This is a genomic window from Mesorhizobium sp. WSM4836, assembly GCF_055811815.1.
Genome location: NZ_JBVVQF010000003.1, coordinates 233,344 through 291,014 on the forward strand (window position 1 = coordinate 233,344; position 57,671 = coordinate 291,014).

Sequence of the window (57,671 nt, forward strand, 5' to 3'; positions counted from 1 at the left end):
TTTTGCGGCGCGTTTGTGTTTTGGTCTGTTGTTTGCTCTCTTGCCGCGCCGGGTTGTTTTTTTTCACAATCCCACAGTCTGGTGGGGGGGGGGGGGGGGGGCCCCCCCCCCCCACGACCAGGCAACCTCGCCGCAGCTTCCGCGTTGAACCATCGGAGGGATGACATCAGCCTCGGAGAACCCCCATGAAAACACTTCTATCCATCACTGCGGCAGCGATGATGGCCGGCGCGCCTTTGGCTGCTTTTGCCCAATCGGCGACGGTGACGCCTTTGACGACCGACACCATGAGCAAGGTTGACACCGCGACGTTCGTCAAGACCGTGCCCGTTGCCAATACATTTGAAATCGAGTCGAGCCGACTTGCGCGGACGCAGGCGACGGCCGACGATGTGAAGGCCTTCGCAACGCGAATGGTCACGGACCATACCAAGGCCGCAGAGGACTTCAAGGTGGCGCTCAGCAAGGGTCAGACGACTTCTGCCACCGCGCCGGCGGGCTCGCCGCTGGACACCAAGCACCAGGCGCTGCTCGACCAACTCAAGGAGGCCAGCGGGGACAGCTTCCAATCGAAATATATCGACATGCAGACCCAGGCGCATAAGGAAGCGGTGGCGCTGTTTTCCGCTTACGCAAATTCCGGCGACGATCCGGCAATGAAGGAGTTTGCCAAAAAGACGCTGCCGGTGCTGCAAATGCACGAACGTCACGTGAAGGATCTCGCTGCCGCGCATCAATGAGAGCGAAGACCGCCTGCAGTTTTTCGCCGACGGAAACACCTCGGCATGAATGAAGCGGCTGTCGTCGCGGGCCGGGAACAAAGGACCGAGAGTGCCGCTATTGCTCATTCCGGGGGTACCCAATGGAACGCGGCATTCGCGAGACGCCAAGCGCAGCAGCGCTTGGTTTCGGCACCGTCCCGATTGCCGCTGTGACAGGCTGAATCCGCCTTCCGGCCAGGACAGGTTACCTCAATGCGCTACGGCGAGATATTTGCAAACGCAACGGCACTCTTGTTGCTGGCGCTAATGGTTGGCGGCATCTTCATCTTGTTTGGAGAACCGCTGTGGCCGGGGCACTACGCGCGAATGGTGCTCGTCACGGATATCGATGCTACGACCACCGCGTCAGTCCGGACAAGCTGCGTGCCAGCTCCGTGCCTGCCCGACACCGTCGATCGGACCATGCTCACTCCCCGCGCCGGGGACGGACCTTGATTTGCGATTTGCAGACGCTGGAGCCGGGTATGAAAAAGCCCGCCGCCCGAGTTGCGCGGCGGACTTTTGGTGTAATCAACCCACTGTAGACCGTCTAGTCACAACTAGCTCAGGATAACCACGATCTTATAGGTATTGGGATCGACGATGACGATCCGTCCGTCGGCCAGCACGAAATACTCGTAATTTTCGTAAGCCGGAACGATCTTGACGATGCGCGCCGGCAGACGATGCAGCCGAACCTTCTTCCGCGGCACCTCGACACCGACGGAGATGTCGAAATCGACGCTGGAAACGGGTTGGACGTTCGTTTCCTTGATGACCTGAGTGATCTGGGTTTTCTGTTCAACGGTCACATTGCTGATGGAAGCGGTCGAACTCTGGTCCTGCTGGGTAGACGTATTAGCCTGGGCCTGATTTGTAGTCGTGGTCCCAGTCTTACCCTGAGCCTGCTGGTCGGTTTGCATCTTGGTTCCGCCCTGGGCCTGCTCGGTGGTGGTAGTTCCAGCCTTGCCTTGGACTTGCTCGTCCGTCTTCATCTTGGTGTTGCCTGTGGCCTGCTGTTCAGTCGTGGCGCCGGCCTTGCCTTGAGCCTGCGTCTTGGCGCCGCTTGGGCAATTGGCAGTGCCGGCTGCGCAATTGGCGCCGGACTGGTCGTCGGTCGACTGCTGCGTCTGGGCAAGTGCAGCTCCGCAGCTGACGCTGATTGCTAGCATGCTGGTGATCAGAACGCCTTTCATGAGAAATCTCCTTGGAAAATGCGTCCCTTCACCGCCTAAAACTGCGGCTAAAAAACTTTGTTCCAAACCAATGGAGCGAAGCGGCAAACGATCCGATTGGCGGAACAAGCTCCACCCGATGACGTTACCGGCATAGCGACCCCGCTGCGAACAGCATGACGCGGCGCAGCGCAGAGGTGGCTCACGAGGAAAGGAGACAATCATGAGAATGCATCTTTCCGCGGCCGCGGCCGGGTTCTTGCTGCTTGCGGGTGTCGGCGCCGCCGCCGCCCAGGATGTGGTCATCGAACCGCAGCAGGAGACGGTCGTACGGGAGTATGTGAAAAAGCAGCCTCTGGCGTCCGTCCAACTCCCCGGCGTGGAGCTCAATGTCGGCTCGACCCTGCCCGACACCGTCGAACTTCATGAAGTTCCCAACGTCAAATACCGCTACGTCGTCGTCGACAACCAGACCGTCCTGGTCGATCCGGGCACACGCAGGATCGTGAAGGTCATCCAGTGAGCAATGCGCGTCGTTCTTTGAAGGGACATGCGGCGCGCCGTCCATTGTCGACATCCCAAACTGCTGCCCGTGCCGGGCATTCGCACGCAGAAGGCCCGCCGTTCCGATAGACGGCGGGCTTCATAGTCCAAGTCAGCAGCCACACGGCAGCGTCCTGTGCTCGCCAAAGGCCAGAAACTTTGAGAGAATATTTCCGGGCATCTTATTTGAGGGGAAATCCGGCGCTTTCATCTGGCGATCAGCATTTCCGATGATGCTCGCAACGCTTCCGCGCCGGCGGTCTCGGCGACCTCGCCATCCGCTACGGCTATCAGCGCTTCGAGACCTCAGTCATGGTTGCCGTTGTCATCGTGCGTATCATTCCGACGACCGGCTGGTCGCTAGGCTGGATCACTGCAACTGATCGTTGACCGCAATGACGGAATCCGGGGCCGGCGTCGTCAGCCGGCGCGCCTCTTTTCCGTGGCGGCCCGGTCGATCCCCAATCCATCCGCCGAGAGAGCGACGCCGAACTTTTCGCCGGCTTCTGCGGGCGTGTAATAGCCCAGTTTCACATCGCGAGCGACCAGTTCCGGATCACGCTGCAATGGATCGCCGTAGCCGCCGCCGCCCGGCGTGCCGACGCGCACGCGGTCGCCTGCCTTCAGCGCGATGTCCTGCTCCTTGGAGAGGTGCGGCGGCACATGGGCTTCGCCGTCGCGGAACACGGTCACCGTGTTGACCGCGCCGTCCTTGCCGCCGAGCGCGCCCTGCGGGCCGAAGCGGCCATGGTCCATGACGAAGGAGGCGCGGGCGTCGCCGCGCAGGATCTCGACTTCATAGGCGAGCCCAAACCCGCCGCGATGCCTGCCGGCGCCGCCCGAGCCTTCGCGCAGAGCATAATGGCGGTAGAGCACCGGAAAAGCCTGCTCCATGATTTCGACCGGCGGCGACTTGGAGATGCCGATGGTCGAGCAGCCATTGGTCAGGCCGTCGTGACCGGCATTGCCGCCATAGCCGCCGCCGGAGATCTGGTACATGACATAATCGCGGTCGCGGGCCGGATCGTTGCCGCCGAGCGCGAAATTGCCGCTGGAGCCGGCCGGCGCCGCCGTCACTTTGTCCGGCAGCGCCTGCACCATCGCCGCGAACACCGCCTCGGCAATGCGCTGCGAAACCTCGGCCGCGCAGCCCGACACCGGGCGCGGATATTTGGCGTCGAGGAAGGTGCCTTCCGGCCGCTTGACGATCAGCGGTTCGAAGGCACCGGCGCTGATCGGCACGTCCGGGAAAACGTGGCGCATGGCGAGATAGACCGAAGACAAGGTCGTCGCCAGAACGCTGTTCATCGGCCCGGCGCAGGGCTTTGACGAACCGGAGAAGTCGAAGGTCAGCGTATCGCCCTGTTTCTCCACCGCAAGCGCGATGGTCAGCGGCTCGTTGACCACGCCGTCGGAATCGACGAAGGCCTGCGAGCGGTAGATGCCATCGGGAATGGCTGATATGTTGACGCGCATCTGTTCAGCGGCGCGGCGCCGCAATTCGGCGATCGCATCGACAACCGTTTCATCTCCGTAACGATCCAGAATTCCGTTGAGCCGGTCTTGGCCGATCAGCAGTGCCGCTGCCTGCGCCCGGACGTCGCCGATGCGCTGGTCGGCAACCCTGATGTTCGAGCAGATAATGGCGTAGATTTCGCGATCGAGCACGCCCTTCTTGAACAGCTTCACCGGCGGCAGCCGCAAGCCTTCCTGCTCGACCGCCGTTGCCGATGCGGAGAAGCCGCCCGGCACCGAACCGCCGATGTCGGGCCAGTGGCCGGTGTTCGATAGCCAGCAGAAAATCTTTCCGTCGCGATAGACCGGCATGGCGAAGCGCACATCCATCAGATGGGTGCCGCCGAGATAGGGATCGTTGACGATGTAGATATCGCCCGGCTCGGGCGGCAGGCAGCGGCCCTCGGCGATCATCTCGATCACCGTTTTGGTAGAATATTGCATGACGCCGACGAACACCGGCAGGCCCTGGCTGCCTTGCGCAATCAGCGAACCGTCGAGCGCCGAATAGATACCGTCGGAGCGGTCATTGGCCTCGGCGATAACAGGCGAGAAAGCGGCGCGCGAAAACGTCAGGTCCATTTCGTCGCAGACCTGCTGCAGTGCCGCCTGGAGGACCGAAAGCGTAATAGTATCGAGGTCTGCCATCTCAGGCCTCACCGATATCGATGATGATGTTGCCATCGGCGTCCGAGCGCGCCCGGTCGCCAGGCTCGAGCACCGTGGTGGCGTCCATCTGTTCGAGGATCGCCGGACCCTCGATTGTTGCGTCGAGCGGCAGTTTCTCCCTGGTGTAGACCGGCGTGTCATGCCAGCGCCCGCCATACCAGACCGGCCGGATTTCGCGCCGCGCCTCGTCGACCGTTTTGGCGCGACCAGCCGGGTCGATCAGCCGGGACAGATCGATAGCCGGCCGCACGCCGGTCACCGAGGTGTTGAGATTGACCAGATTGGCGCGGATCTCGGGTAACTCGACCTTGAAGCGGGCGAAATAGGCCCTCTCGAACAGTTGCTGCAGTACCTCGCGCGTCACCGCAGACGACGGCAGCGGCACATTGATGATGTGGGTCTGGCCGACGAACTGCATGTCGGCGGAATGGGTGACGCGGATCATCTCCGGCTTCACCGCTTCCTTGCCGATCAGCTCCTCGCCTTCGTTTCGGTGCCGTTCCAATATCTCGCGGAGTTGAGGTTCATCGAGACTGGCCACCGGCTGGTTGACCGTGTTGACGAAATCGTGCCTGAGATCGGCGACGACGCAGCCGAGCGCATTGGTGATGCCCGGCCGCGCCGGTACCAGCACTTTCGGCAAGCCCAGTTCGCGCGCCAATGCCGTCGCATGCAGCGGCCCGGCGCCACCAAAGGCGAACAGCGCGAAATCGCGCGGATCATGGCCGCGCGACACCGACACCATGCGGATGGCGCCGGCCATCTTGACGTTGCCCAGCCGCAGCACCGCACCCGCCGCCTCGACGCCGGACAGGCCGGTGGCGCGGCCGATCCTGTCCTCGAATATGCCAGTGACATGTTCGGCGGTGACCGGGTTTTGTACCGCAAGCAGCTTTTTCGGCGCCAGGCGGCCGAGCACCAGATTGGCGTCGGTGATGGTCGGCTCCAAGCCGCCGCGGCCGTAGCAGATCGGCCCGGGATCGGCGCCGGCGCTTTCCGGGCCGATCTGGATCAGGCCGGCTGCATCGACGCGGGCGATCGAGCCGCCGCCGGCGCCGACCGTATGCACCGCCACCATCGGCACATGGATCGGCATCGCATATTCGATCTCGATCTCGTTCGACACCGCAGGCTCGGCGTTGCGGATCAGCGCCACGTCGGTCGAGGTGCCGCCCATGTCGTAGGTGACCAGGTTTTCGAACCCGGCGCGTTTGCCGGTGTAGGCGGCGGCAATGACGCCGGAGGCGGGGCCGGACATGACGGTCTTGGCCGACTCACGTGTGACAAAGCGGGCCGAGATCATGCCGCCATTGCCGTTCATGATCAGGAAGTCGCGGGCGTAGCCTTTTGACGCCAGTTCCTTGCGCAGCCGCTCGACATAGCGTTCGAGGATCGGCTGCACCGAGGCGTTGACCGAAGCGGTCACGCCGCGCTCGAATTCGCGCGCTTCCGAAAGCAGCGCATGGCCTGTCGTGATGTAGCCGTTCGGCCAAAGCTCGGCGGCGATCTCGGCGGCGCGCCGCTCATGCGCCGGATTGGCGTAGGAATGCAGGAAATGGATGACCAGTGATTCGCAGCCGGCCACGATCAGTTGTGAAATCGCTGCCCGCATCTCGGCCTCGTCGAGCGGGATGCGCGCCGCGCCCGAGGCTTCGACGCGCTCCGACACTTCGAGCCGCAGATTGCGCGGGATGATCGGCACGAAGGTGCCTGTCATGCCATAGGGTTGCGGCCTTGTCCGCCGGCCAAGCTCGATCACGTCGCGAAAACCGCGCGTGGTGATCATGCCAGTCTTTGCCAGCCGGCGCTCCAGCACCGCATTGGTCGTGGTCGTCGTGCCGTGCACGATGAGGTCGATGCCGTCGACGGGAAAGCCGGTGGCACCAAGTGCTGCAACGACGCCGAAGGCCTGGTTGTCGGCCGTGGTTGGCGTCTTGCCGATATGCACCCGGCCACCGTCATGGCCGTCGATCAGAAGCAGGTCGGTAAAGGTTCCGCCGACATCGATGCCGGCAACGACGCTGCCCGTCGAATCCAGAGCTTGCGCCGAAAAATTCTGTTCCATTGTCGAAACCCGAAATGCCCGAACTGCTTACATGCCTCAGTTTGGAAAGCTGTTTTACGGCGGCGTCTTGACGCAATATCGTTTGTATACTAATAAATTCCGGACACAAGAGCTTACCGCTTCGGAGTGTGCAAACGGTACGCCGGAACCTGACAGGTTCGGGCGCGCAGGTGAAGGTTTGGCGCCGGCGCTGAGCTGGTCCAGAAGGTTAGGTTTGATGAACACCACATCCGCGTTCAACACCGCCGGCGCCCGGCCGTTGCAGTTCCCGATACCGGCCAATGTCTATGCCGAAACCGTGGTCTCGGTGAAGCACTATACCGACCGGCTGTTTTCGTTCCGCATCACCCGGCCGCAGTCGCTGCGCTTCCGCTCCGGCGAGTTCGTCATGATCGGCCTTCCCAATGCCGAGAAGCCGGTGTTCCGTGCCTATTCGATTGCCAGCCCGTCCTGGGACGACGAGCTGGAATTCTTCTCGATCAAGGTGCCGGATGGCCCGTTGACCTCGGAGCTGCAGCAGATTGAGGTCGGCGACACGGTCATCATGCGGCAGAAGTCGACCGGCACGCTGGTGGTCGACGCGCTGACGCCGGCCAAGCGCCTGTTCATGATTTCGACCGGCACCGGCATTGCACCCTTCGCCAGCCTGCTGCGCGACCCCGACACCTATGAGAAGTTCGAGCAGGTAATCCTGACCCACACCTGCCGCGACAAGGCCGAACTCACCTACGGCCAGAAATTGGTGGCCGCACTTGAGAACGATCCGCTGATTGGCGAACTGACCGGCGGCCGCGTCACGCTCTACAATTCGACGACGCGTGAGACCTCCGAATGCATGGGCCGCATCACCGCGCTGATCGGCTCGGGCAAATTCTACACCGATCTCGGCATCGACAAGCTCAATCCAGAGAGCGACCGCATCATGATCTGCGGCTCGATGCATATGCTCAAGGACGTCAAGGAACTGGCCGAAAGCCTCGGCTTCCAGGAAGGCTCGCTGCATCATCCGGCAAGCTTCGTCGTCGAGCGCGCCTTCGTCGGCTGAGACGCGGCAGTTCAGGGTCCATTCGTTTGCGACCCTGATTTTGACCATACGGGTCAAAGATCGGCTGCCTTGACTGCCTTTTTCCGCTATGACCGCTTGAGGGACTCGTGAAGCGCCGCTTCACGGTCTATCTTCGGCATAAGTCGCTGAACAAGGGGCAGGAGATGAGCAGCACAATCCGCGAAGCCGATCTCGGCACGTCCAAGATCACGCCGCTGCCGGCGCGCGCCGCCGCCAATGCGCCGGTGCCGCAAGCCCATGGCATTGCTCGCAATCCCGGCATGAGGCTCGATCTCGGCTTCATGGAATCGATGCGCGGCGTCAACCGCTCGGCGCTGGAACGCCGCGTCGCCAGCTTGGCCAAAAGACGCTCGATCAAGGCCGATAACCAGGCCGCCTGGCTGCTGCGCGCCGTCGCCTGCATGGACCTGACGACGCTGAACTCGAATGACACGGAAGAGCGCGTGCGCCGGCTCTGTGCCAAGGCGGTCAACCCGTTCCGCCGCGACATTGCCGAGGGGCTCGGCATATCAGGTGAAAATATCCGCCCGGCGGCGGTCTGCGTCTATCATCCCTTCGTCGCCACTGCCGTCGAGGCGCTGCGCGGCAGCGGCGTCCATGTCGCCGCCGTTTCCACGGCTTTCCCGCATGGCCTTGCACCGCTTTCGACACGTCTGCAGGAGATCGAAGCATCGATCCGGGACGGCGCCGACGAGATCGACGTCGTCATCCCGCGCGGCCTGGTATTCGGGGCGAAATGGCAGGAGCTCTATAACGAGATTGTCTCGATGCGCGCCGCTTGCGGCGAGGCGCATCTGAAGGTGATCCTCGGCACCGGCGACCTCGCGACGCTGCGCAACGTCATGCTCGCCTCGATGGTGGCTATGATGGCGGGGGCGGATTTCATCAAGACCTCGACCGGCAAGGAAAGCGTCAACGCGACGCTGCCGGTTGGCCTTGCCATGGTGCGCGCCATCCGCGCCTATTTCGAGGAAACCGGCTATCTCATCGGCTTCAAGCCGGCCGGTGGCATTTCCACGGCAAAAGCCTCGCTCGATTGGCTGGTGCTGATGAAGGAAGAGCTTGGCCGGCCGTGGCTGGAGCCGGAGTTGTTCCGCTTCGGAGCATCGAGCCTTTTGACCGACATCGAGCGCCAGCTCGAGCATCATCTGACAGGCCACTACTCGGCCAATCATCGCCACGCGATGGCGTGATTCGGAGCGCGCCATGAACATTCTCGAACGCTATCACGCAATGGATTACGGCCCGGCGCCGGAGGCCCGCAACGAGGCCGATGCGTGGCTTGCCGCGCGGGACTTCGGCAAAGCCCTGTTCATCGGCGGCGACTGGAAGGCAGCCAGCGGAGGCAAGACCTTCGACACCAGCGATCCCGCCTCCGGCAAATTGCTGGCCAAAGTGTCGGATGCCGGTGCCACCGATATCGAGGCGGCCGTTTCGGCCGCCACAAAAGCGCTGCCTAAATGGAGCGCCAGCAGCGGTTATCAACGCGCCAAAGTGCTCTATGCCATCGGCCGCGCCATGCAGCGCCACCAGCGGCTGTTCGCTGTGCTTGAGACAATCGACAACGGCAAGCCGATCCGCGAAAGCCGCGACATCGACGTGCCGCTGGCGATCCGTCATTTCATCCATCATGCAGGCTGGGCGCAGGCGCTGGACAGGGATTTTCCCGGCCATAAGGGCGTCGGCGTCGTCGGCCAGATTATCCCCTGGAATTTCCCGCTCTTGATGCTGGCCTGGAAGATCGCGCCGGCGCTCGCCGCAGGCTGCACCGTGGTGCTTAAACCAGCGGAATTCACGCCGCTCACCGCGATCCTCTTCGCCGAAATCTGCGAGCGCGCCGGCGTGCCGAAGGGCGTCGTCAACATCGTCCAGGGCGGCCCGGAGGCAGGCGCGGCCATCGTCAACCATCCCGGCATCCAGAAGATCGCCTTCACCGGTTCGTCCGAGGTCGGCAAGATCATCCGCAAGGCCACGGCCGGGTCGGGCAAGAAACTGTCGCTGGAGCTTGGCGGCAAGTCGGCCTTCGTCGTGTTCGAGGATGCCGACCTCGACAGCGCCGTCGAGGGTCTGGTCGACGGCATCTGGTTCAACCAGGGCCAGGTGTGCTGTGCCGGCTCGCGCCTTCTGGTGCAGGAAGGCATCGCCGACGCCTTCATCGCCAAGGTCAAGACGCGGATGAGCCGGCTGCGCGTCGGCAGCCCGCTCGACAAGAACACCGATATCGGCCCGCTGGTCGACTTGACCCAGCTCGATCGCGTCAAGGGCCTAATCGCCGAAGGCGCCAATCAGGGCGCGATCTGCTGGCAGCCGGACTCGGCACTGCCCGCCTCGGGCTATTACCATCTGCCGACGCTGGCGACAGGTGTTTCGCCGGCTAACATCCTGGCACAGGAAGAGGTGTTCGGGCCGGTGCTTGCCACCATGACCTTCCGCAACACCGAGGAAGCGGTCGAGCTCGCCAACAACACACGCTACGGCCTGGCCGCTTCGGTGTGGAGCGAGAACATCAACCTTGCCCTGCACGTCGCACCGCAACTGAAGGCCGGCGTCGTCTGGGTCAACGGCACCAATATGTTCGATGCCGCCTGCGGCTTCGGCGGTTACCGCGAGAGCGGCTTTGGCCGCGAAGGCGGGCGCGAGGGCATGTTCGAATATCTCTCGGCAAAACTGCCGCTCGGCCCGGTCATCAAACCGGCTGTGGCCACCGCCCAGCCCGTCGAGCGATCGGAAAGCAGCGCCATCGACCGCACGGCGAAGCTGTTCATCGGCGGCAAGCAGGTCCGGCCGGACGGCAATTATTCCTTCGCCGTCGCCACTGCCAAGGGCAAGCTTGCCGGCGAGGTCGGCCTCGGCAACCGCAAGGATATCCGTGACGCCGTCGCGGCCGCGCGCGCCTGCAAAGGCTGGCCGGAGGCGACCGCCTACAACCGCAGCCAGGTGCTCTACTACCTGGCCGAAAACCTTTCCGGCCGCGCCGACGAGTTTGCCGCCCGTTTGACCCAGCTCCGGGGCGCGACCGCCAAGGCCGCGCGTGAAGAGGTCGAGCTGTCGATCGAGCGCCTGTTCCTCTATGCCGGCCTGGCTGACAAATTCGAGGGCCGCGTCCACCAGCCGCCGGCACGCACCGTCACGCTGGCGCTACACGAACCGGTCGGGGTCGTCGGTATCGTCGCGCCGGACAACGCACCTTTGCTTGGCCTGATCTCGCTGGTTGCGCCGGCGCTCGCCATGGGCAACACCGTGGTCGCGGTACCATCCGAAAGATATCCGCTGCTTGCCACCGACCTCTATCAGGTTATCGAATATTCCGACGTTCCGGCGGGCGCCATCAATATTGTCACAGGCCGGTGCGCCGAACTCGCCGGCGTGCTGGCCAAGCATGACGATGTCGACGGGCTTTGGGTATTCGCCGATGCCGAGACTTGCGCCAAGGCGGAAGCCGAGTCCATCGGCAATCTCAAGCGCGTCTGGACCGGCAACGGCCACAGCCTCGACTGGGCATCGAGCGAAGCAGCCGGCGATGCCCTGCTGCGCCGTGCGATCGAGGTCAAGAACGTCTGGGTGCCCTACGGCGACTGAGTGTCCCGGAAGGGCGTCCGGGCTTGACGGGCCAAAAGATGTTCTTTACCGAGAAAAAACATTTGGCCGACAGGGGGATATCGAAACAGGCGGGATGCTAGTGCCCGTCTGGCACATTGCGCCCCCGCCTTGTGCCGGTAAGAAGCCGAACGATCACGGACGGGCGAGGAGAAAAGCATGGCGGATCTGACAGGCAAAATCGTTGTCGTCACGGCGGCGGCGCAAGGTATCGGCCGGGCGAGCGCGCTGGCTTTCGCCAAGGCAGGCGCCGTCGTCCACGCCACCGACATCAACGAGGTGGCGCTCGCCGACCTCGGCAAGACGCCCGGTATCAAGACCCGCAAGCTGGATGTGCTGAACGACGAGGCGGTGAACGCCGCTTTTGCCGAGATCGGCGCCGTCGACGTGCTGTTCAACTGCGCCGGCTTCGTCCATTCCGGCTCGATCCTCGAGATGAAGGACGGCGATCTCGACTTTGCCTATGATCTCAATGTCCGCTCGATGATCCGCACCATCCGCGCCGTGCTGCCCGGCATGCTGGAGCGCGGCGACGGCTCGATCATCAACATGGCGTCGCTGGCCAGTTCGACCAAGGGCGTACCGAACCGTTTCGTTTACGGACTGACCAAGGCGGCCGTCATCGGCCTGACCAAATCGGTCGCCGCCGACTATGTCGGCAAGGGCATACGCTGCAACGCGATCTGCCCGGGTACAGTCGAAAGCCCGTCGCTGCAGGACCGCATGCATGCGCAGGGCGACTACGAGGCAGCCCGCGCCGCCTTCATCGCCCGCCAGCCGATGGGCCGGCTCGGCACACCCGAGGAAATCGCCGATCTCGCCGTCTATCTGGCCGGCGCCACCTATACGTCGGGGCAGGCTTATAATATCGACGGTGGCTGGTCGATCTAAGCTCATCTCAAATCAAGGAGAATGCTATGAAACTGCTGCGCTATGGCGAAGCGGGGAGCGAACGCCCCGGCCTGCTCGATGCCGATGGAACGATCCGCAACCTCTCCGCCCATATCACCGACATTGCCGGCAAGGCGCTTGACCCGGCATCGCTCGAGACATTGTCGAAGCTCGATGTGAAATCGCTGCCGGCGGTTTCCGGCAAGCCGCGGATCGGCGCCTGCGTCGCCGGCACCGGCAAATTCATCTGCATCGGCCTCAACTATTCCGACCACGCCGCCGAAACCGGCGCCACCGTGCCGCCGGAGCCGATCATCTTCATGAAGGCAAGCTCGGCTATTGTCGGGCCGAACGACGACGTGCTGATCCCGCGCGGCTCGGTCAAGACCGACTGGGAAGTCGAGCTCGGCGTGGTCATCGGCAAGACCGCTAAATATGTCACCGAGGCCGAGGCGCTGGACTATGTCGCCGGCTACTGCGTCGCGCATGACGTCTCCGAGCGCGCCTTCCAGGCCGAGCGCCAGGGCCAGTGGACCAAGGGCAAGAGCTGCGACACGTTCGGGCCGATCGGCCCGTGGTTGGTGACCAAGGACGAGGTCAAGGACCCGCAGAACATCCCGATGTGGCTGACGGTCAACGGCAAGACCATGCAGAACGGCTCGACCAAGACCATGGTCTTCGGCGTCGCTTATCTCGTCTCCTATCTCAGCCAGTTCATGTCGCTGCGCCCCGGCGACATCATCTCGACCGGCACGCCGCCCGGTGTCGGCCTCGGCATGAAGCCGCCGATGTTCCTGAAGCCCGGCGACGTCGTCGAGCTCGGCATCGAGGGACTCGGTCAGCAGAAGCAGACTTTCAAGGCTGACGCGTAGCAGCGTTCCCTTCTCCCCTTGTGGGAGAAGGTGTCGCCGAAGGCGACGGATGAGGGGTGTTCCAGGGAACGCCAACGTCTCACTCCGCTGGAACACCCCTCATCCGTCTCGGCGCTGCGCGCCGATCCACCTTCTCCCACAAGGGGAGAAGGCAAGACCGCGCCTCGCTAATCCTACTTCAACACCTTGCCATCGGCTCCAAACCGGTATGTCTTCGCCGGATCCGGCGTCGCGTAGAGCGTGGCTCCCGGTTCGGCGTTGTAGACGCCGAAGATACGCACGGTGATCAGGCCGGCTTTCTCGCAGTCGAGATAGAGATTAGTGTCGGCGCCGAGATGCTCGGCATGCACGACCGTACCTTTCCAGGCGCCGGATTTGGCATCGACCGTCAAATGTTCGGGCCGGACTCCGATGGTCTTTGCCGTTTCGCCGAGCCTGGCGCCGTCGACGAAATTCATCTTCGGTGAGCCGATGAAACCGGCGACGAACTCATTTGCCGGCGAATTGTAAAGCTCCATCGGGCCGCCGATCTGCTCGATCCTGCCCGCATTGAGGACCACGATCTTGTCGGCCAGCGTCATCGCCTCGACCTGGTCGTGGGTGACATAGATCATCGTCGCCTTCAGCCGGCGGTGCAATTGCGCGATTTCCAGCCTGGTGTTGACGCGCAGCGCGGCATCGAGGTTCGATAATGGCTCGTCGAAAAGAAAAAGCTTGGGCTCACGCACCACGGCGCGGCCGATGGCGACGCGCTGGCGCTGGCCGCCGGAGAGCTCGGCCGGGCGCCTGGCGAGATAGGGCTCCAGCGACAGCATCGAGGAGGCGATGCCGATGCGGCGGTCGATCTCGGCCGCCGGCGTGCCCGCCTGCTTGAGGCCGAGGCCCATATTGTTCTTCACCGTCAGATGCGGATACAGCGCATAGGTCTGGAATACCATGGCGATGCCGCGCTTGGCCGGCGGCGTTGCGGAGACGTCCGCGCCGTCGATCACCACGCGGCCCGAGGTCGAGTCCTCCAGCCCGGCGATGACCCTGAGCAGCGTCGACTTGCCGCAGCCGGATGGACCGACGAAGACGACGAACTCGCCATCCGTCACCTCGAGGTTGATGCCCTTCAGCACCTCGACCGGCCCGAAGGCCTTTTTCACGTTCTCGATGTTCAGCGAGCCCACGGCGTCGTCCCTGTTCTAGAGTTTCACGGCGAGGCCGCTGCGCACGCTCTCGTCGGCGGCAAGGCAGACGGCGAGCGATTTCACCGCGTCGTCCATGTGACGGGTCAGGTCCAGATCCTCGCGGATCGCCTTCAGCACAAACGCCTGTTCCAGGTCGCAGAGGTCCTGATGGCCGGGCTCGCCTTGCATCGACAGCATCTCGTCCGGTTTGGCGAACTTGCCGTCCGCGCCGGTCGCGGCACTGTGCAGACGGATGGTCGAGGTCTTGGTGTGGGTGTCGATGTCGTCGGACCTGACGCCCTCCTTCATGACGATCGAGACGCAGCCATTGGGCGAGATCACGTCTTTCACGAAGAAAGCCGTCTCCGAAATCATCGGCCCCCAGCCGGCCTCGTACCAGCCGACCGAGCCGTCGTCGAACAGCACCTGCAGGTGCCCGTAATTGTACATCGACGGCGCGATCTCTTCGCTCAGCCGCAGCCCCATGCCGCGCACCTCGACCGGCCTGGCGTCGGTGATCTGCAGCATCACGTCGAGATAATGCACTCCGCAATCGACGATCGGCGACGTCGTCTGCATCAGCTGCTTGTGCGTCTCCCAGGTGTGGCCTGAGGATTGCTGGTTGAGGTTCATGCGGAACACGTAAGGGCCGCCGAGCTTCCGCGCCTCGGCGATCAGCCTGATCCAGGACGGGTGATGGCGCAGGATATAGCCGATCACCAGTTTTCTGCCGTTGGCCTTGGCGGCGGCGACGACGCGTTCTGCGTCGGCGACCGTCGTTGCCAGCGGCTTTTCGACGAAGACGTGGCAGCCGGCCTCGAATGCCCTGACCGCGTAATCGGAATGGCTGTCGGAATAGGTGGCTATACAAGCGATATCAGGCTTTTCATCGCGCATCGCCTCGTCGAAGGAACGCCGGATGGCGTAGGTCGAAAGCCCTTCCGGCAGCGGCACATCGGAGCGGTTGACCAGCGCGGCGATCTGGAATCCCGGATTGGTGTGATAGGCCAGCGCATGGCTGCGCCCCATATTGCCGAGGCCGGCGACGACAACGCGAAGAGGTTGTTGCGAACTCACTTGACCGCTCCCGAGGTGATGCCGCGGATCAGCTGCCGCGAGAAGATGACGTAGAGGATCAGCACCGGCATGATCGCCAGCGACAGGGCGGCCAGAATGGCGTTCCAGTTGGTGACGAACTGGCCGAGGAACAGCTGCGCGCCGAGCGTCACTGTCTTGGTCTCCTCAGACGGCGCCAGGATCAGCGGGAACCACAGATCGTTCCAGATCGGGATCATGGTGAAGACCGCGACCGTCGCCATCGATGGCCGCACCAGCGGCAGCACCAGCCGGAAAAAGATCGTGTATTCGGACAGGCCGTCGATACGGCCCGCGTTCTTCAGATCGTCGGAGACCTGCTTCATGAATTCCGACAGGATGAAGACGGCAAGCGGCAGGCCCTGCGCCGTGTAGACCAGGATCAGCGCCGTCAGCGTGTTGACCAGCCCGCTTGCCACCATCAACTGCAGGATGGCGACGGTGCCGAGGCGGATCGGGATCATGATGCCGAGCGCCAGGTAAAGCCCCATCAGCGAATTGCCGCGGAAGCGGTATTCCGACAGCGCGAACGCAGCCATGGCGCCGAACAAAAGCACGAAGAACAGCGAGGCGACGGTGACGACAAGGCTGTTCTGGAAATAATGGATGAAGTCGCCCTGGCCAATTACCGTGGTGTAGCCGATCAGGTCGAAGGTCCCTGGCGTCGGCGGCGTCAGCGGCGCGCCGAAGATCCCGGCACGCGATTTGAACGAATTCATGATCACGAGGATCACCGGAAACAGCGCGATTGCGGTGTAGGTCAGAAGGATCGCGTGGGCGCCGATGGTGCGGGGCAGCGACCGGGTTGCGGTGCTCATGGTCGCCCCCTAAAACTGATAGCGACGCAAGCGCGTCTGCACGAGGAACAGATAAACGCAGACGCCGCCGAGGATGATCAGGAACATCATCGTGGCGATCGCCGCGCCCATGTTGGGGTCGCCGACCTGCAGCTGGAAACCGAAGAAGGCGCGGTAGAGGAAGGTGCCGAGAATATCCGTTGAATAGTTCGGCCCGGCCAGCGCGCCTTGCGCGGTGTAGATCAGGTCGAAAGCGTTGAAATTGCCGACGAAGGTCAGGATCGAGATGATGCCGATCGACGGCAGGATCAGCGGCAGCTTGATCTTCCAGAATTGCGCCATGCCGGTGATGCCGTCGCATTCGGCGGCCTCGATCACCTCTTCGGGAATGGACAGCAATGCCGCGTAGATCAGCATCATCGGGATGCCGACGAACTGCCAGACCGAGATCAGGCTGAGCGCGGTCAGCGCATATTGCGCCTTGCCGAGCCAGGGCGTGAACAGGCTTTTCAGGCCGACAAGGTCCATCATGTGCGGCGCCACGCCCCATAGCGGCGACAGGATCAGCTTCCAGGCGAAGCCGACGATGACGAAGGACAGGATCGTCGGCACGAAGATCGCCGTGCGGTAGAAGGCGGAAAACCGCAGCCTGGGGCTCGACAGAAGTGCTGCCAAAAGGACGCCGATCGGGTTCTGCACCAGCATGTGGATGATGAAGAACCAAACATTGTTCCTGAGCGCGTTCCAGAAATTGACCGACCAGTTGGGATCACCGAACAGCATGCGGAAATTTTCCAGTCCGACGAACACCTGCGACTGGTTGATGTTGTGGAACAGCGACAGCTGCAGCGTGCCGGCCAACGGCAGGATCATGATCGCCGTATAGACCAGCAACGCCGGCGCCAGGAAAACGCCGATATGCCAGCGGAACGGTCTTTTCGGTGCTGCGGCCATGCGCTCGGTCCCCGCCGATCAGGTCTTGCAATTGCCGTCAAAGGAACGGCGCCGCCCTCCCCCTCGAGGGGAGGGAGCCTCGCGAAGCGAGGCGGGTGGGGTCGGCCGAGGCAGCGCGCCATCGTCGTTCGACCGTGCCTTCAGCAACGATCAAGCCGTGGCCTGCCTCAACCTACCCCCTCTGTCGCCTTCGGCGACATTTCCCCTCAAGGGGGGAGACAATGCTTCGCCGCGCCTTTACTTCGCCGGCTTGTACCAGCTGTCGAGGCCGTCCTGCAGCTTCTTGGCGGCAGCTTCCGGCGTGTCGGTGCCGTTGATGACGTTGGCGGATTCAACCCACGTCTCGTTTTCAAGGTTCGGCGTGCCGCGCGACAGTATCTGGTAGGTCGAGCGGATCGTCGACTTGCACTTGCCGCGCCAGGAGACGAATTCCTGGGCCAGCGGGTCTTCCATCTTCACCGGAGTGTTGTTCAGGCTGAAGAAGCCCGGCAGCGCGTTGGCGTAGATGGTGGCGAAATCCGGCGAGGCCACCCAGGACAGGAAGGTCTTGGCTGCATCGGCGTTCTTCGAAGCCGCATTGAGGCCCATGCCGATGTCGGTGTGGTCGGAGATGTAGCAGGTATCGCCGGCCTTCTGCACCGGCGGCGGGAAGGCGCCCATCTTGAACTGCGCCTGCGTGTTGAACAGGCCGATTTCCCACGAGCCGGCCGGGTAGATGGCGGCGCGGCCGAGCGTGAACAGGTTCTGGCTGTCCGGATAAGTCTGCGCCTCGAAGCCGTCGCCGAGATAGTCCTTCCACTTGGCCAGCTCCTTGAAGGGCTCGACCCACTGCGGATCGGTGAGCTTCTGCTCGCCCTTGATCAGCGCCAGGCGGCCTTCCTCGCCCTTCCAGTAATTCGGTCCGATGTTCTGATAGCCCATGGTCGCGGCTTCCCAGAGGTCCTTGGTGCCCATCGCCATCGGGATGTAGGTGCCGTCGGCCTTAATCTTGTCGAGCGCGGCGTAGAACTCCTCATTGGTCGTTGGCACCTTGATGCCGAGCTTGTCGAAGGCGTCCTTGTTGTAGATGAAGCCGTGGATGACCGAAGCCATCGGCACGCAGAAGCTCACCTTGCCGTCGTCGGTCTGCCAGGCCGCCTTGGCCACTGGCGAGAAGTTCTCCATGCCGGGCAGCGTCGAGATATCGGCAAGGTTGCCCTTCTTGAACAGTTCCAGCGACTTGTCGAACGGGCGGCAGGTGATCAGGTCGCCGGCCGAGCCGGCGGCGAGCTTGGCGCCCAGCGCCGCGTCATATTCGGTTGGCGCCGACGGCGCGAACACCACCTTGATGCCCGGGTTCTTGGCTTCGAAGGCCGGGATCAGCTTGTCCTTCCAGATGGCGAGGTCGTCGCCGCGCCAGCTTTCGATATTGAGCGTTACGTCATCGGCGTAAGCCACCCCGGCGGAGCCGAGAATGCTGGTGCCGAGAAGAAGTGCCGTCAGTAGCTTCCTTGTCATGCTCAGTCTCCCTGTTGACCTTTTTCAGGTTCGGTTTTGATGAGAACAGAGGCATTGCGCCCCTTGCTCCCCTCGATCGCGGAAAGGGCTGGCCGCAGCTTGTGGCCCGTCCCTTCCAGTATCTTCTCGGCTGCATCGGCGCTGGCGGCGCCGGCGGCGAGCAGAATGGCGGTCTTGACGACACCGCCGCTCTTTTCGAGCAGGCGCGCCGCCTCGTCCTTGTCGCGCCCGCTGACAGCGGCAACGATGCGTGCGGCGCGGTCGCGCAACTTGATGTTGTCGGCCATCAGGTTGACCATGTAGCCGTCATGGACATGGCCGAGATGGATGGCGGCCAGCGTCGACAGCATGTTGAGCGCGATCTTCTGGGCGGTGCCGGCGCCCATGCGTGTCGAGCCGGCAATCAGCTCCGGCGGCGTTTCGAGCAGGATGGCGATTTCGGCCAGCCGCAGCAGCAGCGCATCCCTATTGTTGGCGATGGCGATGGTCGCCGCACCGCGCCGCCTGGCATCCTCGATCGCCCTGACTGCATAAGGTGTCGAGCCGCTGGCGGAGACGGCGATCAGGCAGTCGCCCTTGCCGATGCCGGCGGCGGCGACCGCCGCCGAAGCTTCGTCGGTGTCGTCCTCCGGCCCGCCGGCCAGTGTCTTGTAAGCTTCGTCGCCGCCGGCGATCAGGATGGCGATGCGGTCGCGCTGGATGCCGAACGTGCCCGGCAGCTCCAGCGCATCGGCCAATGCCATCAGGCCCGAGCTGCCAGCGGCCGCATAGGCGAGCTTGCCGCCGCTTTTCAGTCTGCCTGCGATGATTTCGGCTGCTGCGGCAATGGCAGGAATGGCGCCGCGCACGGCCTTGGCGGCCTCGATCTGTGCGCTGGCCAAATAGGAAAGGACGGCTTCCGGGGCCTGGATGTCCAGTCCCTCGGCATCGTGGTGAAGCGCTTCGGTGCGCGTTTCGGCCATCCGCTTTCCTCCAATCGAGAAACCATACCAAAAAAATACCACTTGTCCACACGCATTAATGAAATCCTTGCGGCGGCGCAGGCTCGCGGACGAAATCAGCTGGTTTTTCAATAAACTGCGCCTTAACTTTTTTGAAACGAAAATTAATCCTTGGCTATTGGTATTTTATTGGTATTATCCGCCCGGAGGAGAAATCGCGTGAAATTCGTGCTCGGCATCGATGGCGGCGGCACCAGCTGCAGGGCGGCCCTTGCAACGGCCGACGGCGGCGTCCTCGGCCGCGCCAAAAGCGGCGCCGCCAACATCCGCACCGATCTCACCGGCGCCAGGGCCAATATCGTCGACGCGGCGCAGCAGGCCTTTGTCGCCGCGGGCAGGGATCCCGCACTGATCCCGCAAACTCCGGCCGTTCTCGGCCTTGCCGGCGCCAATGTCGGCACCTACCGGCAGCAGCTCGAAGCGATCTTGCCGTTCCGCATCAGCCGTGTCGAGACCGACGCCGAGATCGCGCTGGAAGGCGCGGTTGGCTCCGGCGACGGCGCCATGGCCATACTCGGCACCGGCACCGCCTATATGGCGCGCAAGCATGGCAAGTCGCTCGCCATCGGCGGCTGGGGGTTCCAGGTCGGCGATCAGGGCAGCGGCGCCCGCATCGGCCGCGACCTGCTCGAACAGACGCTGCTCGCCTATGATGGCATCCGCCAGGGATCGCCGCTGACAGAGGCCATGCTCGCCATCTTCCGCAACAATCCCGAGGATGTGGTCGAATTCACCACCAACGCCAAGCCCGGCGACTTCGGCGGCTTCGCGCCCAAGGTGTTCGAACATGCCGACAAAGGCGACGTCGTCGCCATCTCGATCCTCGATAAGGCGGTCGCAGATGTCGAGGCAGCGCTTGGCGTGCTCGACCTCGGCGGCGACGATCCGCTCTGCCTACTCGGCGGGCTGGCGCCGCTCTATGCGCCGCGCCTGTCGCCGCGCTACCGGGCGCTGCTGAAACCGCCGCTCGACGACGCGCTGGGCGGCGCGGTGCAGATGGCGGTTCGGATGTTCGCCAACACGGCGGAGGCAGCGCGATGAGCGAGGCCGCCGACCAGATATTCGCGGCGCTGAAACAGTCGTCGCAGAGCGGCGCACCGCTCTATCTGCAGCTAAGAAAAAGCATCGAGGATGCGGTCAAACGCGGGCTGATCGGACCGGGCGATGCGCTGCCTTCCGAGCGCGACATCGCCAGCAAGGCCGACATTTCGCGCGTCACCGTGCGCAAGGCGGTGCAGGACCTGGTCAAGGGCGGCATCCTCGTCCAGCGCCATGGTTCCGGTACCTTCGTTGCGCCGCGCATGGAGCGCGTCGAGCAGTCGCTGTCGATGCTGACCTCGTTTACCGAAGACATGGCGCGGCGCGGCATGGCGGTGCGTTCGGCCTGGCTCGACCGTGGCCTCTATCCGCCGTCGCCCGACGAGATGATGGTGCTCGGTCTGGCCTCGAACGAATTGGTGGCGCGCGTCGCGCGCCTGCGCATCGCCAACGACACGCCGCTGGCGATCGAGCGCGCCTCACTATCGACAAGCGTGCTGCCCGATCCGGCGGCGATCGGTTCGTCGCTTTACGCCGCGCTGGAAAAGACCGGCAACAGGCCGGTGCGAGCGGTGCAGCGCATTTCCGCCACCAATCTCGGCGACGACGACGCGCGCCTGCTGGAAGTGCCGCCGGGCATTGCCGGCCTGCACATCGAGCGTATCTCCTATCTGGCGAGCGGCAAGGTGATCGAGTTCACCCGCTCCATCTATAGGGGCGACGCCTATGATTTTGTCGCCGAACTCCGGCTGAGCGGGCCGGGCGAAGAGGGCCGGTCATGAGCACGACAATTACCCATATGCGGCGCGAGATCGAGGAGATCCCGGAGGCCACCGCCCGCCTGCTCGACGGCTCGGCCGCGGTGCTGACGGAAGCCGGACGCGGCATTCGCGAGCGCGATCCGAAATTCATCGTCACCGTGGCGCGCGGCTCGTCCGACCATGCCGCAACCTTCATGAAATATGCCGTGGAGCTGACCGCGGGCCTGGCGGTTGCGTCGGTAGGCCCGTCGATCGCCTCGATCTATGGCGCCAAGCTCAAGCTGGGCGGCTCGGCCTGCCTGGCGATCTCACAGTCCGGCAAGAGCCCGGACATCGTTGCAATGGCGCAAGCGGCGCGGGCCGGCGGATCGCTGACGGTCGCCATCACCAACACCGCCGATTCGCCGCTCGCGCGGGCTTCGGACTACGCCATAGACATACTGGCCGGGCCGGAGCGCAGCGTCGCGGCGACGAAGACCTTCGTCAATTCGGCGGTCGCCGGCCTCGCCCTGATGGCGCACAGCACCGGCAACGACAAATTGCTCGCCGCACTCGCCCGCCTGCCGGAGCATTTTCGCAGGGCGATCGCCTGTGACTGGATGGCGCTGGCAGGGGCACTCGAAACCCAAAAATCGCTGTTCATTCTCGGCCGTGGCCCGTCGGCGGCAATCGCCAACGAGGCGGCGCTGAAATTCAAGGAAACCTGCGCCATGCATGCGGAAGCCTATAGTGCCGCCGAGGTCATGCACGGCCCGCTGGCGCTGGTCGGTCCCGGCTTCCCGGTGCTGGCTCTGGCTGCTCGCGATGCGTCCGAGCCGTCCGTAGCCGATGCCGCCGACAGCCTGGCCGGCAAGGGCGCCGCTGTCTTTGTGACGTCGAACAAGGCAAAGAGCGCGCAGCCGCTGCCGCATGTCGCCACAGGTCATCCGCTGACCGATCCGCTGACGCTGATCGTGTCGTTCTATGGTTTCGTCGAGGCTTTTGCCCGCCACCGCGGGCTCGACCCCGACACGCCGCCCAATCTGCGCAAGGTGACGGAAACTCTATGACCGATCGCTTTGCCCTGACTGGCGCCCGGATGTTCGATGGCGACGACTGGCACGACAATGCGGCGCTTGTCGTGCGCGACGGCCTCGTCGAGGCCATTGTTGCCGCCCGCGCCGTTCCATCCAATGTTGCGCGTATCGAGACCGGCGGCGGCACGCTGGCGCCTGGCTTCGTCGATCTGCAGGTCAATGGCGGCGGCGGCGTCATGCTCAACGATCATCCCGACGTCGCCTCGATCGAGACCATCTGCCGGGCACATGCGCCCTTCGGCACGGCGGCGCTGTTGCCGACGCTGATCACCGACACGTCCGACATCACTGCCGTGGCGGTTGCGGCCGGAGCCGAGGCGGCGCGGAGGAAGGTGCCGGGCTTCCTGGGCCTGCATCTCGAAGGGCCGCATCTGTCGATCGTTCGCAAGGGCGCGCATGATCCGGCCCTGATCCGGCCGATGCTAGTTGCCGACCAGGCGATGCTGATCGCCGCACGGAAAAACCTGCCGGTGCTGCTGACGACGGTGGCGCCCGAATCCGTTGTGCCCGGCCAGGTGTCGGCGCTCAGCAAGGCCGGCATCGTCGTCAGCATCGGCCATTCCGATACGGGCTATGCCACGGCTCGCGCCTTTGCCGAGGCCGGCGCAACGATGGTCACCCATCTGTTCAACGCGATGAGCCAGATCGGCAATCGCGAGCCGGGGCTGGTGGGCGCGGCAATCGATACCGGAACATTCTATGCCGGCATCATCGCCGACGGTATCCATGTCGATCCGGCCACCATGGCCATCGCCTTGCGCGCCAAGCAGGGGCCGGGCAAGATCCTGCTCGTCACCGACGCCATGGCGACAATCGGCACCGACATGACCTCGTTCACGCTGAACGGCCGCACCGTCCATCGCAAGGATGGCAGGCTGACACTTGCCGATGGTACGCTGGCGGGCGCGGATCTCGACATGATTTCCGCGGTGCGCTTCGTGCACCGCGTCGTGGGCCTCGGCCTCGACGAAGCCTTGCGCATGGCCTCGCTCTATCCGGCGCAAGCGATCGGTCAGTCGCACCGGCTCGGGCGCTTCGCCAAAGGCACCGCCGCCAACATCGTTTCGCTGTCGGACGATCTGGACATTAAAAGCGTCTGGATCGACGGCGCCAAGGTTTTTGCAGCCAACACTATCCCTCCGGCTTAGCCGGCTTTGGACGTATAGAGGTCCTTGTATGCTTCGCGCAGCAGGTTCTTCTGCACCTTGCCCATCGTGTTGCGCGGCAGTTCGTCGACGAAGACTACCCGTTTCGGATGCTTGTACCTGGCGAGGCGCCCGGCGATGGCTTCGATGATCCCTGCGGCGCTGATGGTCGAGCCTGGCGTCCGAACCACGACAGCGGTGACGCCTTCGCCGAAATCCGGATGGGCGACGCCGATGACAGCGCTTTCGGCGACACCGGGCAGCGCGTCGATCTCGCTCTCGACTTCTTTTGGATAGATATTGTAGCCGCCGGAAATGATCAGGTCCTTGCCGCGGCCGACGATGTGGACATAGCCGTCGGCATCGATCAGCCCGAGATCGCCGGTGATGAAGAAACCATCGTCACGGAATTCGGCCCTGGTCTTTTCCGGCATGCGCCAGTAGCCGCAAAAGACGTTCGGGCCCTTGACCTCGATCATGCCGACCTCGCCCCGGGCAAGTGTTTCGCCGCTATCGGGATCGGCGATGCGCAGGGAGACGCCGGGCAGGGGAAACCCGACTGTGCCGGCACGCCGCTCGCCCTCATAGGGGTTCGACGTGTTCATGTTGGTCTCGGTCATGCCGTAGCGCTCGAGGATGGCGTGGCCGGTGCGCTCGCGCCAGGCTTTGTGCGTCTCGGCCAAAAGCGGCGCCGAGCCGGAAATGAACAGGCGGATGTTTTTCGCCGCCTGCCGGGTCAAACCGTCCTGCTGCAGCAGGCGGACGTAGAATGTCGGCACGCCCATCAGCGCGGTGGCGCGCGCCAGCAGCGAGACGATGCGGGCCGGGTCGAATCTGGTTTCGAACAGCATCGAGGCGCCGGCCATCAGGACGACATTGGTGGCCACGAAAAGGCCATGCGTGTGGAAAACCGGCAGCGCGTGAACCAGCACGTCTGCGGCAGTGAAGCGCCAGAGGTCGACCAGCACCCGCGCATTCGAGGCGAGGTTTTCGTGGCTGAGCATGGCGCCTTTCGAACGGCCGGTAGTGCCGGACGTGTAGAGGATCGCAGCAAGGTCGTCCGGTCCGCGCGCCACATCGTGGAAGTCCACGGCCGCCTCAGAGGCGCGATCGGTCAACGAACCCTCGCCCTTGCTGCCGAGTGTCGCGACCGCAGCGCCCGAAGCCTGCGCCAAAGCGCCGATCTCGGTCACTCGCGCCGGGTCGCAGACGACCAGTCGCGGCTCGGCATCCCTGAAGAAATAGTCGAGCTCGGTCAGCGTATAGGCGGTGTTGAGCGGCAGGAAGATCGCGCCGGCACGCAGGCAGGCGAGATAAAGGAAAATGGCCTCCGGGCTCTTCTCGACCTGAACGGCGACGCGGTCGCCGGCTTCGACGCCCAGCTGCGACAGCGCATGTGCCAGTTGAGCGGAGCGCGCCAGCATTTCGCCATAGCTGATCGAGCCTCCATCCTCTGCCTCCATCAAAAGGCGTCCGGACGCGGGCATCCGGGCACGGAAAGCATCGAACAGATGGTTGCTCATGTTTCCCCCGAGCGGCTGTCTCCGGCCGGACGGCGGCGGTCAGCCGGCCGCCTTGTCCGCCGCCGCCCTGATTGCCTCGATGTTTGCCCGGTAGGCCTCGACGCTGCCGCCCTTGAAAATGGCCGCACCAGCGACCAGCACGCTGGCGCCGGCGGCGGTGACCAGGGGCGCAGTTTCAGGCGAAATGCCGCCGTCGATCTCGATCCGGATCGGCCTGGCACCGATCAGCGCCTTCACCCGCTTCACCTTGTCGATGATCGCCGGAATGAAGGGGTGGCCGCCGAACCCTGGATTGACCGTCATGATCAGGATAAGATCAAGCCGGTCGAGCACGTATTCGATCATCGTCTCCGGTGTCGCCGGGTTGAGCGACACGCCGGCCTTCTTGCCGAGATTTTTGATCGTCTGCAGCGAGCGGTCGAGATGTGGCCCGGCTTCGGCGTGCACCGTCATGCCGTCGCAGCCGGCCTCGGCGAAGGCGGCCAGATAAGGGTCGGCCGGGGCGATCATCAGATGGCAGTCGAAGAATGCCTTGGTGCGGTTGCGGATCGCCGTGATCACCGGCGGCCCGAAGGTGATGTTGGGGACGAAATGCCCGTCCATGACGTCGAGATGGATCCAGTCGGCGCCGGCGGCGGCCACCGCCTCGACCTCGTCGCCGAGCTTCGAGAAATCGGAAGCCAGCACCGATGGCGCGATCAGGGTTTTTTGGGCCATGTCCGCTTCCCGTTGTTGAGACCGCTTCGGCCTAATCATCTCGGCGCCGCTTGTCGACAGGAATTCGGCGTCAATACCGCATCCGCGCAGAAGGAGAGAAGCGGTGCGAGCCACTTCCCTCCCGGTACAAGACCTTTCCTCCAGTGCAAGGACTTTCCAGTGGATTTCAGTTCAAATCACGCCGCGGCCTGGCCGTCCGTGGCAGGAAGAGCTTGCCGTTGCCTTGCTTCACCTTCTGCAGATCGGGCTTCTTCAGCGGCGGCTTGGGCACACAATGTCCACGCACCAGTTCTTCGGTTGTATGGCAGGCGGTGACGATCCCCGGGTTCTTCACGCATGCCTTGCCGACCAGATGATAGCCGCGCTTGCAGTCGATGACGACCGGGGGCTTGCGCGCGCATCTTCCGTCCATGCGCAGCTCGTTGCGGTTGCACCTGTCGGCGACCACAGGATTCCTCACGCATTTCAGGCCGACCTGATGGTAGCCGGGCAAGCAGTGGATGCTGATCCCAATGCACTTGCCGTTGACGAGCTTTTCGGTGCTGCGACATGCGCCTACGAGCGGCCTGTCGATGCATTTGCCGTGGATCAGCTTCTGGCTGGGCAGACATTTACGGCCGGGATCGACGACGACCGGAGGCAGATTGGGCTGATCGAAACCCGGACGGGTGGTCGAGACGAGATCATCGGCCTTCGGATCGAAGGTGCGCCTTATGCAAGTGAAGTCCTCTGCGTCCGTATCGACGGTCGCGATTGAACCATTCTGCTTGATTTCCTGCAGCGTGCACTGGATCGAGCGCGTCCTGGCGATGCTGAGCTCGTGCGCGGCAATCGCCTTGAACACGCCGCCATCGTTGAAGGCGGCCATCGTGCCGGTGAAGAAGGCGCCGTTCGAACAACTGATGCGGTAGTGAAACGCGCCCGGCGCATCATGCTCGACTTCGAACGCCACCTGACCCTTGCGCGGGCAGAATTTCTTGAAGGCGGCGCTGTCGGACACGGTGACCTCGCCCTGCCAGTCCGAATGCACCGGCGGCCTGTCGGGGTTGTCCTGCGGTGCATCGGTGAAGCCGCCGCCGGCGGCACCCGTGCAATGGACGGTGATGTCCTTCCAGCCGTCGAAGGGCTCGAACGGGCCGTTGCCGACGATCTCGGTCTTGTATTGGAAATAGGCGGTGGCGCCGACATCCTCCCATTTTTCATAAAGCGCGAAATAGCCGTTCTTCGCTGCATCGTACGAAGCCCATGCCTGCTGCACCTGGGAGGTGATCGATCCGCCGTCCTTCTGGCGCCAGATGCGCATCGTAACCGGCCCGGCCTGGTTGGCTTGCGCCCGACTGGTGACCTTGAGCGAAGGGCAAACAGTGCCAGGCGTGGAGCCAGGCTGATTGGACTGGTATGTCGTCAAGAACAGCTTGACGTCGCTCACGTCGAACTCGCCGAAATCGGTGGCGACGTCCTGGACCTTTGGTTTGATGACGGCATCGCAGACGATCTGGACGTCGAACGAGCCATGCTCGGCATAGTGCGATGCGTATAGCGGTTGGGGCCAGCTGCCACCCTGCACCTCGCTGACCGCATTGTCCATGTCGAGAGCGGTGTCGGTAGATGCCGAGAAACTGGCGTGGAATGTGTGGGTGAATGAATAGGATTTGGTCGGGCCGTCCGCCTGCAGGTGCTGGTTGCACTTCGCGATGATCTCGTCGCCATCGGGCACGACGGCGATGCCGGTGTTCGACGACAGCGGGATGATGGAGGGATCAAAGGAGAAATTTTCCTGGTGGTCGTAGTCGCGGCTTAGCGGTGAAGCACTCCAGATCGGCGGGAACGCCTGGCATTGGCCTGGTCCGCAGACGCCGAGCGACACGGCGACATCCTGCACATAACCCGGCCACCAGAGATCGAGCTTCATGTGGCCCCAGAACTGGACGTTGCCGCTTTTCAGCGTGTCCCATTTCTGCTTGTCGCTCGAGCCGACGTGGATTGTCGTGTTGGCGCTTTCCGTATGGAATGACATCGATTTTATGTTCGCCTGCTTGGCGAAGGCCGGCGTGCCGACGAGCGCAGCTGCGATCAACGCAGCGGTCGCCACAGTAGTTTGGAAAAGATGTTTGGCTGAAGGCATTTCTCTCTCCTGATGGGTTGATGGGATCCTTCAGGAGTTTGTCGCTGCTGGCTGCCGTAAGGTTCATGCAAGCCGCCGAAATACGACGCCGCCAAAGAAAACCCCGCCGGATCGCTCCCGCGGGGTCTTGCGTGACGCGAACCATCACTGTTTGAAGTTCCGGGCGATCCTATTGCTCGAGCTGCGGCTTGCGCCTTGGCAGCTGCTGAAGAACATCTGGATTCAGCAGCAGGTTCGGTTTGCGGATCGGCTGGCACTGGCCATTGATCGGCCGCGCGCCCGGTGCGCATTCCAGCGGTGGTTTGCGGCAGGCGCCGTCGCGCAGCTCTGTCCCGCGCGGGCAGACGCAGACGCCACGCTTGTTGTGGATCTGGCCTGGTATCGGGCACTCCACCACAACAGGCTTCGTGCGCCTGCAGGCATTGCCTTGCACTTCCGTGCCTTTCGGGCAGACACAATCACCAGCGGCGTCGTGGATCTGACCACGGATGGTGCACTGCGCGGGTTTCGGCTGGATTGGCCGGCAGGCATTGCCCCTGACTTCCATGCCTTTCGGGCAGATACAATCGCCAGCAGCGTCGTGGATCTGGCCACGGATCGTGCACTGCTCGGGCTTCGGCTCTTTCCCCACGCAAGCGCCGTTCCCCAGTTCGGTTCCGCGCGGGCAGACGCAGCGTCCGTCTTCCGTACGGATCTGGCCTTTGAGCAGAACGCAAGGTCTTGGCTTCGGCACGACGACCGTGCCGCCGCCGGACGAGCATTGGCCGTTGCGGAAGGTCGTGCCTGGCGGGCAGACGCAGTTGCCGGCGTCGTTCATGACGAAGCCTTGCGAGCATTCCTTCTTCACCTCATGTGTGATGGTGAAGGGATGGCAGGCATAGGCTTTGCCGCGATCGCCCTGCACGTCGGCGGCACCGCGGGACAACACGTCGCCCGCGCCTTGTACCGGCGTGTTCGGAGACAGCACGCCGATACAGTTCTGGCCGTTGACCGTGCCCTGCAGCTTGGCCAGACGGCGGTCGTCGGGTATGACCACGGTCACTTTGTGCACGTGGCTTTCCCCCGCGCCGAGCGTCAGTTGTGCGATGCACGACAGAGGCAAGGTTGCCGGCTCCGGCGAGCAGCCGAAGGGCGGATCGATCGAGGTGATCGCAACGCCTTCCAGCCGGCCGAGGCCTTCGACGCCAATGGCATCGCCGATGCGAACCGGGCCGGAGAAGGCGCTGGCGCCATCGTTCGTGATGGTGATCTCGAACGAGCAGGGCTGGCCGGGCTTGCACCCGGGGTCGCCGGTCTTCTCGACGCGGATGGTCGAGGCGCCGCCGCCCTGGGCGCAGGCCTGGCCGATCGGATAGACGATATCGTCTCCCGGAGCCGGGCCGTAGGAGCCGCGCGCGCAGTTCTCGAATTCGCCGTTCGCGGCAACCGTCACGTCAAAATGGCGGCTGGTTCCGGGCGTCATGACGGCGCCGGGAATCTGGCAGGACAGCGTATTGGCCGGTACCGGTCCGCAAGCCCATTCCGCGCCGTCTGGGGTGACGGTCTGGATTTGGACCGGCGCTCCGCCCGCTATCAGCGTCGCGGCATCGTTGACCCGCACCGGACCGGTCGGGGCAGTGGTGCCGAGGCTGATGGCGGTAATGCGGCAGGAAACGACCGCAGCGCCGGCCAGCGAACCATTGCACACCTTGGTGATGCGCAGGGCCGGCTGGCCGGCATTGGGATGACGGATGCGTTCCTTGGCGCAGGCCCTGTTGTTGGTGATGTCGTTCTCACCGGGAATAGCCTTCGCTTCGGCGCAGTTCTCGACACTATCGGGCCGGTAGTTGGCTGGCATCACCGCCCTGACGACGATCGGCGTCGAGGCGCCAGGCAACAGCACGATGCCGGCGTTGTCGCAGCGGAACTGGCCTGGGCCGTTCGGTCCGCATGTCCATGGCGGCGTCGGGCCGAACGTCGAGGATGCTGGCACGCCGCCCGGATAGTTATCGACGACCGTCAGCGGCCCGTTATAGGGGGCGCTGCCATTGTTGATGATGTCGATCACGAAGGTGCAGACGCCATCGGCCGAACAGAATTCGGTGCGGGCGCGCTTCTTCAGGATCAGATCGACCTTCTTTTCCACCGGCGGCCGGCAGTCGCGGTCACGATCGCCATGCCGGCAGACCGGGATCGACGCGCAGCCGCGATCGTTTTGCTGGCTGCCGAAAAGCGGCTTGCGGCTGGCGCCGTAATTGTAAGTGGCGCAGTTGCGCAAGACACTGCCTCGCCAGCCTGCGGCGAGCTTGAAGCCGAGCTTGAGGTCGACAGAGGCACCAGGAGTGAGCGTGGTCACCGGATGAGTGCAAATCATCGGGGTGGTTGCAGGCACGCAGATCCAAGGCGGGTTCGGCCCTGAATCGAGGGTGGAGCCGGCCGGCAAAGTGACTTCGTCGAGCACGATCTTGCCGTGGTAGGGTGCATCGCCGACATTGGTGACCCTGATGGTGAAGTCGCAGCCGCCGCTCATCGTGCAACGTTGCACGTCGGCGCGCTTTTCGACTTTCAGATCCGGTTCCTTGTCCTTCGGCGGGCAGCGCTGATCACGCGGGATGACGATGTCGATGGTCTGCGTGCAGCACAGGCCCCAGCCTTCCTTCGGGCCGGCATAGGTTTCGATGCCGGTGACGATGATGTGGATGACGTCGCCGGGTGAAGCGCCGACAATCTTCCAATTGAGCACACCGCCGCCCGCCGGCACCAATTGCGTGTCGGGAATGATGGTGATGCCTGGTGTCGTCGTCGAAAGCTGCACCCATTTGCCAGCCATCTCCGGGCCGACCGGCATGTGGTAGATGAAGGCGCCGCCGCCGGGCACGCAATCGACCGTGCCGCGCTCCACCTTGAAGCATTCCTTGCCGGGAGGTGGCGGTGGCGGACTACACTTGGTGACGTCGATCCAGATCGAGGTCTTTTCGCCCGTCAGGAAATTACCATCGTCCGGCTTGCCCGGATCCTGCGACGGAATTTCGACACCAGCACCGCGTTCGCGGCTCACTTTGACCACGCCCTGGTTGTTGACGATTGCCGGGGACGGAAACGCCGCATGGTCGATCTTGGCGGTGATCTGGAAGGTGACGGCGCGCTCGTTCGCAGCGCCGATGCCGTCGAGGTCGCTGGCGGAAATCCGGAAATCGGAAACCGTCGCCGTATCGTCCGGGCCAGCCGAACTGCTGATCGTAGCGCCGGGCAGCGGTCCGCCGGACGCATCGGTGCCGTCGCCGGTCACATGCACGCCGACGATACGCAGGCCGTGCGGGAGCTGGTCCCTGAAATCGAGCCTGACCTTTTTCAGCATGGCCGCGAGGCCCGAGGTGGCAAAACCCTGCGGATTGCCGCGCAAGCCAAAGCTCAGCGAATATACGACATAGTCGCAGCCTCTCTGGGTGCCTTTCTTGGTAAAGAAGGGCACGATCCGGCCCGGCTCCGGATTGACGATCCGAGGATTGTCGAAATCGAGCCTGGGATCTGGAACGGCAGTGTGGATGTCCGCATCGGCAGGCTTGGCCTTGGCCGGAGCAAGGTCTTCAGCGAAGCCTTGCAGCGGGCTCAGCATGGCGACCGCGATACCGGCCGCCGCCAGCCAGCGCGGGCCGCGCCTGGCGAGTGACAGGGGTTTCATGATGGTCTCCATGACGAATGATTGTTTGCCGGTTGATTGGCTGCTCGTCGCAAGCGGGAAAAGTGTGAGATTGCTCATCTTCCCCTCCTCACGGTTCGCAGCTGACGGCTGGGGTTCTGAGCGGCAAGGTCATTTTGCAGCAAGGGTAGTAGCCACCCTTGTCGCGGTCGGACTGTCGGTAGAAGCAGAGCCCGACATCGACCCTGTCCCCAGGATAATGGCCGGTGATGCCGATCGTGAATGGCGCGCCGGGCGCGTGCGACAGGGGCGAAGTCACCCCGACGCCGGGCGTCCTGGACAGAGCCTTGATCGAATCGCCGCCAAAGCCGGCATGGTCACGGAGATAGAGATCGGCCTCGAGGCCGGAGGGCGTGCAGAAATACTCGACATCCTCGATATCGAGGCAAGGAGGCAGATTGCCGGGGGGCGGGAAGTCCGGTGGATAGAACGGTGGCAGATAGCCGCCCGGCACCTGCTCGTAATAGCCGGCACGGCCTTCGCAAGGGCGCCAGACCTCGACGTCGCCGACATGGCCCTCGACTTCGGGGTCTTCGAAATAAGTGTCGAAGTCGACGAACCACGAGCCGAAAGGCGGTAAGTTGGCCGGCTTGACCAGCGCCGTCGGCGTGATCTGCACGCCATGTACGGCGAGCGGTCCGCCAGCTGCGAGTTGTTCGGCAAGCTCCGGGTTGTCGCGCAACTTGTCGCCGGTGTCGACCAGCGTGTCGGTGCAGACGCCGGTGTCGAGATTGCCTTCGGCATCGTAGCCATATTGCAGGTCGAGGCCGCCGGCCGACTGCCGGTTGTCTTGCGGGAAGCCGACCGCATATTCCTGCGGCACTTCCACCCAGACCGATTCCGTCGCCGGATCGTCCGGATTTTCGCGCCAGTAGCGGATGACCTCACCCTTGCCGGAATCGGCGAACTGGCTGTAGTCGTAGCGGTTCTCCACCGGGCCGCGCTGGGCCAGATACATGAAGCCCTTGTTGTCAAAGGCGATGTCGGTGACAGCGTAATCCTTGTCGGCCGTGACCGTCAGCTCCCAGCGCGGGTCGCCGGCGAAACTGCCGTCGCCGGCAACGCCCACCGACCAGATCTCCGCCTTTTCCCCGACCGAATAATAGAGCCGGCCACCACGATAGGCGACCGACCAGACGCGGCGCTCGTCCTGTGTGTAGCCCCAGCTGTCGGGATCCTCGCTGTCGAAAGCAGCACCCTGGATGTCCATCACCGAGCCGTCGTCGGCAAGGGCGGCAAGCCCGTGCGCCGGGCGGCCGGCGACGCCGTGGTCAAACGTGTCGAGCAGCGCGCCATTGCCGTCCATGCGGTGGATGAGGCCCGTGTCGAGATCGCTGGCGAAGAACTGGCGGTGGATATTGTCGAAAGTGACGTCGCCGATGCCGGGACCGCTATTGGCATCGATATCGGCGAATTTCGAGACGGCACCGGTGATGCCGTCGATCTTCCAGATCGTTCCGGGGCCGCCGCCGTTTTCGATGCCGAACTGGCCGTCCATGAAGACAGCATCAGCCGTGCCGCGGCGCTGCCGCTCCGGCCGGCCGTCGGCGTCGCCGTCTGGCGTGACGATGCGGATGCCGTGCAGCGACGTGGCGCCGGCATAGAGGTTTGGAACGGCCGAGGGAACGCCGTTGCGCACGCCGTCGTCATAGGTGATGCCGAACACCTGGCCGATTTGTCCGGCCGTGACCTCGAATGGTGGCGGGGTGAAGACCAATTGGCCAGACGCCGGCCCGCCCAGCCTTGAGACGTCGAAGACGCGCAAGGTCGCGCGTGCCGTGTCGATGAAGGTTTCGTCGACGGGATCGACGCCCGGCGGCAGGCCTTCCTCGAAATTGGGAATGATGGTGCCGGAGAATCCGGTCACTGCCATCGAGCCGGGATAGATAATCTGGGTTTCCTGCGCCTGGGCCGAGCCGCCGAGCCAGAGCCCAGCGGCGAGCGCCAAGATCGACAGTCCGCTGGCAGCCTGGGTAGCGCGGCGCAAACGGCCGGCACGTGAGCGCACGAACGCGCCATGGTCGCAAGACATGGATCTCCCCCCACAGGTCATGGGAGAAACGTCCAGTCCCGGCGCGCAAATCAGGGCAAGGCGCGGCGTTCCGGCACGTTCATCCCTGATCGAATTGTCTGCTTTCCTCAACGTCACGATACGCCTGCGTCCGCGCAGGGTCAACGGAACCAGCGAAAAGCCCAGCGCATCGACCCGGTCCCGAAGGCGATGGTCGCGCTGAGCTCCTGCCGTTCCCGTAGACCATGGAGCCTCTGGATCTGTGGTCATGGGGCTTTCCTTTCCGGGGCCGCACCACGCGGCACCTGAGCGTCAGTCGCGAGGCGGGGCGAAAAGGTTCATGGGCCGGCGGCCGGGTCGGCTGGATCACCGCCGGAAAATACGGGCCTGCCGGTCCCGAATCCGATCAACCACGATGAATGGTGAACGCCTTGCGCAGAATGCTTGCGCGCCACGCAGCCTGTTCTTATATACGCGCCAAGCCGTCCAGCGCCGAATGCCGGTTGCCGGAGCGGAATTTCTTGTGAACAGGGGCTTTCGTCGGAACGCCTGTACGGGTCCTGAGAGCCTGCTTAGCGGAGAGATTAGAACAATGGCAAAAGTAATCGGTATCGATCTGGGAACAACCAACTCCTGTGTCGCCATCATGGATGGCAAGGAATCCAAGGTTATCGAGAATGCGGAAGGCGCCCGCACGACCCCTTCCATCGTCGCCATCAACAGCGACGGCGAGCGCCTCGTCGGCCAGCCGGCCAAGCGCCAGGCGGTCACCAATCCTGAAAACACCATCTTCGCGGTCAAGCGCCTGATCGGCCGCCGCTATGACGATCCGGTGACGGAGAAGGACAAGAAGCTTGTCCCCTACAAGATCGTCAAGGGCGACAATGGCGACGCCTGGGTCGAGGCCGGCGGCAAGAAGCAGTCGCCCAGCCAGATCTCGGCGATGATCCTGCAGAAGATGAAGGAAACGGCGGAGGCCTATCTCGGCGAGAAGGTCGAGAAGGCGGTCATCACCGTTCCGGCCTATTTCAACGACGCCCAGCGCCAGGCGACCAAGGATGCCGGCAAGATCGCCGGCCTCGAAGTGCTGCGCATCATCAACGAGCCGACGGCGGCCGCGCTTGCTTATGGACTGGACAAGAAGGAAGGCAAGACGATTGCCGTCTATGACCTTGGCGGCGGCACGTTCGACATTTCGGTACTCGAAATCGGCGACGGCGTGTTCGAGGTGAAGTCGACCAATGGCGACACCTTCCTCGGCGGCGAGGATTTCGACATGCGCCTGGTCGAATATCTGGCGGCCGAGTTCAAGAAGGAACAAGGCATCGACCTGCGGAACGACAAGCTCGCCCTGCAGCGCCTCAAGGAAGCGGCTGAAAAGGCCAAGATCGAGCTGTCGTCCACCACGCAGACCGAAATCAACCTGCCCTTCATCACCGCCGATGCCACCGGCCCCAAGCACCTGACGCTGAAGCTGACGCGGGCGAAGTTCGAGAGCCTGGTCGAGGATCTCGTCCAGCGCACGATCGATCCCTGCAAGGCGGCGCTCAAGGATGCCGGCCTGAAGGCCGGCGAAATCGACGAAGTCGTCCTGGTCGGCGGCATGACCCGCATGCCCAAGATCCAGGAGATCGTGAAACAGTTCTTCGGCAAGGAGCCGCACAAGGGCGTCAACCCGGATGAGGTCGTCGCATTGGGCGCCGCCATCCAGGCCGGCGTGCTGCAGGGCGACGTCAAGGACGTGCTGTTGCTCGACGTGACGCCGCTGTCGCTCGGCATCGAGACGCTGGGCGGCGTGTTCACGCGGCTGATCGAACGCAACACGACGATTCCGACGAAGAAGAGCCAGGTGTTCTCGACGGCCGAGGATTCGCAGTCGGCGGTGACCATCCGGGTCTTCCAGGGCGAGCGTGAAATGGCCGCCGACAACAAGGCGCTCGGCCAGTTCGATCTGGTCGGCATCCCGCCTGCGCCGCGCGGCGTGCCGCAGATCGAGGTCACCTTCGACATCGACGCCAACGGCATCGTCAACGTCTCGGCCAAGGACAAGGGCACCGGCAAGGAGCACCAGATCCGCATCCAGGCGTCCGGCGGCCTTTCGGACGCCGACATCGAGAAGATGGTCAAGGACGCCGAGGCCAATGCCGAAGCCGACAAAAAGCGGCGCGCGCTGGTCGAGGCCCGCAACCAGGCCGAGGCGCTGGTGCATTCCTCGGAGAAGTCGCTGAAGGAATATGGCGAGAAGGTTTCCGAGGCCGACCGTACGGCGATTGCCGATGCGATCGCGGCGCTGAAGAGCGCTGCCGAAGGCGACGACGTGACCGAGATCGAGGCCAAGACGCAGACGCTCGCCGAAGTTTCGATGAAGCTCGGCCAGGCCATGTACGAAGCTTCGCAGAAGGAAGCCGCCGAGGCCGACGCCAAGGCTGATGCCGCCAAGGACAGCGACGTCGTCGATGCCGATTTCGAGGAAATCGACGAAGACGACGAGAAGAAGAAGTCGGCCTGAACCGCCAGGCGGTACAGGTAAGAAAAAGCCCGGCGCGCAGCCGGGCTTTTTTGCAACCCTTTACCGGAAAAACGCCGAGCTCCCCGAAAAAATGCGGACAAAGGCTCGTAGACACTGGCATCGCGGCTCCATCACACCTAAATCGGAACAGCGTGCCGGCAAACGACGCAACGATGCTTCAAGACGTTGACCATCCGGACTGCGGGAAAACATGAAAGCTGATTTCTACGAAACGCTGGGCGTGCAAAAGGGCGCCGACGAGAAGGAGCTCAAGAGCGCTTTCCGCAAGCTCGCCATGCAGTTCCACCCTGACCGCAACCCAGGCGACCATGCCTGCGAGCACAAGTTCAAGGAAATCAACGAAGCCTACGAGACGCTGAAGGACCCGCAGAAGCGCGCCGCCTATGATCGCTTCGGCCACGCCGCCTTCGAGCACGGCGGCATGAATGGCGGGGCGCAAGGCTTTGGCGCCGGCGGCTTCGCCGACATTTTCGAAGACATTTTCGGCGACATGATGGGCGGGCGCCAGCGCCGCTCATCCGGTGGCCGCGAGCGCGGCGCCGACCTGCGCTACAATATGGAAATCACGCTGGAAGAGGCGTTTTCCGGCAAGACCGCGCAGATTCGCGTGCCGGCCTCGATCTCCTGCTCGGAATGCTCGGGCAGCGGCGCCAAGCCCGGCACCCAGCCCGTCACCTGTTCGATGTGCAACGGCCACGGCAAGGTGCGCGCCACGCAAGGCTTCTTCTCGATCGAGCGCACCTGCCCGCAATGCCAGGGGCGCGGCCAGACCATCAAGGATCCGTGCCCGAAATGCGCCGGCCAGGGCCGCGTCACCGAGGAGCGCTCGCTGTCGGTCAACATCCCTGCCGGCATCGAAGACGGCACCCGCATCCGGCTGGCCAATGAGGGCGAGGCCGGCCTGCGCGGCGGCCCGTCGGGCGATCTCTACATCTTCCTCGCGGTCAAGCCGCACGAATTCTTCCAGCGCGATGGCGCCGACCTTTATTGCAAGGTGCCGATCTCGATGACGACGGCAGCACTTGGCGGATCGTTCGAGGTGACGACACTGGACGGTACCCAGACGAAGGTGAAGGTGCCGGAAGGCACCCAGAACGGTCGCCAGTTCCGCCTCAAGGGCAAGGGCATGCCGGTGCTGCGCCAGCCCAATATCGGCGACCTCTACATCCAGACGGTGGTTGAAACGCCGCAGAACCTTTCGCGCCGCCAGCGCGAATTGCTGGAGGAATTCGAGCAGCTTTCCTCAAAGGACAATTCGCCTCAGTCGAGCGGATTTTTCGCCCGCATGAAGGACTTTTTCGAGACGTTCGGCGAGCACTGAAGCTGATCCCTGGAACGCTTCCCGAGCGTCACCAACACCTTATCCGGGGATTCGCCTTGTCTTGCACCTCGTAACTGCTAAGTAGCGTGCGAGGGAGCGTTGAGGAGGACTTTCGATGACGCGTAGTCCCGGACTGCGAAAGACGCTGGCAGAAAAGTTCGACGACGAGTTGAAATTCTTCAAGGGCTGGATCGACAAGCCGAAGGCGGTCGGTTCAATCGTCCCGACCAGTTCCATCACCGCAGGCAAGATGGCCTCGATCGTCGATCCGACATCCGGCCTGCCGGTGCTCGAGGTCGGGCCCGGTACAGGCGTCATCACGCGCGCCATCCTCGCGCAGGGCATAAAGCCTGAAAATCTCTACGCGGTCGAATATTCCACGGATTTCGTGCGCCATCTGCGCCAGCTTTATCCAGGCGTCAACGTCATCGAGGGCGATGCCTTCAATCTCGACGCGACGCTGGGCGACAAGCGCGACCTGATCTTCGATTCTGTGATATCGGGCGTGCCGCTGCTCAATTTTCCGGTCGCCCAGCGCATCGCCTATGTCGAGAGCCTGCTCGACCGCATCCCGGCGGGCCGACCCATCGTGCAGCTGACTTACGGGCCGCTGTCGCCGATCCCGCCCGGCCGCGGCGACTATACGGTCGAGCACTTCCATTTCGTCATCCGCAACATTCCTCCGACGCAGCTTTGGATCTATCGGCGCGGGGCCACTTGAATTGAAGCGTTGGGTTTGAATAGCACTTGTCTTATACCCATCGGGTGACAAGGCAGACCCATGGCTGTGATCCCGAAAATTCTTGTCTTCGCCGGTTCGGTGCGCAGCGGCGCCTATAGCGGCAGGACGGCCGACGTGGCGCAGAAGGAACTTGCCATGCAGGGCGCCGAGGTGACCCGCATCTCGCTCGCCGACTACCCGCTGCCAATCCTCGACCAGGATTTGGAAAAGGAAGAAGGCATTCCCGAAAACGCCTTCAAGCTCGGCCGGATGATCGCCGCCCATGACGGGCTGCTGATCGCGACGCCCGAATATAACGGCTCCATTCCGCCGCTGCTCAAGAACAGCATCGACTGGGTGGGCCAGTTGCGCAAGGATGGCGGCCGGACGTTCAGGCCGCTTGCCGGCAAGGTAGCCGGCCTCTGCTCGTCTTCCAACGGACCCTTCGCAGGGATACGCTGCATCAACCATCTGCGCGCCGTGCTGGTGCGCTGCCGGATGGAGGTGGTGACACCGGAATGCTCGGTACCGGAGGGCGGCAACGCCTTCGACGACGAGGGCAACTTCAGGGATGAGAGACTGCACCAATCGATGGAGCACCTATGCCGCACGCTGATCGAAACCTCGCGCATGCTGTCGACGCGGATCGAGACATGATCCCGGAGGCCGCGCATGCCGACACGATGCAGGAAAGGCTGATCGTCGGCCTCGACCTGCCGACGCTGAGGGAAGCCGAGCAGGCTGTGCGCGAGCTCGACGGGATCGTCTCCTTCTACAAGATCGGCTACCAGCTCGCCTTTGCCGGCGGGCTCGACTTCGCCCGCGAGCTGGCCGGCGGCGGCACCAGGATCTTTCTCGACATGAAGCTGCTCGACATCGACAACACGGTGGCCAAGGGGGTCGACAACATTGTCAGGATGGGCATGAGCATGCTGACCATCCACGCGTATCCGAAGACGATGAAGGCGGCGGTCGAGGCTGCGAAGGGCAGCGACCTTTGCCTGCTCGGGGTTACCGTGCTGACCTCGATGGACGAGCAGGACGTGATCGACGCCGGCTATGAGTATGATCCGCATACGCTGGTGCTGAGGCGCTCCGAGCAGGCGCTGCATGCCGGCATGGGCGGCATCGTCTGCTCGGCCGAAGAAGCCGAGGCGGTGCGCCGCATCGTCGGCCCCGACCTGGCGGTGGTGACGCCGGGAATCCGGCCGACGGGCAGCGACCATGGCGACCAGAAACGCGTGGTGACGCCGCGCCAAGCGATCCGCAACGGCTCCAGCCATCTCGTCGTCGGCCGGCCGATCGTCGGCGCCACCGACAGGCGGGCGGCGGCGGAAGCCATCCTCGATGAAATGCGCTCGGCCTAAGGACCAATTCCGAAACTCTACTCCGGCGGCCGTCTGGCGGCGTTTTCTCCGCTTCCGGTGCTCACGTACTTTCAGTACGCTCCGCTCCGGTTCTCGAAAACACCCCAGCCCACTCGCCGGAGCGACTTTCAAAATCGGTCCATGCTCTGCCAAAGACCCGGAGAAAAGCCATGCCCAAGGGATACTGGATCGCTCGCGTCGATGTACGCGATGCGGAACGCTACAAGGACTATGTCGCAGCCGCCAAGCTGGCCTTCGACCGCTTCGGCGCCAAGTTCCTGGCGCGCGGCGGCGCGCATGAGAAGGCAGAGGGGCCGGGCCGCGACCGCAACGTGATCATCGAGTTTCCGTCGCTCGCGGCGGCGCATGACTGCTACCACTCGCCCGAATACCAGCGCGCCGTCGCGATCCGCCAGAAGGTGGCTGATGGCGAAATCGTGCTGGTCGAGGGGATTTAGGCGAGAAGTCGGTTCATCGCGGTTTCAGCCATCGCATCGGCGAGGCTCAGGCCCCATTGCCGGCGACAGTAATCGCGGAAATCGAAGCAGGGCAGGCCGGGGCAGACCTCGAACTCGATGAGGTGCACGCTGTCGTCGGCTTCGACCCGGAAGTCGATGGAAAACACATCCCGCAGGCCAAGCCTGACCATCAAGCTTTCGGCGATGCGACGGATTCTTGCATCGGCTCGAGGCTGGCTGTCGGCGACCGGCAGCAGCGCCGGCTCTGTGTATGTTCCCGACGCTTTCGCCACTGCGCCGGTATCGCCGTAAAGCGCCAGGCTGTCCAGCATGGTCTGGAAATCGCCGTTTGAATCGACAAAGGCGATGCCCAGCGCCTCGACGCCGGCATCCGGCCTCAATCCGAGAAAACTGGCCCGCACATTGCGTCCGGCGACATAGGGCTGGACCACGACATCGTCGCGATAGGCGGCGAAGACGCGCCGGCTAAGCTCCAGCGCATGGCCGAGATGGTGGCAATGCGAATCCGGCCAGATGCCAATCTTGGCGCCGAGCCGGTTCGGCTTGACAAACCAGCCGGCGGGCGAGGCCGGTGGCGCGACCAGCCAGGCACCGTCACGGGCAAGGCCCGCCTGCGGCACCGGCAGGCCGAGCGCGCCGAGCACGGCGCCGGACCGGAACTTGTCCTGACAGAGCGCGAACAACGCATCGTCGGCACCGATCGCCTTCAGGCCATTCAGCCGTGCCAGAGCTGGTGCCGCGCCGCCACGGAAATAGGCAATGCCGTCGGTCAGCGTCCAGACAAGCGTGGCCTTCGGAACTTCGCTGGCGAGAACGGTCGCGGCATCGTCGAGCGCCACCGGCGCGAAGGTCAGGCCGCGCTTCTGGCAAGCGGCTGCAAGTGCGTCGAATTCAGCAGCGATGTCGGTCGATTGCGCCAGATAGGAGGCGATTTCGGCGGCACGCTCCGGCACGTGGTTATCGGCGACCAGCCGGTCGAAGCAGGCCTTTTCCGGCTCATAAACCAGGATCAGTTTCGGCTTGCGGGTTGACATGGGTGGAACGGCTCCTGGCGGCACGATTGCCTAGCATCGCACAGCGAGCGTATTCGGCTTTCGCGCAACCGACGTCAGCCGGACGCCAGCACGACAGCAAGTGCACCATCTCTTGTTTGACCATGATCTTTCCCGAACCAAAGGTTCGCGATCATGGTCAGCCAATCAGCACGCGTGGCTCGAAGCGACCATTGACCGGAATGTCGAGCATGAATGTCATGCCGGCTTGCGGGTCGAGCAGGCGCTGCTTCTCGCTCTTGCCCGACCAGGCGGAGGTGACCGCGATCCGGTCGGCACTCCCGCGGACAAAAGCCGGACAGGACGGTTGCGTGACCGGCATCGCCACCGAACGGACAAGCTTGCCGTCGGGTCCATAGGCTTCGACGACGCTGCCGCCCCAGCAAGCGTTCCACAATATGCCGTCGCGGTCGAGCACCGAACCATCGATATAGCCCTTGGCCGAGCGGTGGTCGACGAAGACCTTCGGTTCGCCAACCGGCAGGCCGGTCGCCGGATCGCAGCCGACGCGCATCAACAGGCCGGTGCTGGTGTCGGTGTAATAGGCGATCGACCCATCTTCGGAAAAACAGATCGAATTGGGCACCGTGATATCCGCATAGAGCCGGCGCAGCTCGCCCTTGAAGAACCAGTAGATCGAACCGGCGCCCTTCTCCTCGCCCTTGCCCATTGTGCCGACCCAGAGGGCGCCGCAAGGGTGAACGCGTGAATCGTTCGAGCGGGTGACCGCATTGTCGGCCTCGATGGGTGTATGCAGCGTCAGCTTGCCGGTCGCGACGTCGCGGACATGCAGGCCGGTCTCGGTGGCGATCAGCTGACGCTGGTCGTCGATGATTGCGATGGCGCTGGCCATCTGGGCGAGCTCGTGGATGTTGACCGCACCGCCGGACAGACGCTTTTCCAGGAGCTGGCCGTTGACGATGTCGAACCAGTAGAGCGTGTCGGTGGCAGGGTCATAGGTTGGTCCCTCGCCCAATTGGCAGACATGGTCGGAAAAAACCGAAACGATTGTCTCGCTCATCATGCCACTCCAAACGCCGCGTCCCAGGCTTGAACTGCGGCCTTCGCCCGTGCTGCCACTTCGTCGACGCCCATGCCCGGCTTGAACAGGCTGGAGCCAAGACCGAAGACGCTGACGCCGGCTGCCTTGTAGCCGGCAAAATCCTTATCTGAAACGCCGCCGACGGCGCCGACCAGCACATTGGCCGGCAGCACCGCGCGCATCGCCGAAATGCCCGCCGCGCCAAGCACGCTCGCCGGGAAGAATTTCAGTGCCGAAGCGCCGAGCCGGATTGCCTGAAATGCCTCGGTCGGCGTGAACACGCCGGGCATCGTCACCATGCCGTACTGCATGGCACGGCCCATGACCTCGGCATCGATATTGGGGCTGACCAGCAGCCGCCCGCCGGCCCTGTGCAAGCCGTCGACATCGGCGGCGGTGAGCACCGTGCCGGCGCCGACCAGCGCTGTCGGAGGAAGCGCTTCGACAATGCTGGCAATCGAGTCAAAGGGCTCGGGCGAATTGAGCGGCACCTCGATCGCTTCGATGCCGGCGCCGAAGATCGCCTGGCCGATCGCCACCGCCTCGCTTGGCTTGAGGCCGCGCAGGATCGCGACCAGACCCCGCTCGAGCTTTGGAAAAGGTGCAGTTTCGGTCATACGGCAACTCCATTTTTGGCGATCATGCCATTTTCGCGGGCGGCCTCGGCAAGGCCGGCACGCACCGCCTCGTCGGCGTCGACCGCCCTGAAAGCGAGCCCGGCAAGGCCGAGCGCCTCGGCATAGAGCGTACCAAGTGCGCCCGACGCGATCAGCACGACGGGCACGGAACTTGCCCCATAGCGGCGATGTGCCGAAGCGATCTCGCCGCCGATCAGCAGGCCGGACAGGCAGGCGGCGGCATCTTCGGGCTTCAGATCCTGCAACAGGCTGGCGGCGCGGATCGAGAACAGTCTTGAGACGATGTCACCGCCTTCGGCCAACGCCTTCAGGCACCGGTCCCGGAAAAACGGACTTTCGGCGGCAACCGGCTTCGGCGGCTCGCCCAGCGAATGGCGCAGGATCGAGTGCGCGGCCAGCACCGAAAACAGCTCGCCGGTCGGCCAGGTGCCGAAGCCGGCAACCGAGCCGTCCTCGACCAGCACCCATTTCGAATGGGTGCCGGGCATGCAGACGAGGTGGCGTCCCTTTGCCGGCAAACCGGCGCCGGCAAGCTGCGTCTCCTCGCCGCGCATGACGTCAGGTGCATCGGCAAGATGTTGGGCAAGGCCGGGCACGATGCGGATGTCGCGGCGCTGGCCAGGGATGGGGGCAGCGCCGGCGAGGATAGCGCCGATCGGCGTGGGAACGCTGACATAGGGTGCCTCCAGCCAACCCTGGCGCGAACCAGCCATGCCGCAAATGATGACCGGCAGCGCCTCGGGAGCACTCATAGCGTCGAGATGCCCTTCGAGAACGGACGAAAATCCCTTAGCCTGGGCGGTGATCAGCCCGTCGTCGCCGCGCCGCTCGGCGAGAACCTTGCCGGTGCCGTCGAGCAGCCAGACCCTCATGCGGGTGGTGCCCCAGTCGACGGCCGCGACCGACGCTGCCTTGCTCGGTGAGATCACAGGAACCCTCCGTCGACGATCAGCATCTGCGCGGTCAGCATGCGTGAGGCATCCGACGCCAGGAACAGCACGGTGCCGACAATGTCTTCAGGTTGCATGACCTCTTTGATGCACTGCTTGGCGACGTGGGCGGCGAGCGCTTGTTCGGTAACCCAGAGCTTTCTCTGCCGTTCGGTGATCACCCAGCCGGGCGCGATCGCGTTGACGCGGATGCCGTCGACGCCGAGCTTGCCGGCAAGACCTTTGGTGAGGCCGACGATGCCGGCCTTGGCGGCGGTGTAGGCCGGCATATCGGGATGGTTGATGAGAAACGACGTCGAGGTGAAATTGATGATCGAGCCGCCGCCGGCCCGCTTCATGCCCGGCGCCACCGCCTGTGCGCTGAAGAAATGCGGGCGCAGGTTGATGGCATGGTTGTTGTCCCAGAACTCCACCGTGACATCTTCGACGGCATGACGCTCATCCTGCGCGGCATTGTTGACCAGCACGGTCACGTCACCATGCGCCTCGGCTGCCTTGGCGACCGATGCCCGCAAGGCCTCGATGTCGCGTATGTCGGTCTTGAGATAGAGCGGCCGCCGGCCGAGTTCCTTGTCCATGCGATCGGCCAGCGCCAGGCTCGGACGGTCGGCGATATCGATGAAGGCGACCTTTGCCCCCTGGCGGACAAAACCTTCGGTCAAGGCAGCACCAATGCCGGAGCCGCCGCCGGTGATCAGCACCGAAACGCCTTCGAGGTCGGCAAAGCGTGCCGATGGCATCATGAATTCTCTCCCGGTCCAATGTTCTCGGTCTGGCCGGCGCGCATCCTATCCAGCCGTGTCGGGCGGGCAAGGGCGAAAGAGTGGATTGTCAGGACTTATGTCCGACAAAAGGCCGCACGGCCGCCGATCGATCAGCCGCCCAGCCGGACGCGGTACAATTCGACGCCGGCTGCGCTGGTCCCGGCAACCGGCTCAAGCCATTGCGGCACGCTGCCGCGCATCAGCCCGGCAAGAAAGCCTGCCGGCGCCTTGGCGGCGAGGAGCCTGCTTTCGGCGCTGCCGGGGCACAGCGCGACGAGGCGGACGTGATGGTCCGCCAGGATCGTCCTGGCATCGGCCTCGGACCCAAGGAAGGCATCGAGCGCCAGCAGGTTGCCGGCGACGTTGCGATGATAAGGCCCGGCGAAGACGCGATGTCCGGAATAGGCCAGGATCGGCGATCCGAGATTGGAAATTGCCAGCACGCTGGTGGCGGGCAGGCGGCCGAGTGCCGCAAAGGACGCCATGCGCTGGCAAGCGCCGTCGGCGCCATTATCGGCCGCGGTGTTGCTGTCGTCGAAGGCTACCGAGGTCGCCGCGGCAGCCCCAGTCCACACCGCATTCACCGAAACCAGCCAGACGGCAGCCATACGCAACGCCACACCGCGCGACCGGCTGGCCTCGGCCCGTTGACGCCATTTGGCAATCCAGGCGGCAAGCGGGATAACGGCGAAGGCGATCGAGAATGTCGAACCGCGTACCTGCCAGGCGCTGACGATGAAGGCCACGACAAGCAGCGCGCCGACAAGGCTGTCCTGCCGCCGCCAGCCACCGCGGCCAAGGCGAAGCCCCATCAGCACGAGCGCAATGAGCGGTGTGGCATAGCGCGCCACCACCCCGGCCGGATCCTCGGCGAGCAGCTTGAACAGCGATTGCGCCTCGTCGATGTGGTCAAGCAATAGCTCCTTGAGGCGCGGATCCAGGTTGGCATAGGGCGCTGCCAGGCATTGCGGAAACAAAAGGACGACGACAGTGCCCAATGCCAGTGCAAGCAGGCCAAGCGAGGCGAACCGCCGCCCGCGCGTGCGACCGGCGGGCTCGATCGACGCTATCGCCGCAAGGCCGGTTCCGGCAATCGCTGCGACGACGAACTGCACCGTCGAAAAGGCGTCGCATTGCGCTTGACCCCACGCGGATGGCGCAATGGTGGCGACAAAGACCAGGGCGGAGACGCCGGCAAAGCCGAGGCCGAAATCCCTGGCGATCAGCCTCTCGCCATTGGCGTCGAGGGCAAACAGCATCGCGACTGAGGCACCGATGGTGGCGACATAAGGGGCAGTTTCCATGCCGACAGCCAGCATCAGCGCGGCGCACACCCCGGAGAACAGCGCGGCCGGCCCGCGCGTAGGGGCTTCAAGCAGCAGGCTGAGGCTGGCCATGGTCAGCATCAGCTGGACATTGTGGTGATCGAGCGCGCCGGGCGAAAAAATGCCGAGGAAATGCAGTGCGGCGGCGCCGACGACGACAGCCGGCAGCACAGCGCCGTCACCGGCAAAGCTGCGTGCGGCGCGGGCGGTGAAAAATACGGTCAGGCAGAAGAGCAGCGCCGGCCACAGCACTTGAGCGACATTCTCGGCGAGAGCCATGCTGCCGGTCAGGGCCGATACGGCCATGATGATGGCGGCGATCGGAGCGTCGACCAGCCGCGACCAATGCATGACGAAGCCGCCTTCAGGCCCCATCCGGTACTGATGCAGATCGAACCAGCCCTGTCCGGCCAGCATGTCGCGAACCTCGACCAGACGCAGCAGACTGTCGTTGTCGCCGTGGGCGTTGGCCAGTTCCGGAAACCCGGCCCAGGCGTTGACGGCAAACGCCACCAGCGCGGCGATGAGCGCAAGCGCGAGGTCGTTGCGCCATAACGGGCGTGGCGTGGCCATCATGGCATCGACAGGAGTCACGGGACGGCCTTTGGTTGCTCTCATTCGTGAAAGGAAACCTAGCGCGAACTCACTGCGCAAACCTTAAGCCGTTGCGAAAGGCAATCCATGTTGCGAAACGCTTTGTTTGCCATTCACAGATATGTTCCCGAAAGTAGACAATGAATAGGCAATTCGGTCCTGGCATGAGTGTTGTGGCGGTCGAAAAAAAGATACTGAACGCGGTCCACAGCCGGGCAGTGTTTCAACGCCGCATCCGGGTCCTCTCGGAACATATCGGCGTCATGCTGGGCGCCGACGGCACCGTTCTCGATCTCGGCTGCGGCGATGGCTCGCTCGCCAAGGCGGTGATGGACAGGAAACCCGGGCTGACTTTTCGCGGCATTGATGTTTTTGTCCGTCCGAGAACGGCCATCCCCGTCGAAATTTTCGACGGCGTTACGATTCCGGCCGCTTCCGGGTCGTTCGACTGGGTGACCATAGTCGACGTTCTCCACCACACTGACAATCCCGGCCATCTTGTCGCCGAAGCCACAAGGGTCGCCCGGAAGGGCGTTGTAATTAAGGACCATCTGCGGGACGGGCCCTTCGCCTACGGCACACTCAGGTTCATGGACTGGGTGGGAAACAAGGGCCACGATGTGAGGCTGCCCTACAACTATTTGTCCAGACAGGAATGGGCAGCGATTTTCGGCCAGGTCGGGCTCAAAGCCCAAAGCTGGCGCGAAAACCTGTCGCTATATCCCTTTCCGGCGAACCTCCTGTTCGACAAGGGTCTGCACTTCGTCGCATCGCTTCGGTAACCGGCGGGCTGCGGTCGTACGCCTTCACGCCGCTCTTTGATCGTCGCGAAACACCCAGACCGATGAAAGCACATAGCTCGCCGCGCCTGCGGCGACCGTGATGATGGCTGACATGACCAGCGGCGACGCAGAAAATATCGACACCGCGACATGGGCGGACAGGCCGGCAAAGACTGCGCATACTAGCTGGGTGACGAGATAACGTGGCAACGCACGGCCATGATCGTGCTGTCCCTCGAACGTCCAGCCGCGCTGTGCCGAATACGCCACTACGAACGCCAGCACATAGGCGATGACGCTTCCGGCAAACGGCGGCAAGCCGGCCGAAACCAAGGCCCACGACAGTACGAAGAACAGCAGCGCCGCGCCAATGCCGACCATAGCGAACCGAATAAGCCGTACCGCGGCGAAGTTTCGCGCAAGCCCGCTCATCTTTCAGCAGGCGCGACGGATTCGGCTGATTGGCTGGCCTGGCCTGCTTTCAGCCGTTTCACCGGTATGTCCAGGACCCCGAGCAGAAATGCCGAGAAGAATGCCTGGAGTGAAATGACGATCAGGCTCAAACCCAACACCACGATGCGGGGGAGTTCGGAATCATCCAGCGGGCCGAAACCGAGATGTGCCCAGCGCAAAACGGCATAGCCGAAAAACAGCACGCCGCCGGTAAAGCAGATACCGGCGTTGGCGACGAGACGGTCGGTGCTGATGGTTTTGGTCAACCAGCCGGAACTACGACTCCGCGGCAGGATGCCGGTTATCTCGGCATAGTAGCGCGAAATGGCGCCAAAGGTGATGAGTTGGACGCCGGTTACCACCATGAAACAGGCGGCGACGAAGGTGTTCAGGTCGAGCGACAGATTATCGATTACTCTAAGCGGCCCGAACACAAGCAGCGCCGCAAACAGCGTGCCAAAACCGCACAGAACCATGCCCGGAATGAAGAACATCCAGCGCGGATTGTACACCAGCAGAAACTTCAGATGCCGCCAGCCGTCGCGCCAGGTTCTGAGATGCGGCGGCCGGCTGCGACCGTCAGGCCTGAGTGTGATCGGCACTTCCTCGATGCGCAGGCCCGCAAGAGCGCCGCGCACCACCATCTCGCTCGCGAATTCCATGCCGGTCGTCTGCAGGTCGAGCTTTCTGATGCTCTCGGCATTGAACCCACGCAGGCCGCAGTGGAAATCACCTGTCTTGACGCGGAAGAACAGGCGGCCAACGAAACTGAGCACCGGATTGCCAAGATAGCGGTGCAGCGGCGGCATGGCGCCGATCTCGATGCCGCCCTGGAAACGATTTCCCATGACCAGATCGGCGCCGTCACGCAGGCGCGAAACGAACGCTTCCAGCGCGCTGAAATCATAGCTGTCGTCGGCATCGCCCATGATGATAAAGCGGCCTCTAGCGGCAGCGATGCCGCCCAGAAGTGCGGCGCCATAACCCTTCCGTGCCACAGACACGACACGGGCACCTCTTGCCGCTGCGATCTGCTGCGACCCGTCGGTGCTACCATTGTCGGCGATCAGCACCTCGCCTGAGACGTGCGCCTTGTCGAGGAAGGCCCTGGCCTTGCCAATGCAGATGGCAAGCGTCTCGGCCTCGTTGAGGCATGGCATGAGAATGGTGAGCTCGAGCGGTCTGGTCGAGGCGGCGCGGATAGCGGTGACGGCGTTCATCGTTGTTCCATCAGGAGCCCTCGTGCGGCATCTGTCCGGCCGGAGAGCATTGGCGCCTACCCTTGCACGACAAGACTTAAGAAAACGATGACGCACAGCCTTGCTTTGTCTCCAACTGACCGGCAGGCGCCCAGCTTGTAGCAGTTCTGATCCCGTTCCTCAAAATGTCGCGATTGGCAGATGACCGGCGAGCCTGTACAGGCAAGCAAAGCTGCCTATCCGATCCGCCGGAGATCCGCCATGCCCCTGAAAGTCGCCGTCCAGATGGACCACATCTCCACCGTCTCGATCGCCGGCGACACGTCTTTCGCGCTGTCGCTGGAAGCGCAGCGGCGCGGGCACCAGCTGTTCCACTACACGCCCGACCGGCTGTCGCTGCGCGAGGGCAAGGTGTTTGCCCGTATCGAGGCGATGCAGGTCCGCGACGAGAAGGGCAACCATTATTCGCTGGGCGAAGAAGTCCGCACCGACCTATCGGAGATGGACGTCATCCTGTTGCGTCAGGATCCGCCCTTCGACATGAACTACATCACCACCACGCATATTCTCGAGCGCATCCATCCGAAGACGCTGGTGGTCAACGACCCGGCCTGGGTGCGCAACAGCCCGGAAAAGATCTTCGTCACCGAATTTCCCGACCTGATGCCGGACACGCTGATTACCAAGGACCCGCTCGAGGTCGCTGCGTTCCGCAAGGAGTTCGGCGACATCATCGTGAAGCCGCTTTACGGCAATGGCGGCGCCGGCATCTTCCACCTGCACGAGGCCGACCGCAACCTCGCCTCGCTGCTCGAAATGTTCGGCCAGATGTTCCGCGAACCCTACATCGTGCAGCGCTACCTCAAGGAAGTGCGGGCTGGCGACAAGCGCATCATCCTGATCGACGGCGAGCCGGTCGGCGCCATCAACCGCGTGCCGGCCGAGCATGATTCGCGCTCCAACATGCATGTCGGCGGCCGCGCCGAAAAGACCGAGCTGACGGAACGCGAACGCGAGATCTGCGCCCGCATCGGCCCCTCGCTGAAGGGGCGCGGCTTCATCCTGGTCGGCATCGACGTCATCGGAGACTACATGACCGAGATAAACGTGACCTCACCGACCGGAATACGCGAAGTGCAGCGTTTTGGGGGCGCCGACATCGCCAGCCTGTTCTGGGATGCGGTGGAGGAGAAGCGGAAATAGGCTCGCCTCGGAGCGGCCGCGTTGCAAACCATTGCAGCCGTTCCGTTCAGCCGTTCCCCAAATGTTCTTGCCTTCGCCGGAAATCTGTGGTTGTCTCCGGTGACGCCGTTCGCGGCATGATCGCAAAGGCTTGGGGCAAAAGCCTGCATCCGGGGTGAAGACATGGTGGCGCGGGTTCGCACGGTTGCTTTCCAGGGCATCGAGGCCGTGCCGGTCGACGTGCAGGTGATGATCGCGCCGGGCAAGGTCAACATGCACATCGTCGGGCTGGCCGACAAGGCGGTGGCCGAAAGCCGCGAGCGGGTACAGGCAGCATTGCATGCATCGGGCCTGTCGATGCCGTCGAAGAAGGTCACCGTCAATCTGGCGCCTGCCGACCTGCCCAAGGAAGGCAGCCACTACGATCTGCCGATCGCGCTCGGGCTGATGGCGGCGCTCGGCGCCATTCCGGGCGACATGCTGGCCGGCTATGTCGTGCTTGGCGAATTATCGCTCGACGGCACCATTGCCGCTGTGGCCGGCGCGCTGCCGGCGGCGATCGGCGCCAATGCCGAGGGCAAGGGCCTGATCTGCCCGTTCGCCTGCGGCCCGGAAGCGGCGTGGGCCGGCAAGGATTTCGATATATTGGCGCCGCGCAGCCTGATCGCCATCGCCAATCATTTTCGCGGCACGCAGGTTCTGTCGCGGCCGGAAGCCGGCATCCATGCTTCGGCGCGCGACCTGCCGGATCTCGCCGACATCAAGGGCCAGGAGACCGCCAAGCGGGCGCTGGAGGTGGCGGCGGCCGGCGGCCACAATCTGCTGATGGTCGGGCCGCCGGGCTCGGGAAAGTCGATGCTGGCGCAGCGGCTGCCGTCGATCCTGCCGCCGCTGGCGCCCAGGGAATTGCTCGAAGTCTCGATGATCGCCTCTGTGGCCGGCGAGCTCGGCGAAGGAAAGCTCACCGACCGGCGGCCGTTCCGCGCGCCGCATCATTCGGCCTCGATGGCGGCGATGGTCGGCGGCGGCCTGCGCGTGCGGCCGGGCGAGGCCTCGCTTGCCCATCACGGCGTGCTGTTCCTCGACGAGTTTCCCGAATTCTCGCCGCAGGCGCTCGATGCGCTGCGCCAGCCGCTGGAGACCGGCGACTGCATGATCGCGCGGGCCAACCACCGCGTCACCTATCCGGCACGCATCCAGCTGGTCGCGGCGATGAACCCGTGCCGTTGCGGCATGGCCGGCGAACCAGGCTATCGCTGCTTGCGCGGCGACCGCTGCCGCACCGACTACCAGGCGCGCATTTCCGGCCCGCTGCTCGATCGCATCGATCTCAGGATCGAGGTGCCGGCGGTCTCGGCCAGCGATCTGATCCGGCCGGACCGGGCCGAGAAAAGTGCAGCCGTGGCACTACGCGTGGCGCGGGCGCGGACGATCCAGCGCGAGCGCTTCGAGCGGCTCGGCGCGACCTCCGCCACTACCAACGCGCATTGCTCGCCGTCGGTCATCGAGGAGATCGCCATGCCCGATGCCGCCGGCCTGTCGCTGCTCAGGGACGCCAGCGAAAAGCTCGGCTTTTCCGCACGAGCCTATCACCGCGTCTTGAAGGTGGCGCGGACTCTGGCCGATCTCGAGGCCAGCGAGACGGTCGGCCGCATCCATCTGGCCGAAGCGATTTCCTACCGGATGAGCTCGGAGCGGATGGCGCAGGCGGCGTGAGGAACGTCCCCTCCCCCTTGAGGGGAGGGTGGCCGCGAAGCGGCCGGGTGGGGTCGGCGGTGGGACCCTCGGCCTTGCTGTATTTCGATACCGATCCGCGTGCGGAGCGTTGCCGTGCTCTTCCCGAGGCGCATCGTCAGAATGGGCGTTGGCGCACTTCACGCAGGACCCTTCGGGCCACCCTCCCCTCGAGGGCGAGGGGGACGCGGCGCTACCCCGCCTGCTCTCGCGCCTTCAGCTCCAGCCGCCGCGCGTGCAGCACCGGCTCGGTGTAGCCGTTGGGCTGGACGCGGCCCTTGAAGACGAGATCGCAGGCCGCGAGGAAGGCGATGGAATTGTCGAAATCCGGCGCCATCGGCCGGTAGAGCGGATCGCCCTGGTTCTGGCGGTCGACGATCGCCGCCATGCGTTTCATCGTCTCCATCACCTGCTCGGACGTGCAGACGCCGTGGTGCAGCCAATTGGCGATGTGCTGCGAGGAAATGCGCAGCGTGGCGCGGTCCTCCATCAGGCCGACATCGTGGATGTCGGGCACCTTGGAGCAGCCGACGCCCTGGTCGATCCAGCGCACGACATAGCCCAGAATGCCTTGCGCATTGTTGTCGAGTTCCTTCTGGATGTCTTCGGGCGACCAGTTCGGCCGCCTTGCCACCGGCACCGACAGGATATCGTCGAGCCTTGCCTTGGGCCGGCTTTTCAGCGCCTTCTGCACGGCGTGGACGTCGACCTTGTGGTAGTGCACGGCGTGCAGGGTTGCCGCCGTCGGCGATGGCACCCAGGCGGTGTTGGCGCCGGCCTTGGGGTGCGCGATTTTCTCGGCCAGCATTGCCGCCATCAGGTCGGGCATCGCCCACATGCCCTTGCCGATCTGGGCGTGGCCGGCCAGCCCGCACTCGAGCCCGGTATCGACGTTCCAGGCCTCGTAGGCGGCAATCCAGGCGGCCTGCTTCATGTCGCCCTTGCGGATCATCGGGCCGGCTTCCATCGAGGTGTGGATCTCGTCGCCGGTGCGGTCGAGGAAGCCGGTGTTGATGAAGACGACGCGGTCTTTCGCGGCGCGGATCGCCTCCTTGAGGTTGACGGTGGTGCGCCGCTCCTCGTCCATGATGCCCATCTTGATGGTGTTTTTGGCCATGCCGAGCAGCGCCTCGACGCGATCGAAAATCTCGACGGCGAAAGCGACTTCGTCGGGCCCGTGCATCTTGGGTTTTACGATATACATCGAACCCGCGCGAGAATTGGCGCGGCGCCCGCGCGGGCCGATGTCGTGCAGCGCGATCAGCGCCGTCAGCGCCGCATCCATGATGCCTTCCGGCACCTCGTTGCCCTCGCGGTCCGATATCGCCGGATTGGTCATGAGGTGGCCGACATTCCTGACCAGCATCAGCGAGCGGCCGGGCAAGGTCAGCGTGCCGCCATCAGGCGCGGTATAGGCGCGGTCGGGGTTGAGCCTCCGGACAAAGCTCTTGCCGGCCTTGGTGATCTCCTCCGCCAGGTCGCCCTTCATCAGGCCGAGCCAGTTGCGGTAGACCAGCACCTTGTCCTCGGCATCGACAGCCGCGACCGAATCCTCGCAGTCCTGGATGGTGGTCAGCGCCGATTCCAGCACGACATCGGCAATGCCGGCCGGGTCGGTGCGGCCGATCTGGTTGTTGTGGTCGATGACGATTTCGATGTGCAGGCCGTTCTTGGTGAGCAGGACGGCTTCGGGGTTGGCGGCATCGCCGCGATAGCCGGCAAACTGTTTGAGGTCGGCAAGCGTGGTGGCGCCGGCACCCTCGCCCAGCCGCAACATGCCGTTGGCCACCGAAAGCCCGTTGACCCCCGCCCATTTGCCTGTCGTGAGCGGCACCGCCTCGTCGAAGAAACTTTTTACCCAGGCGACGACCCTGGCGCCGCGCGCCGGATTGAATTTGTTGCCTCGCTCGGCGCCGTCCATCTCCGGGATGGCATCGGTGCCGTAGAGCGCATCGTACAGCGAGCCCCAGCGCGCATTGGCGGCATTCAGCGCATAACGCGCGTTCATCACCGGCACCACCAGCTGCGGGCCGGCGACCAAAGCGATTTCCGGGTCGACATTTTCGGTAGCTACGCCGAACGCCGGCCCCTCGGGCAGGAGGTAGCCGATCTCGCGGAGGAAGCTCTTGTAGGCCTCCATGTCGAGCGGCGCGCCATTGTCGCGATACCAGCGGTCGAGCTTCTCCTGCATGACATCGCGCTTTTCGAGCAGCGCCCGGTTTTTTGGCGAGAGATCATGGACGATGGCTGAAAAACCGCTCCAGAATGCCTCCGCCTCGATGCCGGTGCCCGGCAGCGCCTCGTTGACGACGAAATCATGAAGCTCACGGGCAATCCGCAATCCGGCGATCTCGACGCGATCGGTCATCAGGCTTCTCCAAGGCTTTGGCCGGGTTGCCGGCACCGGCCGTTTGACATGCCATGGCTACAGGGTCAATTCGCTTGGGCCGAAGGTAGGCATTTTCGCTGCCGATCTCCCCCCTCGAGGGGGAGATGGCCGCGAAGCGGCCAGAGGGGGTCGGTCCGACCGGGCCCGGCGTTCTGCGACAGAAGAAAGTCGCGCTTCATGCGCGGCGACCCCCTCTGTCGCCTTCGGCGACATCTCCCCCTCAAGGGGGGAGATTACGCGCTCATACCGCAATCCTTGGCCGTCCCGACGCCACCGCCACGACATGCGCCTCGATGAACATGCGCTGGCCCTCGACGGTGGAGACGCGGAATTCGCTGGCGATTTCGATCTCGGCGCTGTCGGTGCCGGCGTCCTTCGCCCGCCCGGCGGCGATGGCGCGCACGTCTTTCTCCGCCGCGGCGATCGCCGCTCCTTCGTCGTTGAAATCGCGCACGCTTTCGCCGGAGGCGACGCGGAACAGCCCTTCCTTGGGCTGGCTGACCCGCGCCTCGGCCGAAACCCGGACCTGGCCGACGACGGCGCCGAGCGCGTTGGCGACATCGGTATCTTCGGGCACTACGCAGTTATTGCCGACCAGCTCGGCCAGCCCTGCATAGTGCAGCGGCGCCGAGGCGCCGAGGCCGATGACCGGACGGTCGAGCGCGACGCTGAGGCGGGCGATGCCGGGATGCGCGTCGACGGCGCGCTGGACCAGCGCGTGGGCGACGGTTGCCGCGCCATCCAGCCCATCCTCGGCGAAGGCGGTTTCGAGGATGACTTCCGCCGACAGGCGGGTCAGCGCGGTCAGCACCCGCTCCGAGATCGCTTCCGGCGAGGCGGCGATGAACTGGCCGCGGCCGTCACGCCTGCGTGCGAACAGCTCGGCACCCAGACGCGCCGCGGCCCGATCCCAATTGGCCTGCTTGCCCAGCACATGCGCCGCGTCCGACGGCGTGAAGCCGGCAATATGCACCAGTCCGCGCGACACCAGCCGGTTCAAGGTGGCGTTCTGGGCGTTCGAGGTCAGCAATCTGTCGAGAGCCAGCGGCACGGCACCGATCAGCTCATAGAGTTTCGCCTCTGCGCCGGTCAGGCCAGCCGCCAGCCGCTCCGGCACGCCGGTCCGGACCGCGAGGCGGCCGTCCATGCGGCCAGGGTTGGGAGCCCGCAGCTGGCGTTCCAGCTCCGATGTGACGGCTTCGCCATGGATCATGCCGGCCAGCGCCAGCGGCACCAGGCGGCGCGGTCCGAGCAGGATCTTCGGGCTGAGCGCGCCGTCCTCCAGCGCCACTTCGGAATCGCCGCCCAGCCCAAAAGTGCGCATGGCGACGGCCTCGACCATGGTGCGGAAGCCGCCGACGGTGGCGCCTTCCGGATCGAGCCGCGGCCGGCCCTTGTCGAGCACGGCGACGTCGGTGGTGGTGCCGCCGATATCGGAGACCACGGCATCGTCGAGGCCGGTCATGTGGCGGGCGCCGACCAGGCTGGCGGCCGGGCCGGACAGGATGGTCTCGATCGGCCGCTGGCGGGCAAAGGCGGCCGAAACCAATGCGCCGTCGCCGCGCACCACCATCAGCGGGGCGGCAATCTTGCGCGCGGCCAAAAAGCCTTCGGTTGCCGCGACCAGCCGGTCGATCATCGAGATCAGCCTGGCATTGAGCAATGTCGTCAGCGCCCGGCGCGGGCCGCCGAGCTTGGCCGAAAGTTCATGGCTGGCGGTGACCGGCAGGCCGGTCCTGTCGCGGATCAAATCGCGGGCGGCAAGCTCGTGCGCCGGATTGCGGGTGGCGAAATAGGCGCAGACGGCAAAGCCGGACACCGACTTTTCCAATTCCGGCAAAGCTGCCTCCAGCCCGGAAAGATCGAGCTTTGCCGCATTGCCGTGCACATCGTGGCCGCCGGGGCAGAACACCACCGGGTCAGTGCCGAGCGCCGTCTTCAGCCCGTCGCGGGCAAGGTCGCCTTCGGCAAAGCCGATCATCACCAGTGCTACCCGCCCGCCCTGGCCCTCGACCAGCGCATTGGTGGCGAGCGTCGTCGACATCGACACCAGTTTTATCGCTGTCGGGTCGGTGCCGGCTTTTTGCAGCACCGCATCGACCGCGCCCGATATGCCGACCGCCAGGTCATGGCGCGTCGTCAGCGCCTTGGCCTTGGCCAGCACTTGTCCGCCGGGGCCGCCGGCTTCCGACCACAGCACCGCGTCGGTGTAGGTGCCGCCGGTGTCGATGCCGAGGAACAGGGGGGAGGGTTTGGCGGTCATTGGCGGGTCCGGAGAATTCGTCTCCGCCCCTTAGCGGATACCGGCCGATCGATAAAGCCGTGATGGCTGGGCCACGGGCGATGATCGTGGTGACGGCCAATCTCCCCCCTCGTGGGGAGATGTCCGGCAGGACAGAGGGGGGCGCTGTCCCGCCGACTTCGCGGTTGCAGCCTGCTACGGTTCAGGACGCGCTCCCAAGCCCAGCCGCAATCACAATATGCTGGCAGACATTGTCTATGTCGCCGACGATGTCATCGTTCCAGAAACGCAGGACGGTCCAGCCGTCCTGTTCCAGACGCACTGTCCTTGCATCGTCGCTGGCGACAGCATCGGCTTCGGTATGCTGGGAGCCGTCGGCTTCGACGACGAGTTTCTTGTCCGGGCAAGCGAAGTCGACGATGTAACCTGCGATTGGGAATTGACGCCGGAAGCCAAGTCCCATCAGCCGGTGCGCGCGAAGCTCGTTCCAGAGCTTCAATTCAGCTGATGTCATGACCTTACGCATCGATCGCGCATTTGCGCGGTGTTTTGGAGGCAATGGCGTATGAGGCATTATCCCCTTTGCTCGGTGGCTAGTGAAGTTGGCACTCTACGGCGCCCCCCTCTGTCCTGCCGGACATCTCCCCCACGAGGGGGGAGATTGGCAGCTTGGCCGCCCAGCCCTCCTACCCGACAAACCCCACCTTCTTGTGCGAGCCATCGCAGAACGGCTTGTTGGCCGAATGGCCGCAGCGGCAGAGGAAGGCGCGTTGGGTCCGGTCGACCGTGTGGCCGGTGCCGGTGACGATTTCGACATTGCCTTCGAGCTTGAGCGGGCCGTTGGTCGTCGGCGTGACGGTGAGCGGGCCATCCCGCGCTTCCAGCGCCGGCGTCTCCTTCAGCGGCGGTTCGCCGGTGGCGGTGAAGCCTGCTTTGGCGTGGCTGCCGTCGCAGAACGGCTTGTTTTCCGAGGCGCCGCAGCGGCAGAGCGTGGCGCGGAAAAACGTTTCGCCGCCCAGCACGATCTCGGCATGGACGGCCAGCGGGCCGTTTTCCCTTATGCGCACGGTGTTGACCACAGGCGGCTGTTCCTGTGGCCCGCCATCCTTGCGGACATAGGTGATAGCGCCGGACGGGCAGGCTTCGGCGAGCGCCACGATCT

General features: G+C 64.1%; 46 protein-coding genes (1 of these 46 running past the window's edge). 20 read left to right on the forward strand and 26 right to left on the reverse strand.

Features of this window, described 5'->3' with window-relative positions:
* Positions 1-221 precede the first annotated feature (221 nt).
* On the forward strand, positions 222-740 hold the full coding sequence (locus AC0L2P_RS05385; RefSeq protein WP_473500194.1) for a DUF4142 domain-containing protein: 519 nt from the start codon (positions 222-224) through the stop codon (positions 738-740).
* 581 nt (positions 741-1,321) lie between these two features.
* Here the strand turns inward: AC0L2P_RS05385 and AC0L2P_RS05390 are convergent.
* Positions 1,322-1,957 carry a DUF1236 domain-containing protein gene (locus tag AC0L2P_RS05390; protein WP_473500195.1) on the reverse strand — a complete coding sequence of 212 codons (636 nt, stop codon included), beginning with the start codon at positions 1,955-1,957 and terminating at the stop codon, positions 1,322-1,324.
* Between the two features lie 202 nt (positions 1,958-2,159).
* On the opposite strand from AC0L2P_RS05390, the gene AC0L2P_RS05395 reads away from it, so the two are divergent.
* Positions 2,160-2,459, forward strand: a complete 300-nt coding sequence (locus AC0L2P_RS05395; protein ID WP_352527653.1) for a DUF1236 domain-containing protein — start codon at positions 2,160-2,162, stop codon at positions 2,457-2,459.
* A gap of 440 nt (positions 2,460-2,899) precedes the next feature.
* Here the strand turns inward: AC0L2P_RS05395 and AC0L2P_RS05400 are convergent, their stop codons facing one another.
* Complete coding sequence (locus AC0L2P_RS05400; RefSeq protein WP_473500196.1) at positions 2,900-4,642, reverse strand: hydantoinase B/oxoprolinase family protein; 1,743 nt, start codon at positions 4,640-4,642, stop codon at positions 2,900-2,902.
* Between the two features lies 1 nt (position 4,643).
* A complete protein-coding gene (locus AC0L2P_RS05405; RefSeq protein ID WP_473500197.1) occupies positions 4,644-6,728 on the reverse strand; it encodes a hydantoinase/oxoprolinase family protein in 2,085 nt (694 codons plus the stop codon).
* A gap of 217 nt (positions 6,729-6,945) precedes the next feature.
* On the opposite strand from AC0L2P_RS05405, the gene AC0L2P_RS05410 reads away from it, so the two are divergent.
* The 5 genes from AC0L2P_RS05410 (at position 6,946) to AC0L2P_RS05430 (ending at position 13,154) form a co-directional block, all read left to right on the forward strand.
* Positions 6,946-7,773, forward strand: coding sequence for a ferredoxin--NADP reductase (locus AC0L2P_RS05410; protein ID WP_473500198.1), 828 nt, complete (start codon positions 6,946-6,948; stop codon positions 7,771-7,773).
* Between the two features lie 164 nt (positions 7,774-7,937).
* Positions 7,938-8,987, forward strand: a complete 1,050-nt coding sequence (deoC, locus tag AC0L2P_RS05415; protein ID WP_473500199.1) for a deoxyribose-phosphate aldolase — start codon at positions 7,938-7,940, stop codon at positions 8,985-8,987.
* A gap of 13 nt (positions 8,988-9,000) precedes the next feature.
* Positions 9,001-11,373, forward strand: a complete 2,373-nt coding sequence (locus AC0L2P_RS05420; protein ID WP_473500200.1) for an aldehyde dehydrogenase family protein — start codon at positions 9,001-9,003, stop codon at positions 11,371-11,373.
* A gap of 177 nt (positions 11,374-11,550) precedes the next feature.
* Complete coding sequence (locus AC0L2P_RS05425; protein WP_473500201.1) at positions 11,551-12,282, forward strand: SDR family oxidoreductase; 732 nt, start codon at positions 11,551-11,553, stop codon at positions 12,280-12,282.
* A gap of 26 nt (positions 12,283-12,308) precedes the next feature.
* Complete coding sequence (locus AC0L2P_RS05430; protein ID WP_473500202.1) at positions 12,309-13,154, forward strand: fumarylacetoacetate hydrolase family protein; 846 nt, start codon at positions 12,309-12,311, stop codon at positions 13,152-13,154.
* A gap of 173 nt (positions 13,155-13,327) precedes the next feature.
* Here AC0L2P_RS05430 and AC0L2P_RS05435 read toward each other — a convergent pair whose 3' ends face one another.
* The 6 genes from AC0L2P_RS05435 to AC0L2P_RS05460 form a co-directional block, all read right to left on the reverse strand.
* The gene (locus tag AC0L2P_RS05435; protein ID WP_473500203.1) at positions 13,328-14,326 is read right to left on the reverse strand and encodes an ABC transporter ATP-binding protein; all 999 of its coding nucleotides are present in this window, start codon (positions 14,324-14,326) and stop codon (positions 13,328-13,330) included.
* 15 nt (positions 14,327-14,341) lie between these two features.
* Positions 14,342-15,403 (reverse strand): Gfo/Idh/MocA family protein, encoded by a 1,062-nt coding sequence (locus tag AC0L2P_RS05440; protein ID WP_473500204.1) that lies wholly within the window; start codon positions 15,401-15,403, stop codon positions 14,342-14,344.
* Positions 15,400-16,239, reverse strand: coding sequence for a carbohydrate ABC transporter permease (locus tag AC0L2P_RS05445; RefSeq protein WP_023718923.1), 840 nt, complete (start codon positions 16,237-16,239; stop codon positions 15,400-15,402). The genes AC0L2P_RS05440 and AC0L2P_RS05445 overlap by 4 nt, the downstream gene beginning before the upstream one ends.
* A gap of 9 nt (positions 16,240-16,248) precedes the next feature.
* Positions 16,249-17,172 (reverse strand): carbohydrate ABC transporter permease, encoded by a 924-nt coding sequence (locus tag AC0L2P_RS05450; RefSeq protein WP_473500205.1) that lies wholly within the window; start codon positions 17,170-17,172, stop codon positions 16,249-16,251.
* Between the two features lie 237 nt (positions 17,173-17,409).
* The gene (locus AC0L2P_RS05455) at positions 17,410-18,669 is read right to left on the reverse strand and encodes an ABC transporter substrate-binding protein (protein ID WP_473500206.1); all 1,260 of its coding nucleotides are present in this window, start codon (positions 18,667-18,669) and stop codon (positions 17,410-17,412) included.
* A 2-nt stretch (positions 18,670-18,671) separates the two neighbouring features.
* The gene (locus AC0L2P_RS05460) at positions 18,672-19,631 is read right to left on the reverse strand and encodes an N-acetylmuramic acid 6-phosphate etherase (protein ID WP_473500207.1); all 960 of its coding nucleotides are present in this window, start codon (positions 19,629-19,631) and stop codon (positions 18,672-18,674) included.
* Positions 19,632-19,829: 198 nt separating this feature from the next.
* On the opposite strand from AC0L2P_RS05460, the gene AC0L2P_RS05465 reads away from it, so the two are divergent.
* The 4 genes from AC0L2P_RS05465 to nagA are packed head-to-tail and all read left to right on the forward strand — an operon-like array spanning position 19,830 to position 23,693.
* Positions 19,830-20,711, forward strand: coding sequence for a glucosamine kinase nucleotide-binding domain-containing protein (locus AC0L2P_RS05465; protein ID WP_473500208.1), 882 nt, complete (start codon positions 19,830-19,832; stop codon positions 20,709-20,711).
* On the forward strand, positions 20,708-21,490 hold the full coding sequence (locus tag AC0L2P_RS05470) for a GntR family transcriptional regulator (protein ID WP_473500209.1): 783 nt from the start codon (positions 20,708-20,710) through the stop codon (positions 21,488-21,490). Before AC0L2P_RS05465 ends, AC0L2P_RS05470 begins: the two co-directional genes overlap by 4 nt.
* Positions 21,487-22,518 (forward strand): SIS domain-containing protein, encoded by a 1,032-nt coding sequence (locus AC0L2P_RS05475; protein WP_473500210.1) that lies wholly within the window; start codon positions 21,487-21,489, stop codon positions 22,516-22,518. Before AC0L2P_RS05470 ends, AC0L2P_RS05475 begins: the two co-directional genes overlap by 4 nt.
* Positions 22,515-23,693 (forward strand): N-acetylglucosamine-6-phosphate deacetylase, encoded by a 1,179-nt coding sequence (gene nagA, locus AC0L2P_RS05480; protein WP_473500211.1) that lies wholly within the window; start codon positions 22,515-22,517, stop codon positions 23,691-23,693. Before AC0L2P_RS05475 ends, nagA begins: the two co-directional genes overlap by 4 nt.
* Here nagA and AC0L2P_RS05485 read toward each other — a convergent pair.
* The 5 genes from AC0L2P_RS05485 to AC0L2P_RS05505 form a co-directional block, all read right to left on the reverse strand.
* Positions 23,690-25,213 carry a malonate--CoA ligase gene (locus AC0L2P_RS05485; RefSeq protein WP_473500212.1) on the reverse strand — a complete coding sequence of 508 codons (1,524 nt, stop codon included), beginning with the start codon at positions 25,211-25,213 and terminating at the stop codon, positions 23,690-23,692. The two genes, nagA and AC0L2P_RS05485, sit on opposite strands and share 4 nt — an antisense overlap.
* A gap of 39 nt (positions 25,214-25,252) precedes the next feature.
* Positions 25,253-25,930 (reverse strand): ribulose-phosphate 3-epimerase, encoded by a 678-nt coding sequence (gene rpe, locus AC0L2P_RS05490; protein WP_473500213.1) that lies wholly within the window; start codon positions 25,928-25,930, stop codon positions 25,253-25,255.
* Between the two features lie 166 nt (positions 25,931-26,096).
* The gene (locus tag AC0L2P_RS05495) at positions 26,097-28,055 is read right to left on the reverse strand and encodes a hypothetical protein (RefSeq protein ID WP_473500214.1); all 1,959 of its coding nucleotides are present in this window, start codon (positions 28,053-28,055) and stop codon (positions 26,097-26,099) included.
* 169 nt (positions 28,056-28,224) lie between these two features.
* The gene (locus AC0L2P_RS05500) at positions 28,225-31,794 is read right to left on the reverse strand and encodes a DUF7929 domain-containing protein (RefSeq protein ID WP_473500215.1); all 3,570 of its coding nucleotides are present in this window, start codon (positions 31,792-31,794) and stop codon (positions 28,225-28,227) included.
* A 10-nt stretch (positions 31,795-31,804) separates the two neighbouring features.
* Positions 31,805-34,015: a hypothetical protein gene (locus tag AC0L2P_RS05505; protein WP_473500216.1), complete on the reverse strand. Its 2,211-nt coding sequence runs from the start codon at positions 34,013-34,015 to the stop codon at positions 31,805-31,807.
* A gap of 322 nt (positions 34,016-34,337) precedes the next feature.
* Between AC0L2P_RS05505 and dnaK the strand changes: the two genes are divergently transcribed.
* The 6 genes from dnaK to AC0L2P_RS05535 all read left to right on the forward strand — a co-directional run bounded on the left by dnaK (position 34,338) and on the right by AC0L2P_RS05535 (position 40,142).
* The gene (dnaK, locus tag AC0L2P_RS05510; protein WP_473500217.1) at positions 34,338-36,254 is read left to right on the forward strand and encodes a molecular chaperone DnaK; all 1,917 of its coding nucleotides are present in this window, start codon (positions 34,338-34,340) and stop codon (positions 36,252-36,254) included.
* Positions 36,255-36,465: 211 nt separating this feature from the next.
* Positions 36,466-37,596: a molecular chaperone DnaJ gene (dnaJ, locus tag AC0L2P_RS05515; protein WP_023679852.1), complete on the forward strand. Its 1,131-nt coding sequence runs from the start codon at positions 36,466-36,468 to the stop codon at positions 37,594-37,596.
* 115 nt (positions 37,597-37,711) lie between these two features.
* Complete coding sequence (gene pmtA / locus AC0L2P_RS05520) at positions 37,712-38,317, forward strand: phospholipid N-methyltransferase PmtA (protein ID WP_473500218.1); 606 nt, start codon at positions 37,712-37,714, stop codon at positions 38,315-38,317.
* A gap of 60 nt (positions 38,318-38,377) precedes the next feature.
* Complete coding sequence (locus AC0L2P_RS05525) at positions 38,378-38,974, forward strand: NADPH-dependent FMN reductase (RefSeq protein ID WP_473500219.1); 597 nt, start codon at positions 38,378-38,380, stop codon at positions 38,972-38,974.
* Complete coding sequence (gene pyrF / locus AC0L2P_RS05530; protein ID WP_473500220.1) at positions 38,971-39,684, forward strand: orotidine-5'-phosphate decarboxylase; 714 nt, start codon at positions 38,971-38,973, stop codon at positions 39,682-39,684. The genes AC0L2P_RS05525 and pyrF overlap by 4 nt, the downstream gene beginning before the upstream one ends.
* 170 nt (positions 39,685-39,854) lie before the next feature.
* Positions 39,855-40,142 (forward strand): DUF1330 domain-containing protein, encoded by a 288-nt coding sequence (locus AC0L2P_RS05535; protein WP_473500221.1) that lies wholly within the window; start codon positions 39,855-39,857, stop codon positions 40,140-40,142.
* Here the strand turns inward: AC0L2P_RS05535 and AC0L2P_RS05540 are convergent.
* From AC0L2P_RS05540 to AC0L2P_RS05565, 6 genes are all read right to left on the reverse strand, one after another.
* The gene (locus AC0L2P_RS05540; RefSeq protein WP_473500222.1) at positions 40,139-41,197 is read right to left on the reverse strand and encodes a D-alanine--D-alanine ligase family protein; all 1,059 of its coding nucleotides are present in this window, start codon (positions 41,195-41,197) and stop codon (positions 40,139-40,141) included. The two genes, AC0L2P_RS05535 and AC0L2P_RS05540, sit on opposite strands and share 4 nt — an antisense overlap.
* A gap of 157 nt (positions 41,198-41,354) precedes the next feature.
* Positions 41,355-42,236, reverse strand: coding sequence for an SMP-30/gluconolactonase/LRE family protein (locus AC0L2P_RS05545; protein ID WP_473500223.1), 882 nt, complete (start codon positions 42,234-42,236; stop codon positions 41,355-41,357).
* Entirely contained in the window at positions 42,236-42,874 is a 639-nt protein-coding gene (locus tag AC0L2P_RS05550; RefSeq protein WP_473500224.1) for a 2-dehydro-3-deoxy-6-phosphogalactonate aldolase, read from the reverse strand. The genes AC0L2P_RS05545 and AC0L2P_RS05550 overlap by 1 nt, the downstream gene beginning before the upstream one ends.
* Positions 42,871-43,821, reverse strand: a complete 951-nt coding sequence (locus AC0L2P_RS05555) for a 2-dehydro-3-deoxygalactonokinase (RefSeq protein ID WP_473500321.1) — start codon at positions 43,819-43,821, stop codon at positions 42,871-42,873. Before AC0L2P_RS05555 ends, AC0L2P_RS05550 begins: the two co-directional genes overlap by 4 nt.
* The gene (locus tag AC0L2P_RS05560; protein WP_473500225.1) at positions 43,821-44,588 is read right to left on the reverse strand and encodes an SDR family NAD(P)-dependent oxidoreductase; all 768 of its coding nucleotides are present in this window, start codon (positions 44,586-44,588) and stop codon (positions 43,821-43,823) included. Before AC0L2P_RS05560 ends, AC0L2P_RS05555 begins: the two co-directional genes overlap by 1 nt.
* Before the next feature lie 131 nt (positions 44,589-44,719).
* On the reverse strand, positions 44,720-46,507 hold the full coding sequence (locus tag AC0L2P_RS05565) for a GtrA family protein (protein ID WP_473500226.1): 1,788 nt from the start codon (positions 46,505-46,507) through the stop codon (positions 44,720-44,722).
* Between the two features lie 185 nt (positions 46,508-46,692).
* Between AC0L2P_RS05565 and AC0L2P_RS05570 the strand changes: the two genes are divergently transcribed.
* A complete protein-coding gene (locus AC0L2P_RS05570; RefSeq protein WP_473500227.1) occupies positions 46,693-47,310 on the forward strand; it encodes a class I SAM-dependent methyltransferase in 618 nt (205 codons plus the stop codon).
* Between the two features lie 24 nt (positions 47,311-47,334).
* Here AC0L2P_RS05570 and AC0L2P_RS05575 read toward each other — a convergent pair whose 3' ends face one another.
* Both AC0L2P_RS05575 and AC0L2P_RS05580 read right to left on the reverse strand, forming a co-directional pair.
* Positions 47,335-47,742 carry a GtrA family protein gene (locus AC0L2P_RS05575; protein ID WP_473500228.1) on the reverse strand — a complete coding sequence of 136 codons (408 nt, stop codon included), beginning with the start codon at positions 47,740-47,742 and terminating at the stop codon, positions 47,335-47,337.
* Positions 47,739-48,983, reverse strand: a complete 1,245-nt coding sequence (locus AC0L2P_RS05580; protein ID WP_473500229.1) for a glycosyltransferase family 2 protein — start codon at positions 48,981-48,983, stop codon at positions 47,739-47,741. Before AC0L2P_RS05580 ends, AC0L2P_RS05575 begins: the two co-directional genes overlap by 4 nt.
* Positions 48,984-49,223: 240 nt before the next feature.
* Between AC0L2P_RS05580 and gshB the strand changes: the two genes are divergently transcribed.
* Positions 49,224-50,165 (forward strand): glutathione synthase, encoded by a 942-nt coding sequence (gene gshB / locus AC0L2P_RS05585; RefSeq protein ID WP_473500230.1) that lies wholly within the window; start codon positions 49,224-49,226, stop codon positions 50,163-50,165.
* A gap of 162 nt (positions 50,166-50,327) precedes the next feature.
* Positions 50,328-51,860 (forward strand): YifB family Mg chelatase-like AAA ATPase, encoded by a 1,533-nt coding sequence (locus AC0L2P_RS05590; RefSeq protein WP_352468148.1) that lies wholly within the window; start codon positions 50,328-50,330, stop codon positions 51,858-51,860.
* Positions 51,861-52,071: 211 nt separating this feature from the next.
* On the opposite strand, the gene AC0L2P_RS05595 is transcribed toward AC0L2P_RS05590, so the two are convergent.
* The 4 genes from AC0L2P_RS05595 to AC0L2P_RS05610 all read right to left on the reverse strand — a co-directional run.
* Positions 52,072-54,246, reverse strand: coding sequence for a malate synthase G (locus AC0L2P_RS05595; protein WP_473500231.1), 2,175 nt, complete (start codon positions 54,244-54,246; stop codon positions 52,072-52,074).
* A gap of 262 nt (positions 54,247-54,508) precedes the next feature.
* Complete coding sequence (locus tag AC0L2P_RS05600; RefSeq protein ID WP_473500232.1) at positions 54,509-56,530, reverse strand: hydantoinase/oxoprolinase N-terminal domain-containing protein; 2,022 nt, start codon at positions 56,528-56,530, stop codon at positions 54,509-54,511.
* Positions 56,531-56,711: 181 nt separating this feature from the next.
* Positions 56,712-57,083: an endonuclease domain-containing protein gene (locus tag AC0L2P_RS05605; protein WP_473500233.1), complete on the reverse strand. Its 372-nt coding sequence runs from the start codon at positions 57,081-57,083 to the stop codon at positions 56,712-56,714.
* A gap of 112 nt (positions 57,084-57,195) precedes the next feature.
* Positions 57,196-57,671: the 3' portion of a CDGSH iron-sulfur domain-containing protein gene (locus AC0L2P_RS05610; RefSeq protein WP_473500234.1), read on the reverse strand. The gene runs 151 nt beyond the window's last position; 476 of the gene's 627 nt are visible here — the last part of the coding sequence; its start codon lies beyond the right edge, outside the window; the stop codon is at positions 57,196-57,198.

What these genes read in the sequence shown, in the direction of transcription:
- AC0L2P_RS05500 (WP_473500215.1), bottom strand. Translation starts at nt 31,794, where the DNA reads ATGAGCAATCTCACACTTTTCCCGCTTGCGACGAGCAGCCAATCAACC.
- deoC (WP_473500199.1), top strand. Translation starts at nt 7,938, where the DNA reads ATGAGCAGCACAATCCGCGAAGCCGATCTCGGCACGTCCAAGATCACG.
- AC0L2P_RS05540 (WP_473500222.1), bottom strand. Translation starts at nt 41,197, where the DNA reads ATGTCAACCCGCAAGCCGAAACTGATCCTGGTTTATGAGCCGGAAAAG.
- AC0L2P_RS05580 (WP_473500229.1), bottom strand. Translation starts at nt 48,983, where the DNA reads ATGAACGCCGTCACCGCTATCCGCGCCGCCTCGACCAGACCGCTCGAG.
- AC0L2P_RS05395 (WP_352527653.1), top strand. Translation starts at nt 2,160, where the DNA reads ATGAGAATGCATCTTTCCGCGGCCGCGGCCGGGTTCTTGCTGCTTGCG.
- dnaJ (WP_023679852.1), top strand. Translation starts at nt 36,466, where the DNA reads ATGAAAGCTGATTTCTACGAAACGCTGGGCGTGCAAAAGGGCGCCGAC.
- pyrF (WP_473500220.1), top strand. Translation starts at nt 38,971, where the DNA reads ATGATCCCGGAGGCCGCGCATGCCGACACGATGCAGGAAAGGCTGATC.
- AC0L2P_RS05410 (WP_473500198.1), top strand. Translation starts at nt 6,946, where the DNA reads ATGAACACCACATCCGCGTTCAACACCGCCGGCGCCCGGCCGTTGCAG.
- AC0L2P_RS05425 (WP_473500201.1), top strand. Translation starts at nt 11,551, where the DNA reads ATGGCGGATCTGACAGGCAAAATCGTTGTCGTCACGGCGGCGGCGCAA.
- AC0L2P_RS05450 (WP_473500205.1), bottom strand. Translation starts at nt 17,172, where the DNA reads ATGGCCGCAGCACCGAAAAGACCGTTCCGCTGGCATATCGGCGTTTTC.
- AC0L2P_RS05430 (WP_473500202.1), top strand. Translation starts at nt 12,309, where the DNA reads ATGAAACTGCTGCGCTATGGCGAAGCGGGGAGCGAACGCCCCGGCCTG.
- AC0L2P_RS05560 (WP_473500225.1), bottom strand. Translation starts at nt 44,588, where the DNA reads ATGATGCCATCGGCACGCTTTGCCGACCTCGAAGGCGTTTCGGTGCTG.
- AC0L2P_RS05505 (WP_473500216.1), bottom strand. Translation starts at nt 34,015, where the DNA reads ATGACCACAGATCCAGAGGCTCCATGGTCTACGGGAACGGCAGGAGCT.
- AC0L2P_RS05600 (WP_473500232.1), bottom strand. Translation starts at nt 56,530, where the DNA reads ATGACCGCCAAACCCTCCCCCCTGTTCCTCGGCATCGACACCGGCGGC.
- AC0L2P_RS05405 (WP_473500197.1), bottom strand. Translation starts at nt 6,728, where the DNA reads ATGGAACAGAATTTTTCGGCGCAAGCTCTGGATTCGACGGGCAGCGTC.
- pmtA (WP_473500218.1), top strand. Translation starts at nt 37,712, where the DNA reads ATGACGCGTAGTCCCGGACTGCGAAAGACGCTGGCAGAAAAGTTCGAC.
- AC0L2P_RS05565 (WP_473500226.1), bottom strand. Translation starts at nt 46,507, where the DNA reads ATGGCCACGCCACGCCCGTTATGGCGCAACGACCTCGCGCTTGCGCTC.
- AC0L2P_RS05420 (WP_473500200.1), top strand. Translation starts at nt 9,001, where the DNA reads ATGAACATTCTCGAACGCTATCACGCAATGGATTACGGCCCGGCGCCG.
- AC0L2P_RS05385 (WP_473500194.1), top strand. Translation starts at nt 222, where the DNA reads ATGGCCGGCGCGCCTTTGGCTGCTTTTGCCCAATCGGCGACGGTGACG.
- AC0L2P_RS05525 (WP_473500219.1), top strand. Translation starts at nt 38,378, where the DNA reads ATGGCTGTGATCCCGAAAATTCTTGTCTTCGCCGGTTCGGTGCGCAGC.
- nagA (WP_473500211.1), top strand. Translation starts at nt 22,515, where the DNA reads ATGACCGATCGCTTTGCCCTGACTGGCGCCCGGATGTTCGATGGCGAC.
- AC0L2P_RS05595 (WP_473500231.1), bottom strand. Translation starts at nt 54,246, where the DNA reads ATGACCGATCGCGTCGAGATCGCCGGATTGCGGATTGCCCGTGAGCTT.
- gshB (WP_473500230.1), top strand. Translation starts at nt 49,224, where the DNA reads ATGCCCCTGAAAGTCGCCGTCCAGATGGACCACATCTCCACCGTCTCG.
- AC0L2P_RS05400 (WP_473500196.1), bottom strand. Translation starts at nt 4,642, where the DNA reads ATGGCAGACCTCGATACTATTACGCTTTCGGTCCTCCAGGCGGCACTG.
- dnaK (WP_473500217.1), top strand. Translation starts at nt 34,338, where the DNA reads ATGGCAAAAGTAATCGGTATCGATCTGGGAACAACCAACTCCTGTGTC.
- AC0L2P_RS05545 (WP_473500223.1), bottom strand. Translation starts at nt 42,236, where the DNA reads ATGAGCGAGACAATCGTTTCGGTTTTTTCCGACCATGTCTGCCAATTG.
- AC0L2P_RS05455 (WP_473500206.1), bottom strand. Translation starts at nt 18,669, where the DNA reads ATGACAAGGAAGCTACTGACGGCACTTCTTCTCGGCACCAGCATTCTC.
- AC0L2P_RS05535 (WP_473500221.1), top strand. Translation starts at nt 39,855, where the DNA reads ATGCCCAAGGGATACTGGATCGCTCGCGTCGATGTACGCGATGCGGAA.
- AC0L2P_RS05575 (WP_473500228.1), bottom strand. Translation starts at nt 47,742, where the DNA reads ATGAGCGGGCTTGCGCGAAACTTCGCCGCGGTACGGCTTATTCGGTTC.
- AC0L2P_RS05475 (WP_473500210.1), top strand. Translation starts at nt 21,487, where the DNA reads ATGAGCACGACAATTACCCATATGCGGCGCGAGATCGAGGAGATCCCG.
- rpe (WP_473500213.1), bottom strand. Translation starts at nt 25,930, where the DNA reads ATGGCCCAAAAAACCCTGATCGCGCCATCGGTGCTGGCTTCCGATTTC.
- AC0L2P_RS05485 (WP_473500212.1), bottom strand. Translation starts at nt 25,213, where the DNA reads ATGAGCAACCATCTGTTCGATGCTTTCCGTGCCCGGATGCCCGCGTCC.
- AC0L2P_RS05390 (WP_473500195.1), bottom strand. Translation starts at nt 1,957, where the DNA reads ATGAAAGGCGTTCTGATCACCAGCATGCTAGCAATCAGCGTCAGCTGC.
- AC0L2P_RS05590 (WP_352468148.1), top strand. Translation starts at nt 50,328, where the DNA reads ATGGTGGCGCGGGTTCGCACGGTTGCTTTCCAGGGCATCGAGGCCGTG.
- AC0L2P_RS05495 (WP_473500214.1), bottom strand. Translation starts at nt 28,055, where the DNA reads ATGCCTTCAGCCAAACATCTTTTCCAAACTACTGTGGCGACCGCTGCG.
- AC0L2P_RS05460 (WP_473500207.1), bottom strand. Translation starts at nt 19,631, where the DNA reads ATGGCCGAAACGCGCACCGAAGCGCTTCACCACGATGCCGAGGGACTG.
- AC0L2P_RS05605 (WP_473500233.1), bottom strand. Translation starts at nt 57,083, where the DNA reads ATGCCTCATACGCCATTGCCTCCAAAACACCGCGCAAATGCGCGATCG.
- AC0L2P_RS05570 (WP_473500227.1), top strand. Translation starts at nt 46,693, where the DNA reads ATGAGTGTTGTGGCGGTCGAAAAAAAGATACTGAACGCGGTCCACAGC.
- AC0L2P_RS05445 (WP_023718923.1), bottom strand. Translation starts at nt 16,239, where the DNA reads ATGAGCACCGCAACCCGGTCGCTGCCCCGCACCATCGGCGCCCACGCG.
- AC0L2P_RS05550 (WP_473500224.1), bottom strand. Translation starts at nt 42,874, where the DNA reads ATGACCGAAACTGCACCTTTTCCAAAGCTCGAGCGGGGTCTGGTCGCG.
- AC0L2P_RS05470 (WP_473500209.1), top strand. Translation starts at nt 20,708, where the DNA reads ATGAGCGAGGCCGCCGACCAGATATTCGCGGCGCTGAAACAGTCGTCG.